Annotated in this window: 45 protein-coding genes, 3 pseudogenes and 1 CRISPR repeat array (2 of these 49 only partly in view); of the genes and pseudogenes, 34 read left to right on the top strand and 14 right to left on the bottom strand. The window is 34.2% G+C overall.

Annotated features, from left to right (window positions below):
* From OTJ99_RS11960 to nagA, 7 genes and pseudogenes are all read left to right on the top strand, one after another.
* Window positions 1-260 (top strand): annotated as a pseudogene (locus OTJ99_RS11960) (IS256 family transposase) (it extends 424 nt beyond the left edge of the window).
* Between the two features lie 482 nt (window positions 261-742).
* Window positions 743-901 carry a hypothetical protein gene (locus tag OTJ99_RS11955; protein WP_162182171.1) on the top strand — a complete coding sequence of 53 codons (159 nt, stop codon included), beginning with the start codon at window positions 743-745 and terminating at the stop codon, window positions 899-901.
* 621 nt (window positions 902-1,522) lie between these two features.
* Complete coding sequence (locus tag OTJ99_RS11950) at window positions 1,523-1,807, top strand: GntR family transcriptional regulator (RefSeq protein ID WP_045166075.1); 285 nt, start codon at window positions 1,523-1,525, stop codon at window positions 1,805-1,807.
* A gap of 8 nt (window positions 1,808-1,815) precedes the next feature.
* On the top strand, window positions 1,816-2,163 hold the full coding sequence (locus tag OTJ99_RS11945) for a substrate-binding domain-containing protein (protein ID WP_045166076.1): 348 nt from the start codon (window positions 1,816-1,818) through the stop codon (window positions 2,161-2,163).
* Between the two features lie 32 nt (window positions 2,164-2,195).
* Window positions 2,196-2,813 carry a GNAT family N-acetyltransferase gene (locus tag OTJ99_RS11940; RefSeq protein WP_235374913.1) on the top strand — a complete coding sequence of 206 codons (618 nt, stop codon included), beginning with the start codon at window positions 2,196-2,198 and terminating at the stop codon, window positions 2,811-2,813.
* A gap of 40 nt (window positions 2,814-2,853) precedes the next feature.
* A pseudogene (locus OTJ99_RS11930) lies at window positions 2,854-4,497 on the top strand (beta-N-acetylhexosaminidase).
* A gap of 26 nt (window positions 4,498-4,523) precedes the next feature.
* The gene (gene nagA / locus OTJ99_RS11925) at window positions 4,524-5,666 is read left to right on the top strand and encodes an N-acetylglucosamine-6-phosphate deacetylase (protein ID WP_045166077.1); all 1,143 of its coding nucleotides are present in this window, start codon (window positions 4,524-4,526) and stop codon (window positions 5,664-5,666) included.
* Between the two features lie 7 nt (window positions 5,667-5,673).
* On the opposite strand, the gene OTJ99_RS11920 is transcribed toward nagA, so the two are convergent.
* Window positions 5,674-5,766: an AraC family transcriptional regulator gene (locus OTJ99_RS11920; RefSeq protein WP_269015457.1), complete on the bottom strand. Its 93-nt coding sequence runs from the start codon at window positions 5,764-5,766 to the stop codon at window positions 5,674-5,676.
* 381 nt (window positions 5,767-6,147) lie between these two features.
* Here OTJ99_RS11920 and OTJ99_RS11915 point away from each other — a divergent pair, with 381 nt between their 5' ends.
* The 4 genes from OTJ99_RS11915 (at window position 6,148) to OTJ99_RS11900 (ending at window position 9,775) form a co-directional block, all read left to right on the top strand.
* Window positions 6,148-7,269: a helix-turn-helix domain-containing protein gene (locus OTJ99_RS11915; protein WP_045166078.1), complete on the top strand. Its 1,122-nt coding sequence runs from the start codon at window positions 6,148-6,150 to the stop codon at window positions 7,267-7,269.
* Complete coding sequence (locus OTJ99_RS11910) at window positions 7,253-7,771, top strand: DUF3368 domain-containing protein (RefSeq protein ID WP_052671520.1); 519 nt, start codon at window positions 7,253-7,255, stop codon at window positions 7,769-7,771. The genes OTJ99_RS11915 and OTJ99_RS11910 overlap by 17 nt, the downstream gene beginning before the upstream one ends.
* A gap of 95 nt (window positions 7,772-7,866) precedes the next feature.
* Entirely contained in the window at window positions 7,867-8,286 is a 420-nt protein-coding gene (locus tag OTJ99_RS11905; protein ID WP_235374919.1) for an amidohydrolase family protein, read from the top strand.
* Between the two features lie 148 nt (window positions 8,287-8,434).
* Complete coding sequence (locus OTJ99_RS11900; RefSeq protein WP_045166079.1) at window positions 8,435-9,775, top strand: glycoside hydrolase family 30 protein; 1,341 nt, start codon at window positions 8,435-8,437, stop codon at window positions 9,773-9,775.
* Between the two features lie 163 nt (window positions 9,776-9,938).
* Here OTJ99_RS11900 and OTJ99_RS11895 read toward each other — a convergent pair whose 3' ends face one another.
* From OTJ99_RS11895 to OTJ99_RS11875, 5 genes are read right to left on the bottom strand one after another with little or no spacing between them, the layout of a single operon-like run.
* On the bottom strand, window positions 9,939-10,679 hold the full coding sequence (locus OTJ99_RS11895) for a DUF72 domain-containing protein (RefSeq protein ID WP_045166080.1): 741 nt from the start codon (window positions 10,677-10,679) through the stop codon (window positions 9,939-9,941).
* 37 nt (window positions 10,680-10,716) lie between these two features.
* Window positions 10,717-11,778 (bottom strand): sugar ABC transporter substrate-binding protein, encoded by a 1,062-nt coding sequence (locus OTJ99_RS11890; protein ID WP_045166081.1) that lies wholly within the window; start codon window positions 11,776-11,778, stop codon window positions 10,717-10,719.
* A 22-nt stretch (window positions 11,779-11,800) separates the two neighbouring features.
* On the bottom strand, window positions 11,801-13,330 hold the full coding sequence (locus tag OTJ99_RS11885; RefSeq protein ID WP_045166082.1) for a response regulator transcription factor: 1,530 nt from the start codon (window positions 13,328-13,330) through the stop codon (window positions 11,801-11,803).
* Between the two features lie 38 nt (window positions 13,331-13,368).
* Window positions 13,369-14,823 carry a sensor histidine kinase gene (locus OTJ99_RS11880; protein ID WP_045166083.1) on the bottom strand — a complete coding sequence of 485 codons (1,455 nt, stop codon included), beginning with the start codon at window positions 14,821-14,823 and terminating at the stop codon, window positions 13,369-13,371.
* Between the two features lie 16 nt (window positions 14,824-14,839).
* On the bottom strand, window positions 14,840-15,805 hold the full coding sequence (locus OTJ99_RS11875; protein ID WP_045166084.1) for a substrate-binding domain-containing protein: 966 nt from the start codon (window positions 15,803-15,805) through the stop codon (window positions 14,840-14,842).
* Window positions 15,806-16,039: 234 nt separating this feature from the next.
* Here OTJ99_RS11875 and OTJ99_RS11870 point away from each other — a divergent pair, with 234 nt between their 5' ends.
* The 4 genes from OTJ99_RS11870 to mglC all read left to right on the top strand — a co-directional run bounded on the left by OTJ99_RS11870 (window position 16,040) and on the right by mglC (window position 22,038).
* Window positions 16,040-17,116: a galactose ABC transporter substrate-binding protein gene (locus OTJ99_RS11870; protein ID WP_045166085.1), complete on the top strand. Its 1,077-nt coding sequence runs from the start codon at window positions 16,040-16,042 to the stop codon at window positions 17,114-17,116.
* Between the two features lie 115 nt (window positions 17,117-17,231).
* Window positions 17,232-18,749, top strand: coding sequence for a sugar ABC transporter ATP-binding protein (locus tag OTJ99_RS11865; protein WP_045166086.1), 1,518 nt, complete (start codon window positions 17,232-17,234; stop codon window positions 18,747-18,749).
* 474 nt (window positions 18,750-19,223) lie between these two features.
* On the top strand, window positions 19,224-20,927 hold the full coding sequence (locus tag OTJ99_RS11860; RefSeq protein ID WP_045164485.1) for an IS1634 family transposase: 1,704 nt from the start codon (window positions 19,224-19,226) through the stop codon (window positions 20,925-20,927).
* Between the two features lie 97 nt (window positions 20,928-21,024).
* Window positions 21,025-22,038 (top strand): galactose/methyl galactoside ABC transporter permease MglC, encoded by a 1,014-nt coding sequence (gene mglC, locus OTJ99_RS11855; protein ID WP_045166087.1) that lies wholly within the window; start codon window positions 21,025-21,027, stop codon window positions 22,036-22,038.
* A gap of 49 nt (window positions 22,039-22,087) precedes the next feature.
* On the opposite strand, the gene OTJ99_RS11850 is transcribed toward mglC, so the two are convergent.
* Both OTJ99_RS11850 and OTJ99_RS11845 read right to left on the bottom strand, forming a co-directional pair.
* Window positions 22,088-23,293: an ABC transporter permease gene (locus OTJ99_RS11850; RefSeq protein WP_045166088.1), complete on the bottom strand. Its 1,206-nt coding sequence runs from the start codon at window positions 23,291-23,293 to the stop codon at window positions 22,088-22,090.
* On the bottom strand, window positions 23,290-24,015 hold the full coding sequence (locus OTJ99_RS11845; RefSeq protein WP_045166089.1) for an ABC transporter ATP-binding protein: 726 nt from the start codon (window positions 24,013-24,015) through the stop codon (window positions 23,290-23,292). Before OTJ99_RS11845 ends, OTJ99_RS11850 begins: the two co-directional genes overlap by 4 nt.
* Before the next feature lie 111 nt (window positions 24,016-24,126).
* On the opposite strand from OTJ99_RS11845, the gene OTJ99_RS11840 reads away from it, so the two are divergent.
* Window positions 24,127-24,360, top strand: a complete 234-nt coding sequence (locus OTJ99_RS11840) for a hypothetical protein (RefSeq protein ID WP_045166090.1) — start codon at window positions 24,127-24,129, stop codon at window positions 24,358-24,360.
* A gap of 523 nt (window positions 24,361-24,883) precedes the next feature.
* Here OTJ99_RS11840 and OTJ99_RS11835 read toward each other — a convergent pair.
* From OTJ99_RS11835 to OTJ99_RS11825, 3 genes are all read right to left on the bottom strand, one after another.
* Window positions 24,884-25,591: a hypothetical protein gene (locus tag OTJ99_RS11835; RefSeq protein WP_045166091.1), complete on the bottom strand. Its 708-nt coding sequence runs from the start codon at window positions 25,589-25,591 to the stop codon at window positions 24,884-24,886.
* 674 nt (window positions 25,592-26,265) lie between these two features.
* A complete protein-coding gene (locus tag OTJ99_RS11830) occupies window positions 26,266-27,144 on the bottom strand; it encodes an ABC transporter ATP-binding protein (RefSeq protein ID WP_045166092.1) in 879 nt (292 codons plus the stop codon).
* Window positions 27,141-27,530 (bottom strand): GntR family transcriptional regulator, encoded by a 390-nt coding sequence (locus tag OTJ99_RS11825; RefSeq protein ID WP_045166093.1) that lies wholly within the window; start codon window positions 27,528-27,530, stop codon window positions 27,141-27,143. Before OTJ99_RS11825 ends, OTJ99_RS11830 begins: the two co-directional genes overlap by 4 nt.
* A 168-nt stretch (window positions 27,531-27,698) precedes the next feature.
* Between OTJ99_RS11825 and OTJ99_RS11820 the strand changes: the two genes are divergently transcribed.
* From OTJ99_RS11820 to OTJ99_RS11750, 15 genes and pseudogenes are all read left to right on the top strand, one after another.
* A complete protein-coding gene (locus tag OTJ99_RS11820; RefSeq protein ID WP_157841372.1) occupies window positions 27,699-27,860 on the top strand; it encodes a hypothetical protein in 162 nt (53 codons plus the stop codon).
* Between the two features lie 215 nt (window positions 27,861-28,075).
* Window positions 28,076-40,313: a CRISPR direct-repeat array (repeat unit 29 nt; unit sequence GTTTTATCTGAACTATTAGGGATGTAAAC).
* 464 nt (window positions 40,314-40,777) lie between these two features.
* On the top strand, window positions 40,778-41,566 hold the full coding sequence (cas6, locus tag OTJ99_RS11815) for a CRISPR-associated endoribonuclease Cas6 (RefSeq protein WP_045166094.1): 789 nt from the start codon (window positions 40,778-40,780) through the stop codon (window positions 41,564-41,566).
* 63 nt (window positions 41,567-41,629) lie between these two features.
* A complete protein-coding gene (cas8a1, locus tag OTJ99_RS11810) occupies window positions 41,630-43,186 on the top strand; it encodes a type I-B CRISPR-associated protein Cas8b1/Cst1 (protein WP_045166095.1) in 1,557 nt (518 codons plus the stop codon).
* Window positions 43,179-44,147 (top strand): type I-B CRISPR-associated protein Cas7/Cst2/DevR, encoded by a 969-nt coding sequence (gene cas7i / locus OTJ99_RS11805; protein ID WP_045166096.1) that lies wholly within the window; start codon window positions 43,179-43,181, stop codon window positions 44,145-44,147. The genes cas8a1 and cas7i overlap by 8 nt, the downstream gene beginning before the upstream one ends.
* Window positions 44,148-44,151: 4 nt before the next feature.
* Window positions 44,152-44,835 (top strand): type I-B CRISPR-associated protein Cas5b, encoded by a 684-nt coding sequence (gene cas5b / locus OTJ99_RS11800; protein ID WP_045166097.1) that lies wholly within the window; start codon window positions 44,152-44,154, stop codon window positions 44,833-44,835.
* Window positions 44,836-44,842: 7 nt separating this feature from the next.
* Complete coding sequence (locus OTJ99_RS11795; protein ID WP_045166098.1) at window positions 44,843-47,026, top strand: CRISPR-associated helicase/endonuclease Cas3; 2,184 nt, start codon at window positions 44,843-44,845, stop codon at window positions 47,024-47,026.
* 46 nt (window positions 47,027-47,072) lie between these two features.
* Window positions 47,073-47,588: a CRISPR-associated protein Cas4 gene (gene cas4 / locus OTJ99_RS11790; protein ID WP_045166099.1), complete on the top strand. Its 516-nt coding sequence runs from the start codon at window positions 47,073-47,075 to the stop codon at window positions 47,586-47,588.
* A 5-nt stretch (window positions 47,589-47,593) separates the two neighbouring features.
* A complete protein-coding gene (cas1b, locus tag OTJ99_RS11785; RefSeq protein WP_045166100.1) occupies window positions 47,594-48,574 on the top strand; it encodes a type I-B CRISPR-associated endonuclease Cas1b in 981 nt (326 codons plus the stop codon).
* A 92-nt stretch (window positions 48,575-48,666) separates the two neighbouring features.
* Window positions 48,667-48,930 (top strand): CRISPR-associated endonuclease Cas2, encoded by a 264-nt coding sequence (cas2, locus tag OTJ99_RS11780; protein ID WP_013433567.1) that lies wholly within the window; start codon window positions 48,667-48,669, stop codon window positions 48,928-48,930.
* 519 nt (window positions 48,931-49,449) lie between these two features.
* Window positions 49,450-50,073: pseudogene (locus OTJ99_RS11775) on the top strand (UPF0236 family transposase-like protein); the annotation flags it as partial.
* A 334-nt stretch (window positions 50,074-50,407) separates the two neighbouring features.
* On the top strand, window positions 50,408-51,553 hold the full coding sequence (locus tag OTJ99_RS11770) for an iron ABC transporter substrate-binding protein (protein WP_045166101.1): 1,146 nt from the start codon (window positions 50,408-50,410) through the stop codon (window positions 51,551-51,553).
* Window positions 51,554-51,581: 28 nt separating this feature from the next.
* A complete protein-coding gene (locus OTJ99_RS11765; protein WP_045166102.1) occupies window positions 51,582-52,658 on the top strand; it encodes a FecCD family ABC transporter permease in 1,077 nt (358 codons plus the stop codon).
* Between the two features lie 3 nt (window positions 52,659-52,661).
* Window positions 52,662-53,426, top strand: coding sequence for an ABC transporter ATP-binding protein (locus OTJ99_RS11760; RefSeq protein ID WP_045166103.1), 765 nt, complete (start codon window positions 52,662-52,664; stop codon window positions 53,424-53,426).
* 37 nt (window positions 53,427-53,463) lie between these two features.
* On the top strand, window positions 53,464-53,898 hold the full coding sequence (gene tsaA, locus OTJ99_RS11755) for a tRNA (N6-threonylcarbamoyladenosine(37)-N6)-methyltransferase TrmO (protein ID WP_045166104.1): 435 nt from the start codon (window positions 53,464-53,466) through the stop codon (window positions 53,896-53,898).
* Between the two features lie 23 nt (window positions 53,899-53,921).
* Complete coding sequence (locus tag OTJ99_RS11750; RefSeq protein WP_045166105.1) at window positions 53,922-54,461, top strand: FmdE family protein; 540 nt, start codon at window positions 53,922-53,924, stop codon at window positions 54,459-54,461.
* Here OTJ99_RS11750 and OTJ99_RS11745 read toward each other — a convergent pair.
* Entirely contained in the window at window positions 54,441-54,896 is a 456-nt protein-coding gene (locus OTJ99_RS11745; protein WP_045166106.1) for a DUF3842 family protein, read from the bottom strand. The genes OTJ99_RS11750 and OTJ99_RS11745 overlap by 21 nt on opposite strands.
* Before the next feature lie 248 nt (window positions 54,897-55,144).
* On the opposite strand from OTJ99_RS11745, the gene cheB reads away from it, so the two are divergent.
* Window positions 55,145-56,212 (top strand): chemotaxis-specific protein-glutamate methyltransferase CheB, encoded by a 1,068-nt coding sequence (cheB, locus tag OTJ99_RS11740; protein WP_045166107.1) that lies wholly within the window; start codon window positions 55,145-55,147, stop codon window positions 56,210-56,212.
* Window positions 56,213-56,379: 167 nt separating this feature from the next.
* On the opposite strand, the gene OTJ99_RS11735 is transcribed toward cheB, so the two are convergent.
* A complete protein-coding gene (locus tag OTJ99_RS11735) occupies window positions 56,380-56,538 on the bottom strand; it encodes a hypothetical protein (RefSeq protein WP_235374920.1) in 159 nt (52 codons plus the stop codon).
* A 39-nt stretch (window positions 56,539-56,577) separates the two neighbouring features.
* Window positions 56,578-56,931 (bottom strand): hypothetical protein, encoded by a 354-nt coding sequence (locus OTJ99_RS11730; RefSeq protein ID WP_235374921.1) that lies wholly within the window; start codon window positions 56,929-56,931, stop codon window positions 56,578-56,580.
* A gap of 208 nt (window positions 56,932-57,139) precedes the next feature.
* Between OTJ99_RS11730 and OTJ99_RS13105 the strand changes: the two genes are divergently transcribed.
* Window positions 57,140-57,394, top strand: a complete 255-nt coding sequence (locus tag OTJ99_RS13105) for a DUF6922 domain-containing protein (RefSeq protein WP_408612540.1) — start codon at window positions 57,140-57,142, stop codon at window positions 57,392-57,394.
* Window positions 57,395-57,429: 35 nt separating this feature from the next.
* Window positions 57,430-57,671 carry the 5' end (the start) of a 2-phosphosulfolactate phosphatase family protein gene (locus tag OTJ99_RS11725; protein WP_045166108.1) on the top strand. Its footprint extends 487 nt past the window's final position, so only the first 242 of its 729 coding nucleotides appear in the window; its start codon is at window positions 57,430-57,432; its stop codon lies off the right edge, out of view.

Genomic DNA, 57,671 nt, shown 5'->3' with positions numbered 1-57,671 from the left:
AAGTGATTTATCGACATTTTCAAGGTGCGACCTGGCAAAGGTGTCAAACTCATTTTATGAGAGCTATTTATGACAAGACACCTAAGGCTTTACAAAAGGAACTACATGCTAAGATAAAAGCTATATTTGAAGCTCCCGATGCAAAGACAGCAAGGGTGCTTCTGAATCAAGTGTTGGAAGAGTACAAAAATAAAGCCCCAAAAGCAATGGAAGTTTTAGAACTTCCAGAGCCATACCGAAGGAGGCTGCGCGTAGGCTGATATGTTAGAGCGACTGAATGGAGAAATTCGTCGACGAGAAAGGGTGATAAGGTATTTGTTAGCCGAGAGTCGTATATTTACTTAATAGGTGCTTTATTAATGGAACAGGATGAAAGATGGCTATCTACGAGGAAGTACTTACAGATGAGAGAGTATTTTGAGTGGCAGGAAAAGGTGAAGGAAGGTGTTAGAAAAGAAATTGTTTTGATGAAATGAGCTTTTTTAAGGCTGTTAGTTTGTAAATGGGCGCAGAAGGTATTTTTAAGGCTTTCGGGTAATAAATGGTAAACAATAATTTGCAAAAAATTATACGGAATTTTATTTGACTGATTAAAATATACCAAAAAGCTTATATTCTAACCAGAGGGTATTTTACACAAAAATTTGGACTTGACCCTAAACGATGATTTTTGATAACTAAAATTAATATTTTGCGCTATCAGATGTTGATATTAAACTATTTAAGAAAAGAGGGTTGGAAGGTGATTTTATCCAACCCTCTTAATTATTGTTCTCACATTGTGGAATACGGTATACAGCACAGTAGAAAATATTACACAAGAAAGTTCAAAAAGGGGTTCAAAGAAGAGCTTGCCTTGAAAACCAAAAAAATTGAGATTGATGAAAAAGTGATAAGTTGAGCTGCAAAGTGGGAAAAAATTAAGAAATTACATGTTGAATGAGTCGAGGTTAAAAAGAGCACATAAGGTTAATAGAGATTTTAACAATATATTTCAAATAAGTAATTAAACTGAACGAAAAATATAGAAGTGAATAGAGATAGAACAAGTGAGTGGAATAAATAAAAGAATTTCAAAAAGTGTATACGAATTTTTGAAGAAACAAGTTTGGAGGAAAAAAATTTTTATTTGACGCACCAACAATGAGCAATGCTACAAGAGCAGAACTTAATAGCAACATTAAGACCTCGAAGAGAAATATATTATGTGCTTGCTAATGCTGAAGTTTAGAAATATGCTAAATTGGAGAGGAAACGATATTTTTGGAGTTTAGCTCAAGAGGGGAGAACAGGTTAAAACTGATTTTTGTAGTTTATTGTATTTATAATTGTGCATGAAAAGTCCTTAAGAATGATATAATATTATACTATTATTGCTATAGCAATATCGTATCATTGAACTTTTATAGAGTGAAAAAATTAAGCAACATTAATACTAAAGTGATCTTGGTTTTTACAACTATTTGAAATCACTTATTTAAGAGATCTTGCAAAAAAAAATAATAAGGAGATGGGAAAATAGATGAATGATGTAGAAAAAATTCTGCCAAAATACATCACTATCTACAAAGATCTTCGTGAGTGGATAGAGAACGCCACACTTCAACATGGCGAAAAAATAGGAACCGAAGAACAGCTGTGCAAAAAATATAGCGTAAGCAGGATAACTATAAAAAAGGCATTGGATATGCTTGAAAATGATGGCATAATATATCGTATGAAAGGAAAGGGAATATTTTACAGAAACGTGGGTCGAGATACTCCTAGAAATAAAGAGAAAATGCTTCATATGGTAGTACTCTTTTAAAGAGTTTAGTGTATAATGCTTCAGCAATGAATTATAATGTTATTGTAAAATATACTTTTGGTGACATTGAAGCAGAAAATAGGGCAATAGATGAATTAATGGAGGCAGATGTTAAAGGATTGATTATAAACCCTGTGCATGGTGAGTATTACAATCCCAAAATTTTAAAATTAGTATTGGATGGTTTCCCAGTCGTACTTGTTGATAAATTTTTTAAAGGAATAAATGTTCCTGTAATTTCGATTGATCATAAAAAAGCGATGAAAGATTTAACAAGATATTTGATAAGTTGTAATCATACAAATATAGCAATAATCAGCACAAAATCTCAAAATACTTCAAGTATAGAGGAATAAATCTTGCATCAAAGCTTCTTTGCATTTCTATTTTGTTTGTATCCTTACATAATTTTTATGGCAGGTTTGGCTATAAAGTACTGCCGCGCGAATTTTGTTTGGTTGACAGAGATGCCTTTCAAAAATGTCATGAATCTAAGACTACTCAAACAGGGGAAATAAAAGAAATAAATTTGTCAGACAATAATGTCGAAATTATAGATGAAATCTACAAGCTATACTCAACTAATTTTAATGGCCCTGTTGTTAGAAACAGGGAATATTGGCTTGGATGGGTTAAGTTTGAACCCAAAACAAGTTTAGGATACTTTGTTGAGAGGAGATTGGCTGCATATTTGTTTTATAGAAAAAATGGCAAAGAAATAATTATACTGGAATATGGCTGCTCTGACTTATCAAACAAAGAGATACCTTTGATGGAGTTTATAAAATTTATTATAAACAATGAAAATGCAGAAGCAATTAAATATCCAAAGGCAATTGGTCTTGAGCTTACTGGGTGTACTGAGTTTAAAGACAATAGTTTGATGTTAAATCTTATTACTCCTTTCAAGCTGGAAGGCCTGCTTGTTGATTCAACTGAAAAACTGATAAGTATCCTGGCAAGAGAGCCAAATAAATTTGTGTTTTGGGGTACTGATAATTTTTAACAAGGCATAAAAATTGCTTGCAGAAGGGAGATATCAAAAAATGTTTAAAATTGTTCCAAAGCCTAAAAAACTTGATTTCACAGGGAAATGGTTTGACTTTGATGGTTTTGAAAACTTTCCAGATTTCATTTCAAGGGAGTTTTCAATACCAAAAGGCACATGGAAGATAGAGATTGTCGAAAGACCTGGAACAGGTATTTAAATAGAGGACAAAAAAGTAAAGGTCTGGGGAAATGTTAATGTTGCTTATGCCACCTTAGTTCAGCTCTTAATTCAAAGAAAAGATGCACTGCCGCAAGTCACAGTAGAAGAGGAATTTAGATTTTCTTTTAGAGGCTTTCATCTTGATATTGCAAGGGGTGGAGTGCCCAGTGTATCAACTTTTAAAAACATATTGAGATGGCTATTTTTGCTTAAAATTAACTACTTTGCAATATACTTTGAAGACCTTTTTCCATGGGAAAAACATCCTAAGATAGGGGCAGGTAGAGGAAGATTAACAAAAGAAGAGTTAAAAGAAATTATAGAGTACGGCAAAAATCTTGGAGTAGAAGTATTTCCATCCTTAGAGTTAACAGGTCACATGGAGAATATTTTATCAATTCCAGAGTACTCCAAATACAGTGAATGGTATTTGCCAAGAGAAGGATGCCTTGACTTGTCGAGTGAAGAAGCAAAAAAATTCGCTTATGAACTTTTAGAAGAAGTATTAGAGTTTTTCCCATCTAAGTACGTTCACATCGGCGGGGATGAGACATGGGCACTTGGAAGGGGAAAAAGCTTGGAAAAGAATTGGATATTTGAAGGGCCAAAGCTATATGAAGAGCATCACAAAAACATGATAGATATGGTAAAAAAATATAGAAAGATTCCTATCATGTGGGCAGATATGCTAACAGGTATGTTTTTAAGGCCTGATGAAAGGAAGGTATGGGAGAAACTTTTGCAAAGCGATATATGGCAAAGGACAATTTTAGCCAACTGGGACTATGCAGCAATGCCCAAGGAGCATTTTATAAACAGAATTGAGAGTATTGGAAATAATCACCAATCAAATCAGATAGTGTGTCCGGGTTTTTCTAATTGGGACAGGTTTTATCCTGACTTTGAAGTAGCAATTGAGAACATAAAAAATTTTATTGAGGCTGCTAAGACAAAAGGTATTCAAGGCTTTCTGGTGACAGCCTGGGGTGATGATGGGCAGGAGTGTTTGTTTAGTTTTTTATATCCGCTTTTTGTTGCTACAATTGAGCTTGCTGAAGGTGATGGGGATTGGGAAAAAAGTTATATTGTTCTTTCTGGTGAAAGCGAAAAGCTGCTTGATGTACGAAAATTCTTTGGTATGTCGAAAATTGCAAATAATATAAAAGGTCTGTTGTATGGAAGCAAAGAGGTTGTGCAAATGGGGACTTCTGAGAAACGAGAGTTAAAAAGGTGTTTTGAAGAAGCTTTGCAAAAAGCTATTGATGCAAATCTTCCTGAAGATTTAGCATTTATCCGGCAGGCTATAAGAGTAGCGAAAAAAAGGCTTGAGAATACAGTGACAGCAAGTGATTTAATTGAGCTTGGAAGTTATTACTGCAGGCTGTGGCGTAAAGAGAGGAAAAAGGAAGGGCTTGATAGGATTGTTGGAAGATTTTGGGCAGCAGCTGGCAGAGTTAGCTTAGAACAGGAAAGAAATTAAAGATATATTTTGAGGTGGTTTTAAAAGTGAGAAAAAAGTTTTTGGTCAAAAAGATTTTTAATGGATATTCGTTCATCAGGGACAATGTCTTGGTTGTAGAAGATGGGAAAGTTTTGGGAACGCAAAAAGGAATTGACACTGGAAAAGATGAGATTATAGACAGAAGAGATTTTATTTTATCACCTGGATTTGTTGACAAACACACACATGGTATTGGTGGAGTTGATTTTTTTGATACTACAGAGAATGATTTAAAAACTATCCAAAATTACTATTTTAAACATGGTGTTACAACTGTTCTGCCAACAATTGTATCAGCTCCGTTTGAGAACATATACAAGCTTGCAAGAGCTATCAAAGAAGCAAAGAAAGACCCAAACTTTAAGCTAAACATCCCCGGAATATTCTTAGAAGGACCATTTATAAACCCTGCCAAAAAAGGTGCACACGATAGAAGATTTTTGCAAAGGCCAACAGCTGAGAAGTTAGAAGAATTGATTTCTAACTGTGAAGAGAAAATTATTGACATTGCGATTGCTCCAGAGCTGCTTGAAAATCCGGTTGAGTTTTTTTCAAAAGCAGCGGAGAAAGATATTAACATTTCGCTTGGTCACACAAATAGCAGTTTTGATGAGGCAGCGCAAGCACACATGCTTGGTGCAAAAAATATTGTTCACCTTTTCAACGCAATGCCACAGCTACATCACAGACAGAATTCTATTACAACTTATGCGCTTTTGAGCGATATAAAAGTGGAGATAATTTGCGACCTTATTCACCTGTCACCTGAGATTATTAAACTTGTATACAAACTAAAAGGTGCAGAGAACATTATACTAATCAGTGATTCTATTGCTGCAACAGACCTCAGTGATGGTGAATACAGTTTAGGAAGCCTAAGAGTAAAAGTTGAAAATGGAATTTGTAAATTAGCAGATAACACCATTGCTGGTAGCATATTGACAATGGATAAGGCAATAAAGAACCTTGTAAAAATCGGAATTAGATTAGAAGATGCTCTCATGGCAGCAACTTACAATCCATCAAAACTTTTTTCACTTAAGGGCGGTGCGATAAAAGAAGGATTTTCAGCAGATTTTGTATTGATGGATGAGGATTTAAATGTAAAAGAGGTATATGCTAAGGGAGAGCTTGTGTATAAGACTTGAATAAATTTCAAAGCAGGCTCTCCCTGAACTGGCTTGGTGTAAGTCCAGTATACTTTTTGAAAACTTGAGAAAAATACTTCTCATCAGAAAAGCCAACCATATTTGCAACCTGATATGTCTTTAAATTTTGGTTTTTCAAAAGTTCCTGGGCTTTTGAATTCTGATTTTATGCAGGTAATCAACAAAATTAGTCTTCAGTTCCCTTTTAAATAGAATGATCAAATACGCGGGTGTTACATATACCTCTTTTGCAACACTTTCTAATGTAATATTCTTGTTATAGTTTTTTCCAATAAAGCTAATAGCTGCTTTAACGATTAGATTTTTATTTTCGATCTGCTCAATTTTGTCTGCTGCTGCATTTAAAAAGCTAAGTAGCGATGCAAATTAGAATGTTAAATAAAATTAACATTTTTATTGCAACGATAGTTCAAATAGTGTAAAATATTTATAACAAAAAAATTGATGAGAGTGAGTTAGTATGTCATTAGCAAAGGTAATTGGGAATAACATACACGCTTTAATGAAAAAACAGAATGTAAAGATAAAGCAACTTGCAGATTTAATTGGAGTTACCAGGCAGACTATGACTAAATACCTTGAAGGTGAAGTGATTATTGATAGCGAGAAGCTTTTCAAAATAGCTGAATTTTTTGGAAAGCCGTTAGATTATTTTCTTGACAACAAACATGAAGAAATGGCTTTTTTATTCAGGGCTCATGTTTTAAATAAAGAATCTATTTCAACCGTTCAGTACAAAGTCTGTGATTTGATAAACAGGGTGTATGAGATTTATGAACTTGCTGGTGAAAAGATTTCCTATCTTCCACAGCAGTATAATCTCAAAATAGATTCTAAGGAAAAGCAAATATCAAAGGAGATAAAACTTCAAATAGAACAGATAGCACTAGAAGAAAGAGAATGGTTAAACATTGGTGAAAGCAGAGGAGAGGAAATCATTGAATGTTTTGAAAATAAGGGAATAAGAATAATTTTTGAAAAATTTGATATGCCAGACATGTTTGGAGTGTCTGCTTTGCATGACCAAAAGGGTTGTTTTATAGTTATTAACGATGATGAGAACATTCCAGAAGAGAGAAAGATATTTAGTATTGTTCATGAGTATGCTCACATTTTATTTGACAGAAACCAATACAGACAAGTTATTCTACAGTCTACTCGCAGGAATATTTACGAAAAAATTGCTGACAAATTTGCAGGATATTTTTTGATTCCGCGGAAAAGTCTTGCTAAGTATTCTGTCTTACTCAAAAGTCAGTTATCATGGAATGATCTCATATACATCAAAAAAGATTTGCGAGTAAGTTTAAAAGCTCTTTTGCATGTTTTAAACGACTATGAATATATCAGTGATAAAGAATATCAAAAATGGCTGAAATACTTGAACATGAAAGGTTACTCTAAAAAAGAACCTGATCCAATGCCTTACTTCAAAAAAAATACTGCACATGAGAAGATAGTAAGAATGCTTTTTATGAAGGAACAAATAGGAATTAACAAGGTGGCAGAACTTCTTGGGATTAGTGTTGAAGAAGCAAGAGAGAACGCAAAGAAGTGGATGATGGATGACAGAGAAGATTAAGAAACTCATAGATAAAGTAGCAATACTTGATACAAATGTGATAATAGATTTTCAAAGGCTAAGCTATCTTGAAATTCCTCTTCAAGTTTTTTCAAAAGTCTCTGTGTCCGGTTTCGTTGTATCAAAAGAGCTACCAGCTGAGGTTGTTAAGAAACTCAAGGATTTAGGATATGATATTGCAAATCTTGAAACAGAAGAGGGATATAGGTTTTTTCAGGAGCTAAAAAAGTTCAAAGCTCTTTCAGTTTATGATAGACTCGTAATTTCAATAGCACTCCAAGAAAAAATTATTTGTGTTTCAAATGATAAACCAGTACGAAAAATCTGTAAAAAGTATGGAATAAACTCGACTGGCACGTTGGGTATTTTATGTGCTGCTTTTGAGAAGGGAATAATTAGCAAAAAAGAATTAAAAGAGTTAATAGATAAATATCAAAGCAATAGCGGTGCATATATAAACAAAGACATAATAAATGAAATAATAAGAATATATCACCTATAACGAAATAATCATTCTCAGTACTAAAAATACTTTGACGTATGATTTAAAAAAATCGAATTAAGTTTGTAAAAAAGAAAATAAAACAATATTTTAAAGTGGAGCTTATTTGCGACCTTATTCACCTGTCACCTGAGGTTGTTAAACTTATATACAAGCTAAAAGGTGCAGAAAACATTATACTAATCAGTGATTCTATTGCTGCAACAGACCTTTGTGATGGTGAATACAGTTTAGGAAGCCTAAGAGTAAAAGTTGAAAATGGAATTTGTAGATTAACTGATGGCACCATTGCTGGCAGTACCTTGACAATTGATAAGGCAGTAAAGAACCTAATAAAGATTGGAATTAGATTAGAAGATGCTTTCATGGCAGCAACTTACAATCCATCAAAACTTTTTTCACTTGAGTGCGCTGCGATAAAAGAAGGCTTTAGGGCAGATTTTGTATTGATGGATGAGGATTTAAATGTAAAAGAAGTATATGATAGGGGAGAGCTTGTGTATAAGGCTATATAGTTGGTTTTTTTGTGTGTATTCTTACTTTAGATTTACCATTCTCCAAAATAGAAACCTTCCCTAAAATTTAGAGTATTTACATATAATATTGCAGTCAGATAAAATAAATATAAAAATATTTGAAAAGCAAAAGGAGAAAAGTTAAAAAATGCACAAAACAATTGCATGTTACATAACAGCGAAGTATCAGGACATTCTAATGCAGCAGGTAGATAATATAAAAGAATGTGAGAAAATAAAAGAGAAAACTGTTATAACAATTGAACCATCCACTACATTTCAAGAGGTAATAGGCTTTGGTGGGGCACTGACTGAAGCTGCTGCGGTAAATATAATGTCACTTTTGCCACACCAGCAAGATGAGATTTTAAGAGGTTACTTTGACCCTGAAAAGGGGCTTGGCTACAAACTCTGTAGAATCCACATGAACAGCTGTGATTTTTGTATAAGTACCTACAGCTGTGATGATGTTGAAGGTGATATAGAGCTAAAACACTTTAACATTGAACGAGACAAAAAGATGGTAATTCCTCTTTTAAAAAGGATAAAGGAGTATTGCAAAGACCTCAAAATCCTCGTTTCGCCATGGAGTCCGCCTGCATGGATGAAAACAAACGGTGATATGTGCCATGGTGGAAAGCTAAAGGATGAGTACAAAAAAACATGGGCAAAATTTTTCTGTAAGTTTATAAAGGCTTATCAAGAAGAAGGGATTGAGATATGGGCTGTGACAGTTCAAAATGAGCCGATGGCAACTCAAGTGTGGGAGTCGTGCATATACACAGCTGAAGAAGAAAGGGATTTTGTGAAAGATTACTTAGGACCAACTCTTGAAGAAGAAGGGCTTTCCCATATAAAAATACTTATATGGGACCACAACAAAGACATCATATATGACAGGGTAAAAACAATTTTGAGTGACAAAGACGCTGCTAAGTATGTGTGGGGAGTTGCATTTCACTGGTATGGAGGAGACCATTTTGACCAGCTCAAAAAAATAAAAGAAGAGTTTCCTGATGTCAATTTGGTGTTTACCGAAGGTTGTCAGGAAGGTGGAGTAAAGCTTGGTTCCTGGGAGCTTGGTGAAAGGTATGCTCATGAAATAATTGGTGATTTTAACAGCTACACAATTGGATTTATGGACTGGAATATTGTTCTTGACACAGTTGGAGGCCCCAATCATGTAGGGAACTTTTGCGACGCTCCAATAATAGTTGATAAAGACCAGAAAACGATTTACTATCAAAATGCATATTATTATATAGGGCATTTTTCTAAATTCATAAAACCGGGAGCTAAAGTAGTCAAAAGTAGCTGCAATAATTCAAGACTTGAGGTTTTGGCAGCAAAGAATGGGGATGATACTTTGGCGGTGGTTGTGTTAAATAAAAACCCAGAGGAAATAGAGTTTAATATGGTCATTGAAGATAAAATATTCTGTGGAAACTCCCCAGCAAGGTCTATATCAACTATTGTTCTGGAAAAATAAAATTTAAAGTGGGTGGGTGTTGAAAGCCCACCTTTAGTTTTGAGAGCTATAAGGGATTCTGTACTTTGTTGGTAAAAGTTATAGATTGTTCAATATAATAGGACATAGATGTATAAACATAGGATAAAAAAGGCAAAATGAAGACTTGAAAATAAAAAGATTTTCAAAACATATGTGCAGTGAGTTCAATTAAAGTCTTGGCATTCTTCACTGCACAGCCATTAACATCGTTGTTAAAATATACGTAAATCTCATTACAAACTTTCGCATATTGCATTATTTCGTTTGCTAAGTCTTTTAGCTGCTGATCTGAATAGCTTGAACTGTAAAGACTCTGTGGCCCGTGCATTCTAATGTAACAAAAATCTGCTGTTACAACTTTTGCCTTGGGGTAGCGTGATGAGTCCGCTATTGTCCAAGCTGCATTCAAACTTTTCAAAATCTCATAAACTTCTTCATCGCACCAGCTTTTATGCCTGAATTCCAAAGCAAATCTGTACTTTTCTTTTCCTCTTAAAAAGTTTATTAGTTTTTGTAAATTTTCTTCATCTTTCTTAAAGCTTGGAGGAAATTGTAAAAGAATAGGACCGAGTTTTTCTTTAAGCAGGTCTATCCTATTTTTAAACTTTTCCCATTCTTCATCTACTGCAGAGAGCCTCTTTAAATGTGTTATGGACCGTGGAGCCTTAATGGAGAATATAAAACCTTCTGGAGTACAGCTGTACCAGTTTATTATAGTTTTTTCCTGTGGCAGGTGGTAAAAGGATGAGTTTACTTCGGAAGTCGCAAAGTGTTTTGAGTAAAACTCCAGCCTTTTTTCATAAGGCAGGGTGGCAGGATAAAAAATTTCTTTCCAATGAGAGTATGACCAACCAGATGTTCCTATAAAAAGTTTTTTATGCATTTGCTATCCCCTCGATATACGTTAATGCAAAAAGATTTTATTTAAATATTTCCTCATAAGTATGATATTTATCTTTTACAATAGTTGCAATTATATTTTCTCGTGTAACTTCAATTGGCTTAATATAATAAGCAGGGACCATTTTATAGCCATTATTAAAATAGGTTTTAGTATAAGGTAAAGTACCGTTTTTGACCAGTTGCTCCACAATCTTTACTGTCAAATCAGCAAGCCTTTTGACAGGTTTGTAAACTGTCATGGACTGAAGACCGCTGACTACCCTTTTACAAGCAGGAAGTTCTGCATCCTGTCCAACCACTGGAATTTTACCAGCTAATTTTTTCTCAGCAAGTGCAGAGATAGCCCCCTCGGCAAGAGAATCATTTTCAGCTAAGATAGCATCAATTTTCTTACCAGCCTGAAGAAGCTTTGCAATATACTCATATGCATACTCTTTTTTCCATTTATAGCAGTAATCCTCGAGAAGAATGTGGATTTTCCCTTTTTGAATATAGGGGTCTAATACACTTTTATACCCTTGTCTAATCAAAAAAGTGTTGTAGTCCTTGGGATTTCCCAAAATGAATACGTAATTCCCTTGAGATACCTTTTTTAAAAGATGTTTTGCCATTATTCTACCTACCTCTACGTTGTCAAAACTTACGTATGCATCAATATCAGCATTCATGGCAATTCTATCGTAGCAAATAACAGGAATATTTTTTTGTTTTGCAAGCTCTATTGACTTTTTTGCGCCATCAAAACTGCTTGGTACAATTATAAGCACATCTATATCTTTGGTAAGAAGGTATTTTACCTGCTGGAATTGAGTGGAATCATTTTCATTTGCATTTGTCCACTCAACTTCAAATCCCTTCTTCTTTGCAGCATCTATTAGATATTTTCTATCAAAAAACCATCTCTCTTCTTTTAGAGTACTCATAGCAAACCCAATTTTGATGGGCGGTCTTTGCTGCTTTTTAGATTTATAAGAATATACATGCCTTGCTAAAACCCAAATAACCCCGATTGATACTACAATCAGTAAAACTATTAATATGACAAAAATCAACCTTTTGTCTCTCGAAAGAATTTTCATTTTTCTTTTGCCTCACTTTTATTTATTTTTGGGAAGATCTCAAAGTTGCAGGAGTTGTGCCTGTGTACTTTTTAAACGCTTTTATAAAATAGTTTGGGTCATCAAATCCTACCTCATATGCTATCTCTTTTATTGGCATATTTGTCTCTTTAAGAAGCTTTTGAGCATGCTCAATTTTTAGCTTTATGAGATATTTTTTAAAGTTTATTCCCATCGACTTTTTAAATATCTTGCTAAAATAATATGGGCTCACATTTAAAAATTTGCTCATCTCCTCTAAGGAAATATTTTTGGTAAAGTTATTATTTATATACTCAACCGCTTGAGAAATTATGCTGTTTGAACTAAGTGATCTTTTTTGCAGAGCAGCTTCACTTACAATTGCTGCAATCACATCAAGAGATTTTTGAACTATATCCTTTTGGGCATCTTCCGCGGTTATTTCTTTTATAAACTTCTCAACTACTGACATAAGCCGCGGATTCTCTTTGACATTGGCCTCAATCAAAAGTTGGATTACAAACAAAATGACTTTGTATTTTGCTTGATTTGAACCATAAGCTTCAATATACTTTTTAATAAGCTCGCAAATCTGGTCTTGAACCTGAGAAAAACCTGAAGTTTTTAGAAGTACATTCAAGATTTTCTTTTCAAGAAGCTCTAAATCTAAATAAAGGTCTGTAACCTCATCGTCACTTTCGCTGATAAGATTGCTGTAGCTTTCATAAAACGCGTCTTCAAAGTCTTCATATAGGTTGGAAAGGCTGCTAATTCCAACTTCTATATCGCTATCTACCTTAGCCTTAGCAATTTTGAGTATTCTGTCTTTTAGAGCATTTTTATAGTCTGGGTCTTCTGACGTAAAAATGCACAGGAGAGAGTTTGCAGATAAAAACGAGATAACGCATCTGTGCGAAAATGCTGATTTTAGTTCGTTTTTTATATCATTCAACAAATCAATACTGTTTATTGCATTCTGTTGGGATATTTTAACAATTGCAACAAATCCACTTTTAAGACTTTGAACATCGAGGATTTGTTCAAGCTGTTTTATACTGAAATCCGAAAAAAGCTTGCCATTGAGCAGCAAAAAAGCAAACCCGTTTTCAATTATGCTTTGCATAGCTTTTATCTTTTTTTTCCTCTCTATTTCTTCTAACTGCTTTGAAAGAATCTTATCTATTTCGTCAAATGCTTTTCTTGTCACATCCACAATATCAGCAATTGAATAAGGCTTTAGAATATAAGAATATGCTCCAAGTTCCACAGATTTTCTGGCATATTCAAACTTGTCATGTGCAGATATTATAACAAAAAATGGCAAATTCTCTTTCCTTATTTTTCTATATTCCTCCATTACCTCAATGCCGCTCATATCCGGCATTTGAATATCTATGAAAGCAAGGTGAAAATTCTGAAATATTAACTTTTGCAGAGCTTCAACTCCTGTTGATGCTGTCTCTATCTCGATATTTGAAAAATTCTTTTGCAATATATATTTGATTGACTCAATTACAATTGCCTCATCATCACATATTAGGATTTTCATCATATCAAAATCATCGCCCTTTCGTTTTAATTACTGGTAAACTATTTTACATAAGGAATAACAATTGTCACAGTAGTTCCAACATTTAGCTGAGACTCAATACTTATGGGGTTTTTAATAGCAAAGAAAAATTCAAGCCTTTTTGTGATATTTTCAAGTCCAATGCCTGTTGATGTTTTGGATACGTAAGACTTTTTGGTAATCTCTTCTAAAACATGTGGTTCAATTCCACTTCCATTGTCTATTATGTGAATTTTTATATAGCTCTGGTTTTCTTTCTTTGCCACAATCTTAATCAAACCTTCAGTTTTCTTAGCAAAACCATGGACGATAGAATTTTCAACAATTGGCTGGAATATCATACTTGGAATCTTCGCACTTTCAACATCTTTTTCGACATCTACTTCTAAGCTAATTTTGTTTCCAAATCTTATGTTGTGAATAAAGAGATAGTTTTTAACATTTTCAATTTCATCACCGATAGTCACAAGCTTATTTATATTCTGCACACAATATCTTAGGTAATTTGAAGTTTTAATTAACATATCATATGTCTTTTGGGCATTTTCAAACATGGCAATTTGAGTAATTGTATTTAATGTGTTGAACAAAAAATGAGGATTTATCTGAGCCTGAAGAGTTTTTAGTTCTGCTTCTTGCAGAGCTTGCTGGTATTTTACTGTTTCAATCTCTTTTTGTGCAAGCTCTTTTTCAAGCTCAGCCTTGTCTTCAAGCTTTTTTAGCATATCTTTTATATTTTCAAGCATGTCAGAAAATGAGTTGTTCAAGATTCCAACCTCATCAGTTGGTTCAACTTTGGGTATGGTAAAATTTAACTCGCCTTTTGCAACCCTATTGGCAAATTTTGCAAGTTTCGAAATAGGATCTGTCAGCTCTTTTGTGAACGCAAGGCTTATAAAGATTGAGGATATAAACCACAAAATTATAACAACATAGTTTGTATTTGTGATCTTCCTTATAGAGTCTTTTAGGCTATTGTAGTACTCAACACTGTAGTTTATCTTACTTTGTGTAAGTTTTTGCAAAAAATAGTTTGCATATTCTAAACTTTCAATTGTATCAGCAAGCTTTTGTGTATAATCTTTTCCCTGTTTTTTAAAAAGAATTACCATGTCGATATTGTTGCTAATTGTTGTATATATATTCGCAATACTTCTTTTAAATATAATTTCATCTTCATTTTGGCATGTTATTTGATTTAGCTCATGGGCAATTGAGTTCAGACTATCGTACACATTTAATATTGAATCTGAATCACCAGAAATTACATAGGTTTGTATACTCTTGCTTACTGTATTGAAGTTGTTTGTTATTGTATTTATACTCTCAATGTTATGATATGTTTTGTCAAAGTAGTTATGGATAAAATTTACGTTCAATTGAATGAGAAGGTTTATAGCTACTGTTGTGAAAATAAATGTTACAATAAAAAACATTAGCTTTGCTCTGTAGGTTTTAAATGGTAAAAAGAACATAGTTTTGCTCACCAGCCTATTTCACTATTATTGAAGTTGGTATAAACTGCTTTTTAAAATGAACCTTTTCGAAATCTTTTATTGTTAAAACAGACCTTATCGCAAGCTCATCATAGTTTGGCATGATAAGGCAATCTATAAGCCCTTCATCTCTGTATCTTAGAAGTCTTGAATCATCGCCTGTGCCAATAAAGAGAAAGCTTGTGTCTTTTGGGTTTTTAACAAGACTGTCTATAAAAGCAAGGGTTTCAAGTTCTTCTGTTGTGTAATAGCAGTTATATTTAGGATTTCTTATTATTTCCTGAAGAAGCTTTTCAGACTTTGCATTTCCATACTCTATCACAAATGAGTCTATTGAAAACCGAATACCATATTGCTTTAAGTAACTCTTTATTCTTTCTTCTTCGAAATTGTCAGCAACTTTCTGGTTTATTGTATTTGTTATAAGTGCAATTCTCAGCTCATGAATTCCCTTTTGCTCAGCAAGCTTTTTTATATTCTGAGCAACAATCTTACCTTTTTGAAAATAGTCAAATCCAATTGTAATGTCAAAATAGTCCTTAAGATTTCTATTTAAAATAGAAATTATTTTTATCCCTTGATTTTGAAGATCATCTATAAGCCTTTTGATTTCAGGTGAGTTAAAAAGATCGCAAATGATTACAAAGTCAAACTTAGAAAAAAGAGCAAGCTTTAGCCCAAACGCTTCCTCAGATTCTGTTGCATAGAAGATGGTCTCTGTTAGCACCTTCTGTGATTGAGCGAATTGGTCAAATTCCTCTAAAAATTCTTTCCAATACATTTCATTTTTAGGCAGTATAACTGCACAACTTGTATAATTATTCTGTGAAAAATTATTTATATTGCTGATTCTCTTAAGAAGCAAAATATCACTTATAGAAAGCCACAACAAAATCAAAGCAAGCGCAGCTGCAGCTGTCAAAAGCAAGTATCTGAATATGGACTTTTTTGCAAAGGTCATTTTTTTACACTCTCCTTTACAAACTATTTTATCATCTATGTTTTAAGAATTAAACAACAATAAATAGTAAAAAAATGAGCACAAAAAATTGCAGTACAGCTTAGAAATTATTTGTACATATGAATAAAAAAATGAACAAAAAAACACAGTGAAATATTATAGATTTTAGTTTAAATTTATTGGTGAAATTAAATCTCATAATCAAAATTAAATATTATAGGGAGGTTTTGGTAAGTGTTTAACAAAAAGAAATTCTGGATAGCTGTAGTATCTTTGGTATTGGCAATTTCTCTTGTTTTGACTGGCTGTGGGAAGAAAAGTAGCGGTGGAGAAAACTCATCTGGTACAACATCAGAAGAGAAAAAGCCCTATATTGGTGTTGCGATCTACAAGTTTGACGACACATTCATGACAGGTGTCAGAAACGCGATAGCAAAAGCTGGTGAGGGCAAAGCTAAACTTGACTTTGTTGACAGCCAAAACTCTCAGTCAACACAAAATGACAAGATTGACTTATTCATCACTAAAAAAGTTGATGTGCTTGCAATCAACCCTGTTGACAGAACCGCTGCAGGCGTTTTAATCGACAAGGCAAAGCAGGCAAACATCCCAGTTGTATTCTTCAACAGAGAACCACTTCCAGAGGATATGAAAAAATGGGACAAAGTTTACTATGTAGGTGCAAAGGCTGAACAGTCTGGTACACTTCAGGGTGAGATTATGGCAGAATATTGGAAGTCTCATCCAGAAGCTGACAAAAACCATAATGGCATTATGGAATATGTTATGATTACTGGTGAGCCTGGGCATCAGGATGCAATCTTGAGAACAGAGTATTCAATAAAAGCAGTTGAGGCAGCTGGAATCAAAACTAAATGCTTAGCACAGGATACTGCAATGTGGGACAGAGTAAAAGGTCAGGAAAAGATGCAGGCGTTTTTAGCATCATTTGGTGATAAGATTGAAGCAGTTTTTGCTAACAATGACGATATGGCACTTGGCGCAATTGAGGCATTGAAAGCTGCAGGGTATTTTAAGAATGGAAAATATATTCCTGTTGTAGGTGTTGACGCAACAACCCCAGGGCTTCAAGCAGTTGAAGAAGGAACAATGTTGGGTACAGTTTTGAATGACGCAAAAGCACAAGGGAAAGCTGTTTTCAACTTGGCATATGTACTTGCAAAAGGAGAAAAACCAACAAAAGAAAATGTTGGCTTTGACATTACAGATGGAAAATACATCTGGATACCATATCAAAAAGTTACAAAAGAGAACTTAGAAGAAATGAAGAAATATGTAAATGAACAATAAAGTATAAACCATAAAGCCGCCACCTTGTCATAAAGCATATTTAAAAGATGGCAGGGTGGCGGTAATTTTGAATTGCTGTTTTTGACGAAAAAATTGTTTTAAGAGGTGTAATGCTATGGGAAGACCAGAGTATATTTTAGAGATGAATAACATTACAAAGGAATTTCCAGGTGTTAAAGCACTTGACAATGTCACAGTAAAGGTAAAAAAAGGAACTGTCCATGCACTTTTGGGCGAAAACGGTGCGGGAAAGTCCACCTTAATGAAGTGTCTATTTGGAATTTACAAGCCTGACAGTGGTGAGATCATATTAGATGGTCAGCATGTTAACATCCAAAGTCCGATTGACGCTATAAGACTTGGTATTTCAATGATCCACCAAGAACTTCAGCCGGTCCCTCAGAGAAGTGTGATGGAGAATATATGGCTTGGGAGATTTCCTCACATAAATGCGGGGCCTTTTAAGTTTGTTGACCACAGGAAAATGTACGAAGATACAAAAGCACTTTTGCAAAAGCTTGAGATAGATGTTGACCCAAGAGCGATTGTCGGCCAGCTTTCTGTTTCCAAAATTCAGCTTATTGAGATTGCAAAGGCTGTATCTTACAACTCAAAAGTTATTGTGATGGATGAGCCAACATCGTCTTTGACAGAAAATGAAGTTGAGCACCTTTTTAGGATAATAAGAGACCTAAAATCAAAAGGTGTTTCAATCATATATATCTCTCACAAGCTTGAAGAAATATTTGAGATAGCAGACGAAGTGACAATCATGCGTGATGGTAAAGTGGTTGGTTCATGGAATATATCTGAGCTCACACCTGATATGATGATTGCAAACATGGTTGGGCGTCAGATGTCAGACAGGTTCCCACAAAAGACAAATAAGCCCTCAGAGGTCATTTTAAGAGTTGAGAATTTGACATCTATTCATCCAAGGTCGTTTAAGAATGTTTCATTTGAACTTCGAAAAGGCGAAATTTTAGGAATTGGTGGTCTTGTTGGATCTCAGAGGACAGAGCTGGTTGAGGCTATATTTGGGCTAAGAAGTATCAAGGAGGGCAAGATATATATAAAAGGAAAAGAAGTGACTATAAAAAGTCCACAGGATGCAATTAAAAACAAGATTGCGCTTTTAACAGAGGATAGAAAACTCACAGGAATTATTCCAGAACTTAACATATTAGAAAATACAACATTAGCAAGTCTCAGGAAATATCTAAATGGTTTTAGACTTTTGAATGACAAAAGAAGAGTGATTGACACAGAAAACTTTATTAAGGTTTTGAAAATAAAAACTCCTTCATATAAAACACAGATAAAGAATCTTTCTGGTGGAAACCAGCAAAAAGTATTGATTGCACGTTGGCTTTTGACAGAACCAGAAATTCTTCTTTTAGATGAACCAACAAGGGGAATTGACGTTGGAGCAAAGTATGAGATTTACAATCTCATAAACCAGCTTGCAACAGAGGGAAAGAGCATTATCATGATTTCTTCTGAGATGCCAGAACTTTTAGGAATGTCTGACAGAATCCTTGTCATGTGCGAAGGTAGAGTTTCTGGTATCTTGGATCGAAAGGATGCAACAGAAGAAGAAATCATGCGACTTGCAACAAAATTCTCAGCGTAAATTATTTCTGAGGAGGTTAACTTCAAGATGACATCGGCAAAGAGAATAAGGCAAATATTGTCACTTGACTTTGTCAGTTAAGAGGTGTTTTTGAGCTAACAAAAAATAACAAAGTCTTAATTTATGCGGGTTTCAAGAAGAGAAAAATAAAAAATTTTAAAAAATGTAGGGACAAATTTTAGCTTAATATATACTGAATTTGCTTGACTTTTTAAATATTTTGTGGTACAATATAACAAACTATCTTCAAGGAGTTGCCATATGTTTGTCAAAATTCTTGACTTTGTCAGTTAAGAGGTGTTTTTGAGCTAACAAAAAATAACAAAGTCTTAATTTATGCGGGTTTCAAGAAGAGAAAAATAAAAAATTTTAAAAAATGTAGGGACAAATTTTAGCTTAATATATACTGAATTTGCTTGACTTTTTAAATATTTTGTGGTACAATATAACAAACTATCTTCAAGGAGTTGCCATATGTTTGTCAAAATTACTAATGCTGGCGGTTATCAGTATGTTAGGTTAGTCGAAAATTACCGTGAAAATGGTAAAGTAAAGCAAAGAGTACTATTTAACTTTGGTAGACTTGATATTCTCAAAGATGACCCCGCTTTTAAAAACATTGTAAAAAAACTATCTGATATTGTCGCTGAAACAACTACTGAGAATGCAAAAGCTGTTACTATTGAATCTGAAGAAGATATTTCGGATGCAGTTGTAAAAAACTGGGGATACATTGTATACAGAAAGTTATGGCAGGAGCTTGAAATTGATAAGTTTTTAAAAGGGAAAGCAGCAAAAGAGAGAAAGATAAAATTTGATGTAGACAAAGTAAGTTTTTTAATGACCATACAGAGATTGATAGAGCCAATGAGCAAACTAAGAACTTATCATCAGAGAAGCAAATATTTTGGATTTGAAGAGGATATAGATTTGAATCAATTGTACAGGTGTTTAGATTTTCTTGACAGTGTAAAAGAAGATTTAGAGACATACCTGTATCAGAGAAATAAAGACTTATTTAAGATGGTAGTTGATGTAGTGTTTTATGATGTGACGACAATATACTTTGAGAGTTGTAGAGCGGATGAACTTAAAAATTTTGGGTTTAGCAAAGACAACAAGGTAAATGAAGTGCAAGTTGTATTAGGGCTTTTGGTGGACAAAGAAGGCAGACCGATAGGGTATGAACTTTTTCCTGGTAATACGATAGATAGCAAGACGATGGTAAAGATACTGAGGAAGCTGAAGGAAAAATTTAGTATAGATAAGATAATAATAGTAGCAGACAAAGGGCTTAACAGCAGAATAAATTTAAAGATGATAAAAGAAGCTGGGTACGACTATATAGTAGCAAGCAGATTAAAGAATGCAAGTAAAGAAATTTTAGATGAAGTTTTTAATGAAGAAGGATATAAAAGACTTGATGGCAAAAGATGTTTGAATGCTGAAGAAATTTATGGTGATGAATTCAAATATAAGGTATTGGAAAGAACAAATATTGTCAAGGATGAAGAGGGTAAAGAGTTCAAAATAGAAGAGAATTTGATAATAACGTATTCAAGCAAGAGAGCCAAGAAAGACAAAGAAGACAGAGAGAGATTGGTAAGAAAAGCCAAAGAGCTTTTAGAGAACAAAGGAAGCATAACAGCCTTAGAAAAGAAAGGTGCAAGGAAATATTTGAAGAAGAAATCAAAATCAGAAGAATATGTATTGGATGAGGAAGCGATAAAACGAGATGAGAAATTTGACGGTTATTATGCAATTCAAACGAGCAAAAAGGATATGGATGTAGAAGAGGTTTTAGGAGCATATCACGATTTATGGAAGATAGAACAGTCATTCAGAGTAATGAAAAGCTGTTTAGAAGTGCGACCGATATATCACTTTACAGAAAGCAGAATAAAAGGACATTTTGTGATATGTTTTTTGGCATTTTTACTGCAAAGGACATTGGAATATATTTTGAGGAGAAAAGGTAAAGGAATAAGTAGTGAAAGGATAATGGAAGCAATATATTCAATGAACTTTTTTGAAATAGAGATAAAAGGGAAGAAATATTTGATAAAGCAAAAAATTGAGGGAGAAGCTGGAGATATACTGAATGTAATGAAGATAAAGGGTCCAAAAAACTTCATGACATATGAGGAAGGCTTAGAATTTATTGGTATTAGCAAATGATGTAGTGACAAAATTGAGGTCCATATTTTGTCAATCCCAGTCCTCCCAAGCTTTTTGAGCTTCAAACTGACAAAGTCAAGAGGAGGTTAACTTCAAGATGACATCGGCAAAGAGAATAAGGCAAATATTGTCACAAAATGCAATTTACTTTATTCTTCTTGCACTCATAATTATGATTGCGTTTATAAATCCTGAGTTTCTGTCATGGAGGTCTTTTAGAGATATATTACTTCAATCTTCGACAAGGGCGATAATTGCCCTTGGTATGAGCTTAGTGTTGATTACCGGTGGTGTTGATTTGTCAGCAGGAAGAGCTGTTGGTTTAGCTGCTGTTGTGTCAGCGTCGATGCTACAAACTGCTGACTATGCAAGAAAGTTCTTCCCAAACCTTCCACAGCTTCCACTGATAGTTCCTATATTAATTGCAATTGTAATTACCTTATTGTTTGGGCTTTTAAATGGTATAGTAATTTCGCGTTTGAGTTTACCACCGTTTATTGCAACTTTAGGTTCAATGGTAATCATCTATGGCGCAAACTCACTGTACTTTAACCTTCCACCGAACAACTCACAGCCAATAGGTGGTTTGAGGTCTGACTTTACAAACTTAGGTACAGGTTATATTGGAATTTCTGGTGAGTATTCAATCCCGTATATTGTTATAATCGCTTTAATTGTAGCAGTAGTTGTGTGGGTAATACTAAACAAAACAAGTATGGGGAAGAGCATCTATGCAGTTGGTGGTAATATCAATGCTGCAAGGGTTTCTGGTATAAATGTTGCAAAGGTATTAATATTTGTATATGCGTTTGCAGGGCTTTTATATGGCTTGGCAGGTGTTTTAGAAGCTGCGAGAACTGGTGGTGCAACAAACAACTATGGTAACATGTATGAGCTTGATGCTATCGCAGCCTGCGTTGTTGGTGGCGTTTCAACAACAGGTGGAATTGGAACAGTGCCTGGTGTTTTGGCAGGTGTTTTGATATTTAGTGTTATAAACTATGGTCTTACATTTATTGGTGTTGATCCATACTGGCAACTGATTATAAAAGGTCTTATCATAGTTGTTGCTGTTGCTCTTGATATAAGAAAGTATTTGGCAAGGAGATAAAGATAACAGAGGCTTGTGCTAAACAAGTTTGCACAAGCCTCGTTTTTTTTTAGCTTCTAAACAGCACCTTTTCATTTTCAAACATCTTTGATGCAAAACTTATTGAAATAGCAATGTAGACCAAAGATGACACTACAAAAAGTGCAAGGTGCTGCAAGTTTATAATGTCGTAAATTAGCTCCTTCAGTATGGAAATAGCATTCACAAGTGGCAAGACAAAATAGGTACTTGTAAGCTCATTTGGCATCTTGTACATTGTAAGGTATGGTGGGATTACAACAATGATGCTAATAGGTGAAAGGTAAGTCTGTCCTTCTTTGAAAGACCTTGCGTATGCTGCAATTGCAACCTCAATTGCAGCAAAAATTATTGCTGTCAAGATTACCACAATTAGCATAATCAATATTGTGAGTGGAGATACTTTGTAATCCAGTATAGGACCGTTTTTAAGAGCACTACCAAGGACATTTGGTAACGCAATGAATGACACAATTACTCCTACAAGAGAAGAAAAACCGGCCAAAAGTGCCATGAAACTCACTGCTAAATACTTTCCTGTGACAAGTGATGTCCTTGTTGCAGCTGTTGTCAGAAGCGGCTCTAAAGTTCCTCTTTCTTTTTCGCCGGCTGTGATATCAATTGCAGCGTTCATACCACCAACAGCAACCCACAGTGTTAAAAACATCGGTAGCAGAAAAGATAGAAATGTTGCAGACTGTTTTTGCGGCGGTGCAACATTTTCTTTCTTTATCACAATTGGCTCAATGATTGATGGGTCTAAATTCTTTTGAATGAGTCTTCTTTTTGTTATTTCTTTTGAGAGATTGTTAATCATTTCAGTTAACATACTTCCCACATTTGAAAATTTCATGTCAGCGTCATTTGTCAAAATCTTCACCTGAACCTGTTTTTCCTGGAGAATTAGCTTTTCGAAATCTTTTGGGATTATTAGCACTGCTTTTATATTACCATCTTGTAGATCCTTTTTTGGATTTTTGGAATCTACCATCTGAAACTCAGATTTTTGAATCATCTGGGTTAGCATTTTTGAGTTTTCTTTTCCAAGTACCGCAATGGGAGTTTTCTGCAGTTTTACTTCATACGCAGATTTTGCAGCGACTGTGGAAATTATAAATATCACAGGAATAAACAGCATTGGCAAAACTATGCCAACCAGCAAAGCCTTTCTATCCCTGAACGCATCTTTGAGCTCTTTTTTAAACACAATCCACACATGCTTCATATTTATTCTCATCTGTTATCACCTACCAATCTAATAAATACATCTTCAAAGCTTGCACCAGAAAATCTTTGCTTTATCTCATCAATTGTGCCAATTGCAACAAGCTTTCCTTTGTGTATTATTGCAACCCTGTCACAAAGCTTTTCGACCTCACTCATTGTGTGGCTTGAAAAAATGATAGTCCTTCCTTCTTGTTTGCAAAGCCTTATAAAGTCATGCACCTCTTTTGCACTTGATACATCCAAAGAGTTTGTCGGCTCATCAAAAAGCATCACTTCTGGATTGTGAATTATTGACCTTAAAAAGCACACCTTCTGCTTCATACCTTTTGAAAATGTTCCGGCAGGTTTGTCGATATAGTCCTGCATTCCAAAGCTTTCAGATAGCTCATCAATCCTCTTTTTAATCTCATTCTTTTTCATATCGTGTAAGAGCCCAAAATATTCAATGTTCTCCCGGGCAGTTAGCCTACTATATAGTCCGCTCTCACTTCCAAAAAGAATTCCTATCTTTCTTCTTACCTTTTCAGGTTCTTTTGTGATGTCAAGCCCGTCAATTATAGCAGTGCCATGTGTGGGTTTTATCATTGTAGCAAGCATCCTGAGAGTTGTTGTCTTGCCAGCACCGTTTTCGCCAAGAAGCCCAAAGATTTCACCCTTGTTGATGGTAAAAGATAGCCTGTCAACCGCCCTGACTTTTCCAAAGTCTTTGGTAAGTTCAATGAGTTGAATCATACACAAAGTAGCCTCCTTTTTACATATTTTTGATAGGCACTATTTATAATTTTTAAAGCACCTATTTTTGTATATCACCCCTCCTGTCTGTAGAATGAAGCAGAAACAGCGATGTATGAACTAATGAGCAAAATTATCGAAATCAGCAAATATATTGGTGACCAGAGACTATTTTTGTACAGATTCACAATAGATGCTATTAAATTGTCGTTTGATGCTGTTGCAGTTTCTGCTAAAGCTAATACTGTTATAAGAATAATCAAGAGAAAGAAAGGTAATAGCCCATACAACAATTCTGATAATGATTTTAACATTTTGTTTTTAACAAAATGCGGAAAAGAATAAAGTAATGAAAACAAAGAAATAAATAATAAGTTAGTGGCAAGTGGTGAAACTAAGAACAAAAATACATTAAATTCAATACTATTTGGTTTGCTAAAAATTGCAAACAAGTTTGAGATAAAAAAGGCAGAGCAGTATAAGAATGAAAAAATAATATCATTGGTAAATATCCAAAAAGCAATTGTTTTTCTTTTTACAGGCAACAAAAAGTAAAATTTTAAAACAGAATCCAATATATAGTTAGATTTTACATAACTTTTATCAAAAAATAAAGCTATTTTAAAAGTTACAAAAACTACTGGAATAAGAAGAGAGAATGCAATTACAAATGCAGAATATGCATTTCTATCAAAATTATTGCTATTATCATTTAACAGAAAGAAATTTAAACAAAACCAGAGGACTGTAAAAAATCCGATAATTAAAAGATGTATTTTAATCTCACTGGGATGAGGCATAAATTTATGCATTTATTTCACCTCACGTTATACATAACTTTTCCGCTGTAAATTTATAAAAATGCAGTTTAGATTTCTCGCCTGTAAATTGCAGCTTTGTTTACAATAAATGAAATTAAAAACAGTATTATTGATACAAATAAGACTATTAAAGCACTTTTATGGTTTGTATATAAATTTGTAATAAATTTTTCCTCTCTTTTATGAATTTCTGAAAGACGAAGACCAAACCAGAAAGGTATGTAAGCAAATAATATTACTGCAATGTTTATAATAGTATTATAGATTGTTTGGAAAGCCGAATTTTTGATAAAGTAAAGCAGTGAATATAAAATAGTATAGATAGAATACCATATAAGTACAAAAGAAAAAATCCCAACAAAAAACAAATTGAAGTTGTATGAATAAGAATAATTAAACACTTTTAAGATTAGCATTCCGGTGTTAAGAAAGAGAATATATATTAAGATTAGAATAACATCTGAAATAAGCTCCAAAGTAACAATCTTATTTCTTCTAATAGGCAGTAAAAAAAGCAGAGAAGAATAAGATATACTGCCATACATTTCACGGAGTTTTGTATTTTGAGCAAAAAAACTTGATTTTATTGTAAGCAGCATTACTAAAACGAACATGCTATAAATAGTTGCAAAAAATATAAAAGTATCAATTTTACCTGTTTTATTAATAAGCAGGGCAATAAACAAAAGAAAAATAAGAAAAACAATACCTGGAATAATCTTATTCTTTTTGAATAATTTAAAGTAAACAAGCATTTTTAACCTCGCTCCTTTAGGATTTATTTTGAAAATCACTGTTTGAAAGAATTCTGTATGAAATAATATATGAAATAACCATTAATACAGCAATATATGCAAGCGAAAAAGTTGTCAGTATCCATATTGACTCAAAAATTTTAATTTTATGATACAAAATTTGCAAAGGTTCAGCAAAAACAAAAGGTACTCCAAAGTAAAAACAAAACAGAAGAAATATTGTATACAAGTTTTTTTGAGCTGATTTTCTAAATGCAATAAAAACAGGCTGAAGAACTGTTATCATAACAAATTCTGTAAATATATATGACAAAAGTTTGCTGTTAAACTCATGTATAAGGTAAGAAGAATCAATATTAACTATAAATAAATATCCAATCAGACTAATAAATTGAAATATTAGCAATAAAAATCCATCTTTTAAAAATCGACTAATTATAATTTACCATTTTTTAATAGGCAAAAGCAAACTCAAAGATATTTCATACGAAAAACTATTTGACGTAAAAGGGTTATTTAACATGGTAAATGTAAGAAAAATAGCTACAAAAAAGTAAGATAAATATTCTTCCCAGAATATAGTAGCAGATGCTGGTGGATTTAATAGGCTACCAACTATCCAAAGAATAATAATGTATAGAAAGAAATACAAAATAGATGTATATATACTTTTTCTATAGAGTTTCCAAAACTTCATCCTTTTCATCCCTTCTCACAAGCATTACATAGAACTTTTCAATTGATGGTTTTTCAACAACAAAGCCTGGCTCAATAAACTTTTCAATTTCATTCTTTTTGCAAAGAGCTTCAAACGAAAATGAACCTTTTTTACAAGATAAAACTATACTTTGTGGGATTTTGTTACTCTCTGAAGCAGGTCCTTTTACTATACAATAATCCTCTTCAATGCTTTCATGCGATGATGAAAAGATGATTTTGCCATTATCTATGATTGTCACAAAGTCTGCAACATTCTCAATATCAGAGACTATATGAGTTGAGTAGAAGACAGCCTTTTCTTCAGACTGGACAAAACTCTGCAGAATCTCAACAAACTGATTCCTTGCAACAGGGTCAAGCCCAGATGTTGGTTCATCTAAAATCAAAAAGTCAGGTCTTATAGATAGAGCTAGAGCGATAGACAGTTTCATCACAGTTCCTTTTGAGAGATGAATTATCTTTTTGTTCTGGTCAATTTCAAAAAGGTCACAGAGCTTGTTGTAAAGCCTATCATCCCAATTTTTGTAAAATGACTTCATTATCTCTTTTACATCTTTCGGTTTTAACTGACCCGGCAAAATTGGAGTTTCTAATACAACTCCAAGCCTTTGTTTTATCTCAATTTCATCACAATTAAAAGGCTTTTCGAATATGAAAACCTCTCCACTTTCCTTTTTTGCAAGGTCAAGTATACACTTTATCAAAGTGGTTTTTCCGGCACCGTTTTTTCCCAGAAGTCCCATGATATAGCCGCTTTCTAAGGTAAGTTCTGGTATTTCAAGACGAAAGTTTTTATACGATTTTGTAAGGTTTTTAACCATCAGAGCAATCATACTTTATCTTCCTCTCTTCTGTACAGTCTTTCAATTATTTCTAAAAGATTTTTAAGATCAACTCCAAAAATTTTTGCCTTCTTGACAATATGTTTTAAATCATTTTCAATTTCTTGAAGACCGAAAAGAGAAAGTTTTTCTTTGTCAATATCAGCAACAAATGTGCCTCTTGCAGGAACGGTAATTATAAAACCCTCTTTTTCAAGCTCTTCGTACGCTCTTTTTGTTGTGATAACACTTACATTCAGCTCTTTTGCCAAAACTCTGATTGACGGAAGACTATCACCTTTTTTTAGGTTTCCTCTTAAAATTTCCTGTTTTATCTGATTTTTTATCTGCTCATATATTGGCTGGTTAGATGTCTGCGATATAACTATGTTTATCACATTGTCATTGCTCCTTTTGATACTGTATATATACAGTATATACAGTAGAGGTTAAGTTGTCAATAGGGTTTTTAAAGACCATCTTAAGGCATGAAATGGCAAAGTCTATCCAAAGGACCTCATAAAAGTTATTTATCATGGCTCTGAAAGAAAACACAGGAGAGTGATTTGAGCAATTTGCAAGAGGAAGATGAAAAGTATGGTTCGAATAGAGAGGACTACGACGATAAAAACGAAGAAGCAATTTTCAGAAAAGAATTTGTAGGAATTCTTAATAACAAAAAGCAAAATAAAAACAAAGCAAGTTGCAAAAAATACAATGACAGTTAAATAAATACTATTTGGAAATTTTAGTTATTTTGCAGCGAACCTAAAAATAAATGCTGAAGGTAAATATTTTGTCAATCCTGCAAAAGAAGCTAATTTGTCATTTACATCCAAAACCCAACTTGACCTTTGCTGCAAATAAAATTAGTTGCATATCGAATTACAAAAGGGTATAATTATAGACAGTAGCTGGTTTATGAGTTTTTTTAAAAATGTGGGTTTTATCTGAACTATTAGGGATGTAAACTCGGATGTTTCGTTGAATCCACCAACGGGTGTACCTAGTTTTATCTGAACTATTAGGGATGTAAACTGCAATAGAAATACAACGCCTCCTCAATACATCCAAGTTTTATCTGAACTATTAGGGATGTAAACAATTTTGTGATTTGATAGTTAAGCGTTATTATGATGTTAGTTTTATCTGAACTATTAGGGATGTAAACTGGTTATGTCAAATTTATCTGGTATGAAGAAGTTGACGAGTTTTATCTGAACTATTAGGGATGTAAACGCAAGAATTATTTCTGCTGCAGCTGCACCACTCAAAGTTTTATCTGAACTATTAGGGATGTAAACCCTAATTGCAGATTATTAGCAATTTCAATTTTATCCATGTTTTATCTGAACTATTAGGGATGTAAACTTCTCATCAGGAATCAATTCAAGTGTTTTGTTTCTTGTTTTATCTGAACTATTAGGGATGTAAACATTTCTTTAGCTGAAAATATTTTCCGTGTAAATTCTAGTTTTATCTGAACTATTAGGGATGTAAACAACTAATATCGCACTGAGCCAAACAGGCAAAAATATTGTTTTATCTGAACTATTAGGGATGTAAACAGAGGTAACGTTGTTGTTGTATCTTGTACAACAAAATGTTTTATCTGAACTATTAGGGATGTAAACGTGATTATGGGTGCTAAAACGTTGTCTGCACCAATGAGTTTTATCTGAACTATTAGGGATGTAAACGACATATCATTTCGAGGATGAGGATATTAGCTGTATTCGTTTTATCTGAACTATTAGGGATGTAAACTTCTGAGCAAACTTTTGAGAATCTTTCATTACAGAAGTTTTATCTGAACTATTAGGGATGTAAACATCAAACGCTTCAACTCATGACGGGGTTATCGAGGGGTTTTATCTGAACTATTAGGGATGTAAACCTAATAATGAGGTGATTTAATATGTTTAAGCTTGAAAGTTTTATCTGAACTATTAGGGATGTAAACTGGGATGTATTAAACTAAGTATTAAACTAACAAAAGAGTTTTATCTGAACTATTAGGGATGTAAACACAATTAAACAATACATCGAAGAAAGATTAAAACAGTTTTATCTGAACTATTAGGGATGTAAACTCTTGTAAGGAGGTGAGTATCAAATGGTTGAGGAAAGTTTTATCTGAACTATTAGGGATGTAAACGCGATTAACCGCTCGCTGTCAGCGTAAGTTTGTATGCAGTTTTATCTGAACTATTAGGGATGTAAACAGCTATGATATGAGCCTGTACGTCTTTAACGTTGTCTGGTTTTATCTGAACTATTAGGGATGTAAACTGCTTAAATCTATGTTAAACAATGATGTCTTTTCATTGTTTTATCTGAACTATTAGGGATGTAAACTTTTTACTAAAGCTGCCTTAATTGCTTTATTTGCAATGGTTTTATCTGAACTATTAGGGATGTAAACGATATATTTCATGAAATATATACAACCGTCGTCTTGGTTTTATCTGAACTATTAGGGATGTAAACGCTTTTTTGCAGATGATAGCTGATAGTAGCTTGAAGGTTTTATCTGAACTATTAGGGATGTAAACATTCTTACCGCATACAGGTCTGTGAGCCCTGTTACAGGTTTTATCTGAACTATTAGGGATGTAAACCAAGAAGCTGTAAGAAAAATGTATACTGTGACTCTGGTTTTATCTGAACTATTAGGGATGTAAACGTTTGAATTGTACCTGCAGTTATTCCTTCTGTCATCAGTTTTATCTGAACTATTAGGGATGTAAACTATAACCTGTTCGTATTGTCTACCTAACTCCTGCGTGAGTTTTATCTGAACTATTAGGGATGTAAACAACATTAGTGTCGCTACAAAATCTTTGCAGTCTTTGGTTTTATCTGAACTATTAGGGATGTAAACTTATCTCTTAGCCATTGAAACAATCTATTTTGCCCTAGTTTTATCTGAACTATTAGGGATGTAAACATATTTGTGTACATAAAACGCATTTAAATTGTTGCATTGTTTTATCTGAACTATTAGGGATGTAAACGCTGAGTAAAATATTGCACCTATTTCTATTAATTTTTGTTTTATCTGAACTATTAGGGATGTAAACTCGCCTTTGTGTTCCTGCCGTTCGCTACCTCCGTAGTTTTATCTGAACTATTAGGGATGTAAACTTACATCACTCGGCCACTATGTTGCCGGGTGTGTGTTGGTTTTATCTGAACTATTAGGGATGTAAACTTAGCACCCGGTCATATTCAATTAAAAGACACAAAGAGTTTTATCTGAACTATTAGGGATGTAAACTTTGAAAGCATAGAAGCACCCAAAAGAGACAAAAAAGGTTTTATCTGAACTATTAGGGATGTAAACGAGGTTAAACGAGCCGTTTGCTGTAAACGGGCAAGTGTTTTATCTGAACTATTAGGGATGTAAACGTTATTATCTCTGTGTTCTTAAGTTTCATTATTCTTGGTTTTATCTGAACTATTAGGGATGTAAACTTAGCGTTTGCGAACTGAGCATTGTCGAGTACCTGAGTTTTATCTGAACTATTAGGGATGTAAACATTATTTTTAGTTCAAAACATTTTTAAGTGTTCTTGAGTTTTATCTGAACTATTAGGGATGTAAACGAAAAAGACAAGGAAGCGGTCAAACGCAAAATAGCTGGTTTTATCTGAACTATTAGGGATGTAAACAAATCCGATATCTAATGTTTTGGCAGGCAAGGAACAAGTTTTATCTGAACTATTAGGGATGTAAACAAGGTGTTGGATTTCAAAAATGAAGAATTTGGACAAGGTTTTATCTGAACTATTAGGGATGTAAACCTAAAATACCTCATGATAAGTAGCATGTGTTTCTTTTGTTTTATCTGAACTATTAGGGATGTAAACGTTGTTGTGTTTAGCAATGCAGAACTGCCAAACGTTGGTTTTATCTGAACTATTAGGGATGTAAACGTTCGCAGCATATCGTATACGAATTGGAGATTTGTATGTTTTATCTGAACTATTAGGGATGTAAACGTGGGCCGTCTGGTCAGGTTTCACCGGTTTAGTGCCGGGTTTTATCTGAACTATTAGGGATGTAAACGGAACACACCGCCCTGGTAGTATATTTCTGTGTTACGTTTTATCTGAACTATTAGGGATGTAAACTATAGTCATGTAACTTTTTCGTACAACAAGTTCCTTTGTTTTATCTGAACTATTAGGGATGTAAACCCATGTCCTTTATCCATAGCCCTAAGCCTGTAAGCTTGTTTTATCTGAACTATTAGGGATGTAAACAATGCTCGCTGGTCTCCTTTCGTTTTCTGCATTATCTGTTTTATCTGAACTATTAGGGATGTAAACTTACTACTTTATGATTTTTAACTTTGCTAGTACCATGTTTTATCTGAACTATTAGGGATGTAAACAGCAGTGCTTGGCTTTTATAGGGTTTGAGAAAACCTTGTTTTATCTGAACTATTAGGGATGTAAACGTTGTTAAAGAGTATATAGTTCTTACTGAATTCGCCTAGTTTTATCTGAACTATTAGGGATGTAAACGTGAAACCTGACCAGACGGCCAGCTGGCCGTCCAACTCCGAGTTTTATCTGAACTATTAGGGATGTAAACAAATCCTTTGTCTTACCAACCTGTTTAACTCTTTGACGTTTTATCTGAACTATTAGGGATGTAAACGCAAAACTATTTCTCCGCTCGGACCACAGTCAATTTCGTTTTATCTGAACTATTAGGGATGTAAACGTTCGCTGGGGGCAAATTGCTAACTATATAGAGGTTGTTTTATCTGAACTATTAGGGATGTAAACGACAGTTCTGACTTATATCCTGCACGCCACAAGCAGGTTTTATCTGAACTATTAGGGATGTAAACACACAGAATTTTACACAGGCAGGTAATGAAGAATGAGTTTTATCTGAACTATTAGGGATGTAAACACAGTAAACTGCAATGCATTGCTTATGAAAGACCTTGTTTTATCTGAACTATTAGGGATGTAAACATATACTGCTCATACAACCCCTTGTTTTCTTCAAATGGTTTTATCTGAACTATTAGGGATGTAAACACATACAAACTTGCAATATACTGGTCTGCAGCGTCTGGTTTTATCTGAACTATTAGGGATGTAAACATTGCTGAAAAGTACACTAACTTGTGCCCCTGAGGAGTTTTATCTGAACTATTAGGGATGTAAACTTAGATTCGAATAAAGTTCAAATTTGGGTAGATAATGTTTTATCTGAACTATTAGGGATGTAAACATTTTTATTGGCAGGACGTTGAATGGGAATATACGCCAGTTTTATCTGAACTATTAGGGATGTAAACTATATTTAACCCACCTACACTTATAGTTGTCCATATACGTTTTATCTGAACTATTAGGGATGTAAACACCAATCACAGAAGGCGTTGAGTTGTTTTATATAGTTCAGTTTTATCTGAACTATTAGGGATGTAAACCTTGGTTTGTAGAAAAAAGCAAGTGGAAAATCCAAAACGTTTTATCTGAACTATTAGGGATGTAAACCAAGCAAAATTAGCTGCCCACTTGGACCGCAATCGTATGTTTTATCTGAACTATTAGGGATGTAAACCTCTTCAACTATAATGGTCGCTAACTCATCGGCTTTGGTTTTATCTGAACTATTAGGGATGTAAACGTGTGTGTCACTCGTTATTACGTATATCGCAATCTTGTTTTATCTGAACTATTAGGGATGTAAACAAAGATAGTTTCAACGCTTTCAAAACTGCTTCCTGAAGTTTTATCTGAACTATTAGGGATGTAAACTTTCAAGCAGGTATTGTTGCAATGACAAAAGACAATGGTTTTATCTGAACTATTAGGGATGTAAACACGTTCATGCTGTACAATCGCATACGGCAGGTCATAGTTTTATCTGAACTATTAGGGATGTAAACGGCTAACCTCTAAAACATTTTTTTCTGGTGGTTTATAGTTTTATCTGAACTATTAGGGATGTAAACTTCTTTTACTTTTTTGTATCAGTGATAGTAATTATTAGTTTTATCTGAACTATTAGGGATGTAAACCCAAATAAAACCTCGTCCTGCGTCGCCTCTACAAACGTTTTATCTGAACTATTAGGGATGTAAACCTTCTTTTTTGCTCTTCTAAAGGCTTTTATGCGCTTCTAGTTTTATCTGAACTATTAGGGATGTAAACCATAGATTCTTTTGTCAACACTTAATTTTTCACAAAGTTTTATCTGAACTATTAGGGATGTAAACGAATTTCGAGAAAAAGAGTTTTTAGCATTCATAGATTAGTTTTATCTGAACTATTAGGGATGTAAACACTGTATTTTTGTTGCAGGGGCAGAAAGGCAATATATAGTTTTATCTGAACTATTAGGGATGTAAACACGGCTCACATTGGTCCAAAAAGAAAACATATGGCTGGGTTTTATCTGAACTATTAGGGATGTAAACTACGGTATTAATTGCAGCTTTCCACTCCTAATCTGCTGTTTTATCTGAACTATTAGGGATGTAAACATCTTATCGCCGAAAGAATCGACTGCAAGGCTATATGTTTTATCTGAACTATTAGGGATGTAAACGAAATTTGATAATCCGGTACCTGACGATTGGGAACAGGTTTTATCTGAACTATTAGGGATGTAAACTTTTTCGTTAAAATACGAGGCATTTATGAACGTTTAAAGTTTTATCTGAACTATTAGGGATGTAAACACACTGTACGCATTATGACCGTATACATGAGCTCCAAGTTTTATCTGAACTATTAGGGATGTAAACTATATCGAACTCAGCAAAACCTGTTGCTATATATAGTTTTATCTGAACTATTAGGGATGTAAACTGAAGGGCTAATCAATTTTGCGACACAGCAGATTGTAGTTTTATCTGAACTATTAGGGATGTAAACTATCTTATTCTCAAAGATTTAGATACTTTGATTTGCGTTTTATCTGAACTATCAGGGATGTAAACCCAGTCGGAATTCGTATTCTGTCGAATGAAAAAGGTAAGTTTTATCTGAACTATTAGGGATGTAAACTTGATGCGAACAAGGAAAAACTGTATCGTTGCACCTTCGTTTTATCTGAACTATTAGGGATGTAAACTGTAATCGCATCTGCTGTAATGTTTTTAAAGTTGTATGGTTTTATCTGAACTATTAGGGATGTAAACGTGTTAAACCTCCATCTTCGGTTATCTCATATATTAGTTTTATCTGAACTATTAGGGATGTAAACATTTTCATTGACAACAGGGAGTCTGTGACAAAGTTAAGTTTTATCTGAACTATTAGGGATGTAAACAATTAATGTTTTCTCGTCTATCCCTATGAGTCCGCAAGTTTTATCTGAACTATTAGGGATGTAAACATGCCCAACCTGTGTCATGTAAATTGAAATAAACATCGTGTTTTATCTGAACTATTAGGGATGTAAACCTGTCTTACTTCAAATTTTTCCTCTTTTTCCAACCCTGTTTTATCTGAACTATTAGGGATGTAAACAAATCCCGTAACGTCTGGTAATGTTAATCATTATAAGGTTTTATCTGAACTATTAGGGATGTAAACGCAGTATACAGCAAACCCAGTTGGCGTGGGCGGGGCGGTTTTATCTGAACTATTAGGGATGTAAACATATCACTAAAAGATTTCAAAAAGACATTAAGCGATTGTTTTATCTGAACTATTAGGGATGTAAACGCTATGGGAAAGACTACATTCAGCTTAAACATAGCGAGTTTTATCTGAACTATTAGGGATGTAAACTTTGTCTTTGCAATTTTAGCTTATCTCATAGCAAGCTACGTTTTATCTGAACTATTAGGGATGTAAACTCGAGACTGTGACTTTCACTTGCAAGCGGTTCAAATTGTTTTATCTGAACTATTAGGGATGTAAACACACAGGCTTGTTTTATAAACGCTTTATTCTTGGCGTTTTATCTGAACTATTAGGGATGTAAACACGTGCCTGAGGATTGACAAAGGCTCATCAATTTCTTGTTTTATCTGAACTATTAGGGATGTAAACATAATAGAAAGTCCTGGGACTTATTTCACACTCTTTAGTTTTATCTGAACTATTAGGGATGTAAACTTGCTGCTTGAAGTTTGAAGTAATCTTTTTTGTGCTCTAGTTTTATCTGAACTATTAGGGATGTAAACATTTCAGCATATGGGTCATGTTCTGTATCGTCTCCTGTTTTATCTGAACTATTAGGGATGTAAACGGAGAAAAAAGTGTAATTCATTGTTTTACGATTCTTGTTTTATCTGAACTATTAGGGATGTAAACGAAAACGCTTATAAAAAAATTAGCTTTGCTCTATATCAGTTTTATCTGAACTATTAGGGATGTAAACCTTTTATGAGGTTGTTTAAGTCATCATAATAACGCTGAGTTTTATCTGAACTATTAGGGATGTAAACGGTTTTGAAAGCTGGGCAAGTTGGACAGGCAGCAGGCGTTTTATCTGAACTATTAGGGATGTAAACAAATAGTTGGTTTGAAGAAACAGTTGATGAATTAATAAGTTTTATCTGAACTATTAGGGATGTAAACAGCATTGACGCTTGGCTTATGTAGGGGTAGAGAAAACGTTTTATCTGAACTATTAGGGATGTAAACGTTAGCTGTAATTACTACCAAGGCTTCTGGTCTGATTGTTTTATCTGAACTATTAGGGATGTAAACATTGGTGGGCGCAGAAAGAGATTGCATAGGTATATAGTTTTATCTGAACTATTAGGGATGTAAACTTTCTAAACTTGACTGTTTTTCCTTCGTTCTTTGCTAGTTTTATCTGAACTATTAGGGATGTAAACTTTCATTGCCGCTTTTAGCATTTCGTCAAGCTTTAGTTTTATCTGAACTATTAGGGATGTAAACCAAGAACAGCAACAAAAAAAGCGGGGCACGACGCCCGTTTTATCTGAACTATTAGGGATGTAAACTTTTTCTGGGTTTTTCTTTCTGCTTTGTGCTATTTGGAGTTTTATCTGAACTATTAGGGATGTAAACCAGGTACATTTAATCATTTTGATACCTCCTTCTTTGTTTTATCTGAACTATTAGGGATGTAAACCAATGCCATGAAGCGTATTTATCATCGACAGTTTGTAGTTTTATCTGAACTATTAGGGATGTAAACAAACCTGTTTCATTTGTTGTCGGTAAAACCATTCAGTGTTTTATCTGAACTATTAGGGATGTAAACATTCGTGAACCAGACGGAACTTTGAACGAGAATGGGGGTTTTATCTGAACTATTAGGGATGTAAACCCAGAAAGCTTATATCGTTATGCAGGTTTAAAACCACGTTTTATCTGAACTATTAGGGATGTAAACGATTTAAACTGTGTTGAATGTTGCTATAATCCGCAGTTTTATCTGAACTATTAGGGATGTAAACTCAGATTATTGAAAAGTTGATTGATAAGCTTAAAAAGTTTTATCTGAACTATTAGGGATGTAAACTTCTTTTGCTTTTTCAGCGTTTTTTGCCGTTTTTTCAGTTTTATCTGAACTATTAGGGATGTAAACACTAATTGCTCATATTGCCTTGTTCGCTCTGGATTATAGTTTTATCTGAACTATTAGGGATGTAAACCAAAGATTATTGAACAGGCTGAAAGCACAATTGGAAGTTTTATCTGAACTATTAGGGATGTAAACAGTTATTACAAACCTTGGCAGTATATTTGGGTGTACCCAGTTTTATCTGAACTATTAGGGATGTAAACCAAACACCTTTTGATTTTAGGTCTCTTATTATCCTAAAAAGTTTTATCTGAACTATTAGGGATGTAAACAATTCCTGCATCTCTTTAACCCAGTACTGACTATTCCGTTTTATCTGAACTATTAGGGATGTAAACTTTTTATTTTCCTGCTCTTTTCACTTACTATTATACGTTTTATCTGAACTATTAGGGATGTAAACATGCCCGGGCTGCCGTCGCTTTGCCCCTGAGCGTTCGTTTTATCTGAACTATTAGGGATGTAAACATAGCTGGGAAGTCAAATTCCCGATAGGGAGACCTCGTTTTATCTGAACTATTAGGGATGTAAACTCGTTATTGAAATACTGCTATGGCCTAACCTTTCACTGTTTTATCTGAACTATTAGGGATGTAAACGGGAATTGACTTCCTTGGGTATCGTATTTGGCCAACAGTTTTATCTGAACTATTAGGGATGTAAACCTGGTATGTAAAAAAGAGGCTACACATCAAACCAGCCGTTTTATCTGAACTATTAGGGATGTAAACGACACGGATTTAAGCTGGTTATCGGTGGTTCTTTCAAGAAAGTTTTATCTGAACTATTAGGGATGTAAACGACAGTGAATTAGAGAGGTTACAGCGTTACGACCAGGTTTTATCTGAACTATTAGGGATGTAAACAAATTTATGCTAATTGCGAGTAAACTGCACTATTCAGGTTTTATCTGAACTATTAGGGATGTAAACGTAAGCTTTCAAGTTTACACTGACGCAGCGGATACTTGGTTTTATCTGAACTATTAGGGATGTAAACCTGATTATTGCAATTACTACTGCTGGCTATGATAGAAGTTTTATCTGAACTATTAGGGATGTAAACAATAGGGCTGGTCTTTATTTTTGTCTATCTTGTAGTTTTATCTGAACTATTAGGGATGTAAACACATATTTCGGTAGCCCTCAGGTACCCCCTGAGCTATGTTTTATCTGAACTATTAGGGATGTAAACATGGTACAAAAACTGGCTGACGTTTTAAGTATGCTTGGTTTTATCTGAACTATTAGGGATGTAAACGTGTCAACTGGTGCTTGTCTTTGTGATTTCCCCTGGTTTTATCTGAACTATTAGGGATGTAAACCTGCAGGAATTTAAACAAAAATTCAACGTTTAAGGGGGGTTTTATCTGAACTATTAGGGATGTAAACAGGTGGTGAGATGATGTGGCGAAGTTTGATTGGGAAAGTTTTATCTGAACTATTAGGGATGTAAACGCATTGTTCTAAATCACTTGCACTCTAAAACTCTGGGTTTTATCTGAACTATTAGGGATGTAAACTCGCTTATCTCTCCATTGAAAAGTTTTGAGCTTACTTTGTTTTATCTGAACTATTAGGGATGTAAACGTGCCCCGCTGGTGTTATTTGATGCGAACAAGTATGAGTTTTATCTGAACTATTAGGGATGTAAACAACGGTTTGGGTAACGGTTTGGGGAACGGTTTGCCTAAGTTTTATCTGAACTATTAGGGATGTAAACATTTATATTCCATTTTTGCTTGCTGTAACAACTGGTAGTTTTATCTGAACTATTAGGGATGTAAACGTGGTAAGGGCTATCTGGGTTTGTCGTTACAAAAACCGTTTTATCTGAACTATTAGGGATGTAAACAACGATGATAGAGAAGGAGTTTGGGAACATGCTGCAAGTTTTATCTGAACTATTAGGGATGTAAACACTCCACACCTACCCTTTGTAGCCTTCCCTTTGGGGTTTTATCTGAACTATTAGGGATGTAAACTATCTTTCTCGTTGTCCCTTTGCAACTGTTTTTCAAGTTTTATCTGAACTATTAGGGATGTAAACAGGCCATTACGGTATCATCGTGATAACCCTCAGAAGCGTTTTATCTGAACTATTAGGGATGTAAACGTCTAATTTTTGTATCAGCTGGTAGTGTTGTTTGTATCAGTTTTATCTGAACTATTAGGGATGTAAACTTGAATGTGTTGAAGCGTGCTTGTTACAGTAAAATGAAAGTTTTATCTGAACTATTAGGGATGTAAACGCTGCGAACAAGACAGCGTATCAGGGTGCAACTGGAGTTTTATCTGAACTATTAGGGATGTAAACGCTGCATCTTTGATTTCTTCTATCTCGCTCATTCATGTTTTATCTGAACTATTAGGGATGTAAACAAAGGTAGGCTACAACAGGCACGGGCTACAGCTTGTAGTTTTATCTGAACTATTAGGGATGTAAACGATGAGTTTTTCCTGTTCCAAAAGTGCCGACGAACATGTTTTATCTGAACTATTAGGGATGTAAACTTCATGGCAGCAACCACACTGCCAACCCTAAATGGGGTTTTATCTGAACTATTAGGGATGTAAACAGGATGTTAACAGAGCAAACGCAGAAGCTGCAGAGTAGTTTTATCTGAACTATTAGGGATGTAAACAGCAGTGCTTGGCTTTTATCGAAGTCAGCGAAAACCGTTTTATCTGAACTATTAGGGATGTAAACGCGCTGAGCTGGGGTGCTTTGTTTTTTTGAGGTGTAAGTTTTATCTGAACTATTAGGGATGTAAACAACAGCGCAACACCGTTGCCCCAATTCGTTATTCATCGTTTTATCTGAACTATTAGGGATGTAAACATTCCAGCCCAGCCCTTTTGTAAATGCCATCTGTGAACGGTTTTATCTGAACTATTAGGGATGTAAACGTGATATGGACTATCAGGATTCGTTGCAGCGAACACTGTTTTATCTGAACTATTAGGGATGTAAATACTTAACAAAGATTGTTATTTTTGTACCTTCTTGTCTTGTTTTATCTGAACTATTAGGGATGTAAACGTTTGAGCTTGCGGTAGGAAAATTGGTAGCTCTAAGAGGTTTTATCTGAACTATTAGGGATGTAAACACACCAAACTGTTTTGACATGAAGATGATACCTTGGGTTTTATCTGAACTATTAGGGATGTAAACGCTTAGAAGAGGAAGCACGCTTCTTTTGTCAAAAGGTTTTATCTGAACTATTAGGGATGTAAACACGTGCGCAAAAGAGTGGACTTTGCAATGGCTGGCGAGTTTTATCTGAACTATTAGGGATGTAAACATAGACGTATTCAATGTAAGATTTTCTCATTCTTTTCTTGTTTTATCTGAACTATTAGGGATGTAAACATTGATACTATCGGTGCACATGCAAAAGGATATAATGTTTTATCTGAACTATTAGGGATGTAAACACGCAAAATACAGCAAGTTCTTCTTTGCTAACTTGTGTTTTATCTGAACTATTAGGGATGTAAACTAAGTTGTTCAGCGTTAATAAGTTGTGGTTTGCTTTCAGTTTTATCTGAACTATTAGGGATGTAAACAATTATAAAAGAACTCAATGAAGAATTAGAAAATAAAGTTTTATCTGAACTATTAGGGATGTAAAACGCACAATGCCAGCTGTGAGGTCGCCAGCAAGGTCAAGTTTTATCTGAACCATTAGGGGGATATAAATCTGGCAGCAACAGATGTTGTTACTGTTAATGGTAAAGGTTTTATCTGAGCTATTAGTGATGTAAACAACTTTCTTCAGTGCATATTTCATTCTTGCTGTCCAGTTTTATCTGAACTATTTAGGGATGTAAGCACAAAGTTCTTCTGGGCAAAGCCTTACATAAGTATTCGTTTTATCTGAACTATTAGGAATATAAGCTTTGTTAAGGCAGTTCCTTTAATCTCTTTATAAACATCATTTTATCTTATCTATCAATAATGTGAATAATCCTTTTACAGTTCCAGCATTGGGTAAAAAATTTATTTTGAGAAGAAGGATTTTTACAGTTAATGTCGAAATATAATAATCAGTGCAGATTGATGTAAGAATTACTTAAAAAAGGAGAGATTGTTTGAGATGAGAGCAAAATTTATTTTTGAAGTTCACAATATCCAGCAGGAGACCAAGGAACTTCCTGTTTATTACAGAACACTTTTTATGGGTTTTTTAAAGAAAGCATTATCTTTGTACAATGAAGATTATTTCAATAAGCTTTACTGTTGGGAGGATAAGAAGAATAAATGGCAGAAGCCTTTTGTTTTTGCAGTAAATTTACCAAATATGAATTTTTTAAACGATAAAGTGCTGTTCAAAGGCGATATAGTTTTGAATATTTCGACTTCAGATTATGAGTTTTTTGTAAATATCTACAATAGTCTTGTTAACCACAAATTGTATCCTCATAAACTTTCTGATAGTTGTCTTGAAATAACTCTCAAAAAAATGTATCTTGTCAGAGAACCTGAGCAGTTTTCTTCAACCATGACTTTTGAGACATTTTCCCCAGTACTGATTGAAAAAAAAGAGGGGGATGACAAAGTTCCCGTTTTGCCTTATGATAAAGGGTTTGAAGAGATTCTAAATGATGTAATTGATTTCCAAATAAGAAATATAAGAATTTTACGCGGACAAAATATGGGGCTTCATAAGAAAATTAGTTTTAAACCAATAAATATTAAAAAAACTGTAGTAAAGCACAAGATTTCAGAGTTTAAGAAGAATACTGGCAAAGAGATTATGTATCTTACAGGTTTTTCTGGTATATTTGAACTATCAGGACATCCAGATGATTTAAAAGAGATTTATCTAAACGGTCTTGGCTTTAGGCGTGGACAAGGATTTGGTTTTATTGAGGTGGCAAAGTAAGTTACAGGAATGTAAGTGAGAAATAAAACCTTTAAAATGCTTTGTAAACGAGGTGACAATATATTGATAAAAATTTACTTAAATGACTGGTTTTATAACATAGGGATTATTGGGTTAATAAGAGTTTTTAAGTTTTTAAATCTTCCAATAAACATTAAAGATAACTATGTTGAGTTTGACGAAAAGTATCTTGACGATCTACCTCAAGGTTATTTTGATTATTTTAAAAATGATTATCAAACACGACCGGACTATAAGTGGACTTCAGAAGAAGACTTTTTGAAAGATTTTAAAAGAGATTTAAGCAACAACTTTATTGGGCAGGCTTCCTTTGCTAATGTTTCTGCCCGCTGTATAACGCTTCAGGACCATGTAGAATACTTTAAAAACGTTCACATTGAGCCTCTTAAAGTTCTTTTGTTTGCTTGGCAAAATGGCTTTAACCTTAAAAACAAAAATGACATTGATTTAATTTTCAGTGCTTACCAGCAGCACAAAAACTATAAGTTAAATTCTAAAACTATAAAAACTTTCAAAGATGCTAAGAATTTTGACTTTTGTATTTTTTGTGGGATGCCTGCAATCGGTGAGCAATTTGATGAAACAAGTTTTTTGCCGTTAGCTTTGAGCCATGATGTGGCATTTAACTTTTCTTGGAATGGGCAGAAGAGTATGCCTATTTGTAAACTTTGTTCTCTTCTCTTTTTATTTGCTCCAGCTGGTGTGTCTGAGATAAGTTACCAATGGTACTTGCCGAGTGGAGACAAAAGAGAGGAGAAGTTAAAGGTATTTATCAATTTGGATACAACAGTTGGTGAATTGTTATCAATTAATGATTCACTGAAAAATAAAAGGTTATCACGAGATAATCTTTTTAGAAGTCTTGTTGTAGATATTTCACGATACTTGAAAAACAAAGCAGTGTGGACATTGCAAAGCATATTAGTGGTGGAGTTCAATGCAGTATATAGAGAGAAAAATGCTATTACCAAAAAAAGCAAAGTTTATTACTTTGGGTTTCCAAGATATTTAGCAGAGTTTTTCACAAAATCTCCTTTTAGCAGTGATTTGAGAAAATTCGATGATTTCAATTTCAGGGATTGTATTGTTGACAGAATTTTAAAAAATCAAAACTTAGATGAGCTCATTTATGAAAAATTGTTTCGAATTGTCAGAGGAAAAGATGATATTCAGCTGATGAAAGACGTTTTTTTGGCTGTTAAGATTAAGTGCATTCTTGAGGATTATAAAGGCTTAAATGAAAAATCCTTTCCAAAAAAAGGAGATGAAATGATGATTTATGGAAAGTTAAAAGAGGTATATAACTGTGGTGTCGAGATAGCAAGTTATTATGAGGGAAAAGAACAGGCAAATAAGTTACCTTCTGTGGCTTATAAGTTACTTAATGCATCAAAAACAGGTGATTATAAATTAGTAATGGACACTATAATAAGAGTTTTTATGAACGCCGAAAAACCTATACCGCCTGTTTTTCTTGAGATATTCAATCCATTTAATGTCGACCCAGATTCTATAGTTCAGGCGTTTGTAGCAGGCTTGATCTCTAAAGAGGGCAAAATCCAAGAAAAGATAAATGAGGAGGAAGTGAGCGATGAATAACACAAAAGGTTTTACGTCAACGATAGTCTTTAAAGCAAGCAGTTTAAATTATGGAGAAGGTTTTGCAAATTTTTCAGAGCTCAAAAAATTTACAAGAGGAGATGGTACTGTATATACTTTTGCTTCAAGGCAGTGCTTGAGATATGATATAGTCAGATTAGGTCATGAATGGTATGGATGGAACTTACAAACTGTTGACAAAACCCAAGGGACAGTGCAGTTTAGAAGTGATGTTTCTATAAAGGATTCGGTTGAGATGGATTTGTTTGGGTACATGAAAACTAAGAAATCTACCAAAAAGAAGAAGGGTGAGGAAAATAATGAAAGTGCTGAAAATCAAACACAGAGAAGCATTTCAAGACCAGCAGTTGTAAGACTTTCACATGCAATTTCGCTTGAGCCCTATAAAAGCGATTTAGAGTTTTTGACCAATAAAGGTCTTGCTGATAGAATAGGAGAAAACGCAAATATTGCTAATATTGAGCATCACACCTCTTTTTATACTTACACAATTACTATTGATTTATCAAGGGTAGGGGTTGATGAAAACGAAAAACCACCGCAGGTAATTGACAATAAAGAACGCTACCAAAGGGTGGTCCAGCTTTTGGATATAGTAAAACTACTCAACAGAAATATACGCGGCAGATTAGAGAATTTATCTCCCCTGTTTATCATTGGAGGAGTTTATGACATTGTTCATCCGTTTTTCCTTAGCAGAATCAAACTAAACGCTCAAAAGGGGAAATACTACCTTGACAAAAGACCAATTGAAGAGATGCTCAATTTGAAACTGCCACAGGGCAAGGTTGTTAGAGAGAACACTTTGATAGGAGCGGTTGCAGGAACATTTGAAAATATAGATGAGTTTGATACATTGGTTCCAAATGGTATTTTGTCTATTGAAGAGTATTTTGATATTATAAAAAAGAAAATAAAAGAGTTTTATGAGGTGGACTAAAAAAATGAAGACATTAAGCAATGTCTTAAAGATAAAAATATTTCAAGAAACAGCATGCTATAAAAAGCCTTTTGCTTTAAAGGTGGCAGAAACTTATCCTCTGCCACCTTATTCAACAGTAAAAGGATTGTTTCACAAATTGATAGATGCAAAAGAATTTTTTCCCTTTCATATTTCTGTTCAGGGTACCTATGAATGTATAGTGAATAACTATCAAACAATGCTATTTTACAAAGATGATCTGAATGCTACTACAATGCCCCTAAACGTTAATTTGCTTTACAATGTTAATTTAATTATTCATGTATTTTATCCTGATGAAAAAGTTTTAACAAATCTTTATAATCGTTTAACTGCCCCAAATGAATATCTCAGTCTTGGCAGGAGAGAGGATTTGGCAATAGTGACCGATTTAAAGTTTGTTGAGCTAAAACTTGTTGATTTTGAAGACTTAGATGAACCGTATATTCTAAAGAACAACATCTATATGCCATCAAGTTATTTGGAAGATCTTGAGGTAAGTGGTATCAACTACATTGTCAATTACAGCTATGAATTGGAGAATGGAAAAAGAAAATGGAATAAAGCTTTAGTAAAATATGTAGAAAAGGGGAGGATTTTTGAATCAGGTAAATTTTACTTAGATGAAGAAGGCGATATTGCTGTATTTTATCCACTTATGAGGTGATAAAAAGGTGAGAATATACGCAAAATCAAGACCTGAAGAAACCTTAAAAGAACATACCGAGAGGTTGCTACATAATTTAGAAATACTAAGGCAAGTCTATGGGGAGCAAATCGAAAATATTGTTCCAAATAAAGCAAAAAATGTATTTTGGGAGATGTTGAAAGATGTGTGTATCTATCACGATTGTGGGAAAGCATATACACCTTTTCAAAATGTCATAAGAAAAAGCGTTGGAAAGGAAGTTTTAAAGACGAGTTTCAAAAATGACATACCTCATTCTTACCTTTCACCGGCTTTTGTTTCAAAAGAAGTTTTAGAAAAGTATAGAGATTATAAAAAAGCTTTTATACAAGCGATAGCTTTTCATCATGAAAGAAATGTAGTGCTTGACGCAACACTTTATGAGTATATTCTTCAGGCTATCAAGGAAGATTTGGATGAAAAAAGAGAACTTGTAGAAAAGGAATTAAGCATTAAAGTCGAAAATCTCAATAAAAGGTACTATTCATATATTGCTCCGTCGAATATGTTGTCATGGTGGAAAGATAAAGATAAAGAAGAATTATTGATTTATGTAATTTTAAAAGGGTTGCTGGTCAGGCTTGACCATTGTGCCTCTGCACATATAGAGATTGAAGACATGAAAAGACAAAACTTAAAGGAAATCACAACCAGATATCTTCTTAAATCTTTCAATAATCTGAGAGAGCTTCAAAAGTATGTTTTGGATAAGGGTGATAAAAATTTAATAATTGTTGCTTCGACAGGGAGTGGAAAAACTGAGGCAGCGTTGATATGGGCAGGGGATAAAAAAGTGTTCTTTACTCTCCCAATGAGAGCTGCTTTGAATGCAATGTTTAAAAGACTTAAAGATAACATAGAGATATCAAACATTGGACTTTTACATTCAACCAGTTTTCACTATATAGTGAGCGAAGAAGATGATGAAAATCTTGCTTTTTCAATATATCAAGGATCGCGGTATTTTTCAAAACAGCTTCTTTTAACAACCATTGATCAGATTTTTGGTTTTCCATTTAAATATAAGGGATATGAAAAGATATTGGCAACTCTTGCATATTCCAAGGTTATAGTAGATGAAATCCAAGGTTATTCCCCATCAATTGGAGCTGTTATTCTCAAAGGGCTTGAGATGTTGAACTGTTTCGGGACAAAATTTTTGATTATGACTGCAACTTTACCGCAGATTTACGAGGATTATCTTCTTCAAAAAGGAATAAGTTTTGAAAAAGCGGTCTTTTTTTCACCTGTAGTAAGACACAGAATAAAGATTGTAGAAAAGGATATAAGTAGTGATGTGGAAAACATTATTAGTCATGCCCAGAAAGGTAAGGTTTTGATAATTACAAACACTATCAGCAAAGCACTTGAGCTTTTTGAGAGTCTAAGAGAAAGAACAGAAATGAAAGTTGGGGTTATCCACTCCCAGTTTATCCAAAAACACAGACAGATAAAAGAAAGGATGATAAAAAGGTTTGAAGAAAGATATGATAAAGGAATCTGGATATCTACACAAATTGTAGAAGCTTCACTTGACATTGACTTTGATTTTCTTTTTACGGAACTTTCTACATTGGATAGTCTTTTTCAGAGAATGGGAAGGTGTTTCAGAAAAAGAGAATATAGGAGTGAGGAACCAAATGTGTTTGTTTATACTGAAAATGTTTCGGGGATTGGAAGGGTTTATGATAGAGAGATACATCTTTCCAGTTTTGAAATGATTAAAGAGTTTGATGGCAATGTTATACTCGAACAACAAAAAATGGACCTTGTAAAGAGGTTGTATTCAATAGATAATATTAGGGATACGAAGTACTATAAAGAATTTAAGGAAACGTTGGCTTTATTAGACAGCATTATAGATGGAGAATTCAATAAGTATGAAGTTCATTCTAATTTGAGAGATATTTTTAATGTAAAGGCAATTCCTATAAGGTACTACAGAAAAAAAGAGAAACTTTTTGAAATGTACACAAACGAAAAAAATCTAATTGCAAAAGCAAAGATATATGATAAGATTTCAAAATACATTGTGGAAGTTCCGTATTATAAAGTAAAAAACTACATTTCTTCATGCAGTTATATGAAAGATATCTATATTTTAAATCTGGACTATGACTGCAACACAGGCATCAAGTATGACAGGGTAATTTCATCTGAGCTGATGTAAAAAAGGTTAATATGATATTTTGATAAAAAGAGAGTGATCTTTCAAAATGTCAGAAGAACTTCAAGAACTGCAAGACCTCAAATTCCAGGGTATTAAAATCAACTACCTTTATGTTTGCAAAAGAAAGCTCTGGCTTTTTAGCAAAAACATCACATTTGAAAATCAGTCTGACAAGGTCCTGATTGGCAAGGTTTTGCATGAGTATTCTTATCCTAAGGAAGATGCAAAAGAAGTTTTAATAGACAATCTTATAATGATTGACATTGTCTCAGATGGGGCAGTGAGAGAGGTAAAGTACAGCAGCAAAATGAAAGAGGCAGATATAATGCAGGTTATGTATTATCTCTACTATCTAAAACAAAAAGGGATAGAAAAGCAGGGTATAATTAACTATCCGAAAGAACGCAGGAAAGAAATCTTACAGCTTACACCTGAATATGAGCAAAAAGTAAAACAGGCACTGAGCGAGATAGAAAAAATAACCTCTCAGATAGCTCCACCGCCGGCTACAAAACAAAAGATATGCAAGTCCTGTGCATACTTTGAATTTTGCTGGGGGTAAGTCTAATGCAAAAAACACTTTACATAACCTCGAACGGAAGACTTCGCAGAAAAGACAACACACTTTACTTTGAGACAGAAAATGAAAAGAGGTCAATTGATATTGAAAATGTTGAACAGATACACATCTTTGGAGAGGTTGACTTGAATACCAAGGCTTTGAATTATATCTCTCAATACGGCATAATTCTTCACTTTTACAACTATTATGGCTTTTATGCAGGAAGCTTTATGCCACGCAAAAAAAACGTTTCTGGAGATGTTGTTGTTCGGCAGGCTCTCCATTATCTTGATAGAGAAAAGAGAATTTTCTTGGCATATTGCTTTGTTGAATCAGCAGTTTATCATATGATGAGAAATTTGAGAGAAAGAAAAGAAGCAGAGGCTTTTTTGAACGCAATTGACGATGAATGGGAGAATGGCAAGTTTAACATTTCAAGCATATCAGAACTTATGGGACTTGAGGGAAGGGTGAGGAACATTTACTATTCCTCCTTCAATCAATTTTTGCCAGAAGATTTCTATATGGAAAAGCGTGAGAAAAGACCACCAACAAATCCGATAAATGCTTTGATTTCGTTTGGGAACAGCCTAATTTACAGCACAGTTTTAACAGAGATTTACCACACACAGCTTGACCCGAGCATAAGTTTTTTGCATGAACCAAGTGAAAAAAGATTTTCACTAAGCCTTGACATCTCTGAGATCTTCAAGCCGTTGGTTGTTGACACTGTAATATTCAAACTTCTCAACAACCATCAACTTAGCCTTGAACATTTTGATGAGGATTTGAATTATTGTTATCTGAACCAAGAGGGAAGAAAGATATTCATAAAAGAGCTCCAAAGCAAGCTTGAGACTACAGTTCGTCACAGACAGCTAAATAGAAATGTTTCCTATAAGGGGTTTATAAGACTCGAGTGTTACAAGCTGATAAAACATTTTATAGGTGATCAGGTTTACTCTCCACTCAAAGCATGGTGGTAGAATTAGTTTGAACGTAACGGATGACAATATATTTTTTATTGATTAGGGAGTTAGTCTTTCATAAGAATTTATGCTAAAAGGAGTGAGAGAGCATCTTTGTTATAGTCACATACGACATAAATGAAAAGAGGGTCAACAAGGTAAGAAAGATTTTAAAAAAATACTTCACATGGGTTCAAAATTCAGTGTTTGAAGGAGAAATCACACTTGGCAAGCTTGAAAAGTGCAAACGGGAGCTTTTATCGGTCATAGAAAAGGATGAAGATTCGGTATATTTTTATGAGATGGAATATAAACTTGTGTGCAATAAAAAAGTTTTGGGTCAAGAAAAGAACTATGATTCTATTATAATTTGAATATTTTTAAAGGATACCAATGATGAACATACATTTCCAAACAAAACCACTTTGCAGCGAGGTCTATAATTATTTTTAAGGCTTTTGCATTCTTTTCCTTCAAGGATTTCAAGACACTTTACCAACTACTAACAAATCCCCACCACCCCCCTCGCTGCAATTCTTAGTGTAAAATATTTATAGGACTTGAGATGGAAAAAATGCTCCCTCCTCTTGGGAAAAATGAGAGAATGATATAAAATAATGAGTAAAAAGAAAGAAGAAGAGAACTGAAAAGAAAAACAAACCAAAGGAGGGAGCAAAATGTTTGATAATATTATAGCAAAAATAGAGGAACTTTTAAATAGATTTGGAGAAGGGATAGTAGAGATATTAAGAGGAGAGAAGGATATAGCGATGTATTCAATGGAATTGAAGGAGAAGATGGATGAGATAGGGAAGGAGATGATAAAAGAGGCATGCGGACTTGTAGATGAGATTGTAAGGAATGAAAAGAAGAGGAAGGCAAGGTATGAGGTGGAAGGGTTTGAATGGATAGTGGGTGCAGAATTTGTATTAGACAGGTTTCATCTAATGAGAGAGGTAATCAAAATAAGCGGTGGAGATAAGAATATATTTGCTGGGATAGTATAAGCGTTGAGGGATAAGGATAGAGAGAAGTTTGAGGGATTGGTAGCTAAAGCGATGGAAAAGGCTGGAGAGGACAAAAGAGCGTTGAAGAGGATAAGTGAAAGTAGGAGATATATAGCCAATCATTGGGATAATATAGTATTAGAGTTAGATAATAGGATTATAAAAGGATGCAGTGCAGAAGGGCATGTAAGCCATGTATTAGCAGATAGGATGAGTTCAAGACCAAGAGGATGGAGCGAACAAGGAGCAGAAGTGATGGTAAAGTTATTGAGCTTGAAGTATAATGGTGTAAACTTGAAAGAAGTATATTTAAAAGAGATTTGTAGCAAGGAAGAGAAAGAAGAAAAAATATTGAAAGAAATTGTGAGAAAAGATGTTAAGAAGATAAAGAAACAGATTGAAGAGACGAGGAATAATGTGCCAATTTTAGCAAGAGGAAAAGTTGATTTGACGTTTAGAGTACTGAAAGGGCTAGGTACTGGAGATTTCTTAAATGCAGTCGTGTTTTAATAAAAAATTTCCCTACAAACTCTTGACACTATCTAACTAATAACACAAGGTTGAAAATTGTAAACGAGATTAGTATTATAATATTTAGATGAATTGCTTAATCAAACTGATAGAGTGATTATAGATTAAAAGCAGAATTAAATGCATCAAGATAGTCGGAATTATTCTTAAATAGCACCACGAAGGTGCTATAAATATTTAGAGTTGGGGGTAAGATAAATTTGACAAAGGTATAACCAAAGATTTTGAGAACAAGGCCCACGAAGGGTGAGATTTTCACCTGTTGTGGGCTTTTATTTTGTTTACAAATATACAAAGAGGAGGTAAGAAGTTGATGAGAAGCAAGAGTTTTTGTTCTGATTACTTTAAAGCAAGTAAAAAGGCAATAAGTATTTTGCTAATTTTGAGTCTTTTCTTACTAATTGTATTGAACGCACTTTCAGGTCAAGCAAAACAAGAAAGGTCTTCATCAAAGTTAATTGTGACTGACCTTCTTGGCAGAAAAGTAGAGATTGAAAACAAGAAAAACAAAAGAATTGTTGCGATAGGACCTGGGGCACTCAGGCTTGTTTTGTATGTCAATGGAACAAAAAATATAGTTGGAGTTGAAAATGCAGAAAAGGCATGGGAAGAAGGTTCAAGAACATATATCATGGCATATCCTGAGCTCAAAAGACTTCCAACAATTGGCCAAGGCGGGGCAGACTCATCCCCTGACCCAGAAAAACTTATTTCTGTAAAACCAGATGTTATTTTTGCAGCAAGTTTTTTAGACAGGGCAAAGGCAGATGCTCTTCAAGCAAAAACAAAAATTCCTGTTGTTGTGCTTGATTATGGTACAAAGCTTCTTTTTGATGAGAATGTATACAAATCGCTCAGAATCATTGGAAAGATTGTAGGAAAGCAGCAGCGTGCAGAAGACCTCATAAACTATATGCAAAGGTGCAAGGCATTTTTCAATGAAAGAACCAGAAATATCCCGGCTTCTAAAAAGCCAAAGGTATATGTGGGGGCTATCAGTTTCAAAGGCGGGCATGGATTTGAGAGTACAATGGGCAAATACTTTCCATTTTTGGCCATAAATGTGATAAATGTTGCAGACCAGGCAAACAAAGAAGGCTGGTTCATGGTTGAGAAAGAAAAGATTCTAGAGTGGAACCCTGATATTATATTTATTGACGAGGCAAATTTGGATCTTGTAAAGCAGGATTACAAGAAAAACCCTGAGTTTTATAAATCACTTTCAGCTTTCAAATATGGCAAAGTTTACGGTCAGCTTCCTTACAACTTCTATTGGACCAACATTGACACTGTTTTGGCAAACACATTCTGGATTGCAAAAGTTGTGTATCCAGACAGATTCAAAGATGTTGACCCAATCAAGCGAGCAGATGAGATTTACAAATTCTTCTTAGGAAAGCCGCTTTATTCCAAGATGGCAAAGAAATTTGGTGGGTTTGTGAAAATAAAGCTTGACTAAAAATTAAGAGCAAAGAGGTTTTATGAAGATGACTCAAGAAGTAGAGAAACACCAAAAACTAAAATCACAGTACAAAAAGCTTGTTGCTGAGAAAGTGCTGTTTTTAATTACTATTGCTATCTTGACAGTGCTTCTTTCGGTATATGCAATATCGTCAGGTTCATCAGATTTGAGTTTTTCTGATGTTTTAAAGGCTTTTTTAGGAAAAAGTGATGAAAGAACAGCTCTTATAGTCTTTGACATAAGACTTGTAAGAGTTGTTGCGGCAATTTTGGCAGGGATTGGTCTTGCAATTGGTGGGGCTGCAATTCAAAGCCTTTTTCACAACCCATTAGCATCTCCTTTTACTCTTGGAATTTCGCAGGGTGCTGCGTTTGGTGCGGCAATTGGAATAATTGTGTTGGGCGGCGGAGCGACAAGTTCTGCCGCCTCTGACTCTGTTACCATTTTGCATCCATCTGTGGTCGTTGTGTGTGCTTTTTTGGGGGCAATGTTATCAACTGGAGTAGTACTTGCTTTAGCACAAATAAAGAGGTTTTCGCCAGAGGCAGTTGTGCTTTCTGGAGTTGCCTTGAGTTCTCTTTTTTCTGCCGCAACAACTATAATTCAGTATTTTGCATCAGATGTAAAGATTGCTGCGCTTGTATTCTGGACATTTGGCGATATTGGAAGAGCGACATGGGATGATGTAAAGATTATGGCGGTTTTTGTAATTTTAGCATGGCTGTACTTTTTGGCAAATTCATGGAACTACAATGCAATTGCAAGCGGCGATGATGTTGCAAAAAGCCTTGGTGTGAATGTTGAAAGAACAAGGTTTTTTGGGATTTTAGTAAGCAGCTTTATAACATCTGTGATTGTATCCTTCTTAGGAATTATAGGTTTTATATGCTTGGTAGCGCCTCACATAGCACGAAGGTTTATAGGAAATGACCAGAGGTTTTTGACTATGGCATCTGGTCTTGTAGGTGCGTTTTTGCTTCTTTTGTCAGACACAGTAGCAAGACTTATAATACAGCCAGTTGTTTTGCCAGTTGGCGCTGTGACATCTTTCCTTGGTGCACCGCTTTTTATGTATCTTTTAATCCGCGGAAAGAAGGTATGAAAAATGCTGAAAGTAGATAACCTTGAGTTTAGCTTCAAAGACTTTCAGGTCTTAAGTGGGATTTGTTTTGAAGCAAGAAGAGGAGAGTTTGTGTCAATTTTGGGGAACAACGGTGCAGGAAAATCTACACTTTTAAAATGCATAGCAAGGCTTTTAAAGCCTAAAAGTGGAGTTGTGCTAATAGATGGCAAGGACACAAATAGTTTTTCCTTGCGCCAGCTTTCAAAAAGTGTTGCTTATGTTCCGCAAAGATACACTACAAACAGAATAACAGTGTATGAAGCAATCCTTCTTGGGAGAAAACCACATTTTACCGGGCTTGCTCCTTCTTCAGAAGATTTAAAAAAGGTGGAGATGGCACTTGACCTTTTTGAACTAAAGCACCTTGCTTTCAGGTATGTAGATGAGATAAGTGGTGGTGAACTTCAGAAGGTAGTGATTGCAAGAGCGTTTGTCCAAGAGCCCAAAGTCCTGCTTTTGGATGAGCCAATAAACAACCTTGACTTGAAAAATCAAATAGAGGTTTTGAAGATTTTAAAAAGACTTTCAATGCAAGAAGGGATTTTAGTAATTGTAATCTTACATGACTTAAACTTGGCCATCAGGTTCTCTGACTGGTTCATCTTCATCAAAGATAGAAAAATATTTGCATCAGGCGGGAAAGAAGTAATAAGGGCTGATATAATCTCGAAGGTATATGGCATAGATGTAAAAGTAGAAAAGCATGGTGATGAGATTTTTGTTGTTCCAATAGTAGCTGCTATTTAAGCATAAGTTAGTTTTTAAAAGGGGAGATTTTGGACTGATGGAACTTGTAAAAATAGGAATAATTCACAGTCCATATAAAACAAAAGAAGAGGCGCCACGGCAAGGTGCGGATTCAGAAGAGATTTGCTATATAGAAATATTTGAAGATTATATTAATGGTTTGAAGGATATCGAAGAGGCAAAGTACTTAATAATTTTGTACTGGGGACATCAATCAAACAGGGAGACTTTAATTACAAAAACACCCTTTTCAGATGTTCCAAAAGGTGTTTTTGCTTGCAGGTCTCCCAACAGACCAAACCCAGTACTTTTAGATATTGCAGAGCTTATAGACCTAAAAGGCAATGTTCTTGTTGTAAAAGGGCTTGATGCGATAGACGGTTCACCTGTAATAGATATAAAACCCTATTATGAAAGAATTGACATTCCCAAAGGGTTACAAGAAAAAATTTTTGAAGAACAAAGCAAATGACATGTTTGAAAGGTGGTGTTAATATGACATGGGAAAAAGAACTTTTCTGGAAAAAGGCAGCTGAGTTTCACGGGCACATATGCCCAGGTCTTGCAATAGGTTTTAGAGCATGTGAGGCAGCAGCAAAAAAGCTTTCTCTTGAGTTTTCTTCGGATGAAGAAGTAGTTTGCATAACAGAAAACGATGCATGTGGTGTTGATGCTATTCAAGTCATTTTGGGCTGTACTGCTGGCAAAGGCAATCTCATTTTCAAAGACAGGGGCAAACAGGCATTTACGTTTTTCAGAAGGGATACAAATCAGGGTATTAGAATTGTTTTCAAGGGTTTTGCAGAAAACAGGTCAAGAGAAGAAAACTTACAGTATATCCTTGAAGCGCCTTTGGATGAGATTTTCGAGTACAAAGAACCAAAAGACAAAGTTCCTAATATGGCACGAATTTTCCGTTCTTTGAAATGTGAAAACTGTGGAGAGAGAGCAGCAGAGCACAGAATAAGAATTTTAGATGGCAAATTTTTGTGTCTTGACTGCTATGAAGACTACTCAAGAGGATGGGGAAGATAGAGTCTTTTGCTCATCCTCTTTTTTTAAACTTTCTTTTATGTCATCTATTATCAAAGAAAATATCTCTTTCATAGATAGATTTACAGTGCCGGGGATAAATATTCCATGAAGATTCAAAGGGATTATGTACTTTTTGCATTCAAGGCTGAAAACTAAATGTGCTATCTTTGCAGTAATTTCACCGTTTATTCCACCACAGCTCAGAATTCCGATTGGACCCACAATTGCATCTGGTACAAAGTTTGTCAAAAAATAAACAATTTCATCTTCACCGCAATATCCTACATCTGCACCATTTTTGATCATGTTCTGCATAGCTACTTTGTTAGTTCCAAGCGCAACAACTTTTATTTTATCTTCAAATTCTTTTTTTAGTCTTTTTATAAATTCCCTTCCAATTCCAGCCCCCAGTCCGTCTAAAACTGCAATGACCATGTGTGTATCTCAATCCTTTGACATTGTGTTTTTTAAGTAATTTTAATTATAAAACCTTTTAAATTTAGTTGTCAAAAAAAAATTATCTATCATCTTTATTGATTTTTCAGTTATATAGCTTTTGTATTATTTTGCCTTCAAAAAATCGCAAAAAAATTAATTGAATATTTGCAACAATTTTGTGTATAATTTCTCATGTATGGAGTTCCAAAATACTCAAATAATAATTTTATATGGTGAAGGAGACTATGAAAAGGATCTTGATTGTTGATGACTCTGAACTGATGTGTGAAGTTATAAAAGGAGCTTTGAGGGGTTTAGAAGAAGATATAGTTGTTTTTATAGCTACAAATCCTCTTATTGCTATTAGAAAGGCTAGTTTATTTAACATTGATTTAGCACTAATTGACTATGAAATGCCTTATATGAATGGTCTTTTACTTATCGGCTATTTAAAGGAGATAAATCCATTAACAAAAATTGTAATGGTTTCTGCTTATACTGAACCTGGTGCCCAGATTACTCTTGAAGCACTTGCAAGAGGTGCAATTGATTACATATTAAAACCCTCAAATAAAGAAGAATTTGAAGGATTTAAAAAAGAACTGTTAGATAAAGTTCGCTGGATATTAACAGGAAGAGAGTTTAGCCGCAAAAAAAGTAAGATAGAAAAAGACAGACCTAAAGTTTTAAGTTATCTTGAGGGTCTTAAAGCTGGTACTCTTAATTACTTAGTGGATAAGCTAAGAGAAAGTAAAGTAATAGCAATTGGAATTTCAACAGGAGGCCCCCCTGTTTTAGAAAAGATTTTTACAAATCTTAAGAAAGATTTTTCAATTCCAATATTAGTTGTTCAGCACATGCCGCCAGCATTTACAAAAGCCTTGGCTGAAAGGCTTTGCAAAATATCTCAAAGACAGGTGAAAGAAGCCGAAGATGGTGAAAAGATTGAAAATGGTGTAATTTATATAGCAAAAGGTGGAGTACATCTTGCTGTTGAAAAGATCTTAGGAAAGTATTACATAAGACTTCTTGAAAATGTCGAAAAGGTAAATAGCCACAAACCATCTTGTGATATTTTATTCAGTTCAGTAGCTGAATGGTACGGAAAATATGCAACAGGCATAATCATGACTGGAATGGGTTGTGATGGGTCAAATGGTCTTTTGGAAATGAAAAATCAGGGTGCTTTGACAATTGCACAAAGTAAAGAATCATGTGTAGTTTTTGGTATGCCAAGAGTTGCCATAGAAAAGGGAGCGGCAGAAGCAGTGCTAAGTACAGATGAGATTATAAGACTTTTAAATGAGGTGTAAACCTAAAATAATAAATTTAAAATATCCCTTTAAGATTAAAGACACATCGATATATTCACACTGCCTAAGATAAATGTTCAGTGAAGATTCAAAGGGATTATACACTTTTTACAATTAAGGCTGAAAACCAAATGTGCTATCTTAACGGTAATTACACCACTCTATTCCTATACCTTCACATCCAAAACAGAAGTTGAAAAATTGCTCTGCAAATAAGGTACAATTCCATTTTGAGGACTATAAGTATACATCATAATGTCTTGCAAAATAGGAGTGTTTTTGCTCATAAGACTTTTTAAATCATCAGCTGACAGTACTTTGGTCAAAAATGAATAACTACTGGAGAGCATAGTAATATCTTGTTCTTAAAAAGTTTGGTATGATGTCAAAACTCCTTTATTTAGAAGATTTAGCTGGTTTGCTATTTCAACTAAGGTACTTGGTGAGGACAGGTCTGGCATTTGCTCAAAACTGTTTTGTACTACCTCTAAACCTGATTTGGAGCTTAGGATTTCTGGACTGTATATTTTAAGCTGGTTTTCAAAACTTGGAAGCTGTGTTTGCTTTTCGAAGATAGCTACTTTATCAGGTGTTATATTGTTTTTCAAATTGTTCAAAACATTTCCTTGAGAAATTATTATATAGTCAATTGAATTTTGCAAGCTCTGCGAAAAAGTGTTTATCAAAGACTTTGAACTAATATATGATACACCTACCATTTTACCTCAACTCTTTTTATACCTTTTTGGATATCTCCTCACATCTTTATTATACCACAATTTAACTCAAAAGTTTTCAAAAAAGGTGTGTATCTTTTTGATCAAGTATGGTATATATAAAGGTAAAGCAAACTCTTTTGGGGGATTATGATTTTAAGATGGACAGCCAAACTCAAATACCCGAAAAGTTTAAAAATTCTTTTGGGATATTGAATTTAAAGATTTAGACATTCAGAGGCACAAAGCATTTATCATCACGCGCCTTCTTAACTTTGGAGACCAAGATTGCATAAAGTGGCTATTTAGCACATATTCGAAAAAAGAAATTAAAGATGTAGTAAAGAATAGCAGAAGTCTTTTGAAAAAACCTGCAAGGTTTTGGCAACTATATTTCGATTTGAAAGAGGATGAAATGAGGTGTTTTGAGGTATTCAAAAAGATGGAAGGGTTATTTCCATTTTAAGTAACGTAAAAATTTACGGAAGAAGGTGCAGAATCTTGAAGATAGTTACATTTTCACACTACAAAGAGGTAACTGATGAGGTTTTAAAAGAGTCATATGCCATTGTGATAGACCTTCTCAGGGCAACATCTACTATGATTTGGGCTATTTCAAATGGTGCAAAGGGAATAATTCCTGTTGAGGATATTTCTGAAGCGCGGCTTTTCAAGAGGTTAGATGAAAGGGTTCTTCTTGGAGGAGAAAGAGGTGGCTTGAAAATTGAAGGTTTTGACCTTGA

It is taken from the genome of Caldicellulosiruptor naganoensis, from assembly GCF_026914285.1.
GTDB lineage: Bacteria > Bacillota > Thermoanaerobacteria > Caldicellulosiruptorales > Caldicellulosiruptoraceae > Caldicellulosiruptor > Caldicellulosiruptor naganoensis.
Note: the sequence above shows the minus strand (reverse complement) of the source record. Positions and strands in the feature narration are given on the sequence as shown.

Bases quoted from the DNA above. Each gene is read 5' to 3' on its own strand.
- OTJ99_RS11950 (WP_045166075.1), top strand. From the start codon at position 1,523: ATGAATGATGTAGAAAAAATTCTGCCAAAATACATCACTATCTACAAA.
- OTJ99_RS11920 (WP_269015457.1), bottom strand. From the start codon at position 5,766: ATGGTTGGCTTTTCTGATGAGAAGTATTTTTCTCAAGTTTTCAAAAAG.
- OTJ99_RS11915 (WP_045166078.1), top strand. From the start codon at position 6,148: ATGTCATTAGCAAAGGTAATTGGGAATAACATACACGCTTTAATGAAA.
- OTJ99_RS11910 (WP_052671520.1), top strand. From the start codon at position 7,253: ATGACAGAGAAGATTAAGAAACTCATAGATAAAGTAGCAATACTTGAT.
- OTJ99_RS11900 (WP_045166079.1), top strand. From the start codon at position 8,435: ATGCACAAAACAATTGCATGTTACATAACAGCGAAGTATCAGGACATT.
- OTJ99_RS11895 (WP_045166080.1), bottom strand. From the start codon at position 10,679: ATGCATAAAAAACTTTTTATAGGAACATCTGGTTGGTCATACTCTCAT.
- OTJ99_RS11890 (WP_045166081.1), bottom strand. From the start codon at position 11,778: ATGAAAATTCTTTCGAGAGACAAAAGGTTGATTTTTGTCATATTAATA.
- OTJ99_RS11885 (WP_045166082.1), bottom strand. From the start codon at position 13,330: ATGATGAAAATCCTAATATGTGATGATGAGGCAATTGTAATTGAGTCA.
- OTJ99_RS11880 (WP_045166083.1), bottom strand. From the start codon at position 14,823: ATGTTCTTTTTACCATTTAAAACCTACAGAGCAAAGCTAATGTTTTTT.
- OTJ99_RS11875 (WP_045166084.1), bottom strand. From the start codon at position 15,805: ATGACCTTTGCAAAAAAGTCCATATTCAGATACTTGCTTTTGACAGCT.
- OTJ99_RS11865 (WP_045166086.1), top strand. From the start codon at position 17,232: ATGGGAAGACCAGAGTATATTTTAGAGATGAATAACATTACAAAGGAA.
- OTJ99_RS11860 (WP_045164485.1), top strand. From the start codon at position 19,224: ATGTTTGTCAAAATTACTAATGCTGGCGGTTATCAGTATGTTAGGTTA.
- mglC (WP_045166087.1), top strand. From the start codon at position 21,025: ATGACATCGGCAAAGAGAATAAGGCAAATATTGTCACAAAATGCAATT.
- OTJ99_RS11850 (WP_045166088.1), bottom strand. From the start codon at position 23,293: ATGAGAATAAATATGAAGCATGTGTGGATTGTGTTTAAAAAAGAGCTC.
- OTJ99_RS11845 (WP_045166089.1), bottom strand. From the start codon at position 24,015: ATGATTCAACTCATTGAACTTACCAAAGACTTTGGAAAAGTCAGGGCG.
- OTJ99_RS11840 (WP_045166090.1), top strand. From the start codon at position 24,127: ATGTATGAACTAATGAGCAAAATTATCGAAATCAGCAAATATATTGGT.
- OTJ99_RS11835 (WP_045166091.1), bottom strand. From the start codon at position 25,591: ATGCTTGTTTACTTTAAATTATTCAAAAAGAATAAGATTATTCCAGGT.
- OTJ99_RS11830 (WP_045166092.1), bottom strand. From the start codon at position 27,144: ATGATTGCTCTGATGGTTAAAAACCTTACAAAATCGTATAAAAACTTT.
- cas6 (WP_045166094.1), top strand. From the start codon at position 40,778: ATGAGAGCAAAATTTATTTTTGAAGTTCACAATATCCAGCAGGAGACC.
- cas7i (WP_045166096.1), top strand. From the start codon at position 43,179: ATGAATAACACAAAAGGTTTTACGTCAACGATAGTCTTTAAAGCAAGC.
- cas5b (WP_045166097.1), top strand. From the start codon at position 44,152: ATGAAGACATTAAGCAATGTCTTAAAGATAAAAATATTTCAAGAAACA.
- cas4 (WP_045166099.1), top strand. From the start codon at position 47,073: ATGTCAGAAGAACTTCAAGAACTGCAAGACCTCAAATTCCAGGGTATT.
- cas1b (WP_045166100.1), top strand. From the start codon at position 47,594: ATGCAAAAAACACTTTACATAACCTCGAACGGAAGACTTCGCAGAAAA.
- OTJ99_RS11770 (WP_045166101.1), top strand. From the start codon at position 50,408: ATGAGAAGCAAGAGTTTTTGTTCTGATTACTTTAAAGCAAGTAAAAAG.
- OTJ99_RS11765 (WP_045166102.1), top strand. From the start codon at position 51,582: ATGACTCAAGAAGTAGAGAAACACCAAAAACTAAAATCACAGTACAAA.
- OTJ99_RS11760 (WP_045166103.1), top strand. From the start codon at position 52,662: ATGCTGAAAGTAGATAACCTTGAGTTTAGCTTCAAAGACTTTCAGGTC.
- tsaA (WP_045166104.1), top strand. From the start codon at position 53,464: ATGGAACTTGTAAAAATAGGAATAATTCACAGTCCATATAAAACAAAA.
- OTJ99_RS11750 (WP_045166105.1), top strand. From the start codon at position 53,922: ATGACATGGGAAAAAGAACTTTTCTGGAAAAAGGCAGCTGAGTTTCAC.
- OTJ99_RS11745 (WP_045166106.1), bottom strand. From the start codon at position 54,896: ATGGTCATTGCAGTTTTAGACGGACTGGGGGCTGGAATTGGAAGGGAA.
- cheB (WP_045166107.1), top strand. From the start codon at position 55,145: ATGAAAAGGATCTTGATTGTTGATGACTCTGAACTGATGTGTGAAGTT.
- OTJ99_RS11730 (WP_235374921.1), bottom strand. From the start codon at position 56,931: ATGGTAGGTGTATCATATATTAGTTCAAAGTCTTTGATAAACACTTTT.